General features: G+C 60.0%; 49 protein-coding genes, 2 tRNA genes and 2 other RNA genes (1 of these 53 running past the window's edge). 36 read left to right on the forward strand and 17 right to left on the reverse strand.

All coding sequences use genetic code 11. The features are described 5' to 3' along the window. Nucleotides 1-1,312, reverse strand: the start of a protein-coding gene (gene rne, locus AAIE04_RS05185) for a ribonuclease E (protein ID WP_498057003.1). It extends 2,039 nt beyond the left edge of the window; only the first 1,312 of its 3,351 coding nucleotides appear in the window; the start codon lies at nucleotides 1,310-1,312; its stop codon lies beyond the left edge, outside the window. A gap of 552 nt (nucleotides 1,313-1,864) precedes the next feature. On the opposite strand from rne, the gene rluC reads away from it, so the two are divergent. Then, nucleotides 1,865-2,824, forward strand: a complete 960-nt coding sequence (rluC, locus tag AAIE04_RS05190) for a 23S rRNA pseudouridine(955/2504/2580) synthase RluC (RefSeq protein WP_046899261.1) — start codon at nucleotides 1,865-1,867, stop codon at nucleotides 2,822-2,824. A gap of 6 nt (nucleotides 2,825-2,830) precedes the next feature. Here rluC and AAIE04_RS05195 read toward each other — a convergent pair whose 3' ends face one another. Next, entirely contained in the window at nucleotides 2,831-3,412 is a 582-nt protein-coding gene (locus tag AAIE04_RS05195) for a Maf family protein (RefSeq protein WP_063919194.1), read from the reverse strand. A gap of 141 nt (nucleotides 3,413-3,553) precedes the next feature. Here AAIE04_RS05195 and yceD point away from each other — a divergent pair, with 141 nt between their 5' ends. The 8 genes from yceD (at nucleotide 3,554) to fabF (ending at nucleotide 9,674) form a co-directional block, all read left to right on the forward strand. Further along, nucleotides 3,554-4,075: a 23S rRNA accumulation protein YceD gene (gene yceD / locus AAIE04_RS05200; RefSeq protein ID WP_004927780.1), complete on the forward strand. Its 522-nt coding sequence runs from the start codon at nucleotides 3,554-3,556 to the stop codon at nucleotides 4,073-4,075. A 16-nt stretch (nucleotides 4,076-4,091) separates the two neighbouring features. Beyond that, a complete protein-coding gene (gene rpmF / locus AAIE04_RS05205) occupies nucleotides 4,092-4,259 on the forward strand; it encodes a 50S ribosomal protein L32 (protein ID WP_004927778.1) in 168 nt (55 codons plus the stop codon). An 11-nt stretch (nucleotides 4,260-4,270) separates the two neighbouring features. Next, nucleotides 4,271-5,305: a phosphate acyltransferase PlsX gene (gene plsX / locus AAIE04_RS05210; protein WP_025159946.1), complete on the forward strand. Its 1,035-nt coding sequence runs from the start codon at nucleotides 4,271-4,273 to the stop codon at nucleotides 5,303-5,305. Nucleotides 5,306-5,311: 6 nt separating this feature from the next. Then, nucleotides 5,312-6,265 (forward strand): beta-ketoacyl-ACP synthase III, encoded by a 954-nt coding sequence (locus AAIE04_RS05215; RefSeq protein ID WP_025159945.1) that lies wholly within the window; start codon nucleotides 5,312-5,314, stop codon nucleotides 6,263-6,265. An 18-nt stretch (nucleotides 6,266-6,283) separates the two neighbouring features. Beyond that, nucleotides 6,284-7,213 (forward strand): ACP S-malonyltransferase, encoded by a 930-nt coding sequence (gene fabD / locus AAIE04_RS05220; protein ID WP_074054517.1) that lies wholly within the window; start codon nucleotides 6,284-6,286, stop codon nucleotides 7,211-7,213. An 11-nt stretch (nucleotides 7,214-7,224) separates the two neighbouring features. Further along, a complete protein-coding gene (gene fabG / locus AAIE04_RS05225) occupies nucleotides 7,225-7,959 on the forward strand; it encodes a 3-oxoacyl-ACP reductase FabG (protein WP_004928729.1) in 735 nt (244 codons plus the stop codon). Between the two features lie 154 nt (nucleotides 7,960-8,113). After that, complete coding sequence (acpP, locus tag AAIE04_RS05230) at nucleotides 8,114-8,350, forward strand: acyl carrier protein (protein ID WP_004719003.1); 237 nt, start codon at nucleotides 8,114-8,116, stop codon at nucleotides 8,348-8,350. Nucleotides 8,351-8,432: 82 nt separating this feature from the next. Continuing rightward, nucleotides 8,433-9,674, forward strand: a complete 1,242-nt coding sequence (gene fabF / locus AAIE04_RS05235; RefSeq protein ID WP_025159944.1) for a beta-ketoacyl-ACP synthase II — start codon at nucleotides 8,433-8,435, stop codon at nucleotides 9,672-9,674. A gap of 89 nt (nucleotides 9,675-9,763) precedes the next feature. Here fabF and AAIE04_RS05240 read toward each other — a convergent pair whose 3' ends face one another. Next, nucleotides 9,764-10,339, reverse strand: coding sequence for a hypothetical protein (locus AAIE04_RS05240; protein ID WP_498576612.1), 576 nt, complete (start codon nucleotides 10,337-10,339; stop codon nucleotides 9,764-9,766). A 139-nt stretch (nucleotides 10,340-10,478) separates the two neighbouring features. Here AAIE04_RS05240 and pabC point away from each other — a divergent pair, with 139 nt between their 5' ends. From pabC to ptsG, 6 genes are all read left to right on the forward strand, one after another. Then, nucleotides 10,479-11,276: an aminodeoxychorismate lyase gene (gene pabC / locus AAIE04_RS05245; RefSeq protein WP_435981379.1), complete on the forward strand. Its 798-nt coding sequence runs from the start codon at nucleotides 10,479-10,481 to the stop codon at nucleotides 11,274-11,276. 13 nt (nucleotides 11,277-11,289) lie between these two features. Further along, nucleotides 11,290-12,315, forward strand: coding sequence for an endolytic transglycosylase MltG (gene mltG / locus AAIE04_RS05250; protein WP_074054514.1), 1,026 nt, complete (start codon nucleotides 11,290-11,292; stop codon nucleotides 12,313-12,315). Then, nucleotides 12,305-12,943, forward strand: coding sequence for a dTMP kinase (gene tmk / locus AAIE04_RS05255; protein ID WP_019455834.1), 639 nt, complete (start codon nucleotides 12,305-12,307; stop codon nucleotides 12,941-12,943). Before mltG ends, tmk begins: the two co-directional genes overlap by 11 nt. Next, nucleotides 12,943-13,950, forward strand: coding sequence for a DNA polymerase III subunit delta' (holB, locus tag AAIE04_RS05260; RefSeq protein WP_498576613.1), 1,008 nt, complete (start codon nucleotides 12,943-12,945; stop codon nucleotides 13,948-13,950). The genes tmk and holB overlap by 1 nt, the downstream gene beginning before the upstream one ends. A 19-nt stretch (nucleotides 13,951-13,969) precedes the next feature. Next, nucleotides 13,970-14,746, forward strand: a complete 777-nt coding sequence (locus AAIE04_RS05265) for a metal-dependent hydrolase (protein WP_498576614.1) — start codon at nucleotides 13,970-13,972, stop codon at nucleotides 14,744-14,746. A gap of 343 nt (nucleotides 14,747-15,089) precedes the next feature. After that, on the forward strand, nucleotides 15,090-16,523 hold the full coding sequence (gene ptsG / locus AAIE04_RS05270) for a PTS glucose transporter subunit IIBC (RefSeq protein ID WP_019455831.1): 1,434 nt from the start codon (nucleotides 15,090-15,092) through the stop codon (nucleotides 16,521-16,523). 56 nt (nucleotides 16,524-16,579) lie between these two features. Here ptsG and AAIE04_RS05275 read toward each other — a convergent pair whose 3' ends face one another. Both AAIE04_RS05275 and mntR read right to left on the reverse strand, forming a co-directional pair. After that, nucleotides 16,580-16,945 (reverse strand): DUF4180 domain-containing protein, encoded by a 366-nt coding sequence (locus AAIE04_RS05275; protein ID WP_498576615.1) that lies wholly within the window; start codon nucleotides 16,943-16,945, stop codon nucleotides 16,580-16,582. Nucleotides 16,946-16,959: 14 nt separating this feature from the next. Further along, a complete protein-coding gene (gene mntR / locus AAIE04_RS05280; protein ID WP_498576616.1) occupies nucleotides 16,960-17,430 on the reverse strand; it encodes a manganese-binding transcriptional regulator MntR in 471 nt (156 codons plus the stop codon). Nucleotides 17,431-17,660: 230 nt separating this feature from the next. On the opposite strand from mntR, the gene AAIE04_RS05285 reads away from it, so the two are divergent. Then, a complete protein-coding gene (locus AAIE04_RS05285; RefSeq protein WP_019455828.1) occupies nucleotides 17,661-18,965 on the forward strand; it encodes an Nramp family divalent metal transporter in 1,305 nt (434 codons plus the stop codon). Between the two features lie 9 nt (nucleotides 18,966-18,974). Here the strand turns inward: AAIE04_RS05285 and AAIE04_RS05290 are convergent, their stop codons facing one another. Next, a complete protein-coding gene (locus tag AAIE04_RS05290) occupies nucleotides 18,975-19,886 on the reverse strand; it encodes a LysR family transcriptional regulator (RefSeq protein WP_498576617.1) in 912 nt (303 codons plus the stop codon). 158 nt (nucleotides 19,887-20,044) lie between these two features. On the opposite strand from AAIE04_RS05290, the gene AAIE04_RS05295 reads away from it, so the two are divergent. Beyond that, nucleotides 20,045-20,563: a YybH family protein gene (locus AAIE04_RS05295; RefSeq protein WP_498576618.1), complete on the forward strand. Its 519-nt coding sequence runs from the start codon at nucleotides 20,045-20,047 to the stop codon at nucleotides 20,561-20,563. 50 nt (nucleotides 20,564-20,613) lie between these two features. Here AAIE04_RS05295 and AAIE04_RS05300 read toward each other — a convergent pair whose 3' ends face one another. Continuing rightward, nucleotides 20,614-21,363: an SDR family oxidoreductase gene (locus AAIE04_RS05300; RefSeq protein ID WP_498576619.1), complete on the reverse strand. Its 750-nt coding sequence runs from the start codon at nucleotides 21,361-21,363 to the stop codon at nucleotides 20,614-20,616. Between the two features lie 99 nt (nucleotides 21,364-21,462). On the opposite strand from AAIE04_RS05300, the gene AAIE04_RS05305 reads away from it, so the two are divergent. Next, complete coding sequence (locus AAIE04_RS05305; protein WP_498576620.1) at nucleotides 21,463-21,840, forward strand: winged helix-turn-helix transcriptional regulator; 378 nt, start codon at nucleotides 21,463-21,465, stop codon at nucleotides 21,838-21,840. Here the strand turns inward: AAIE04_RS05305 and AAIE04_RS05310 are convergent. Then, nucleotides 21,837-22,742: a transporter substrate-binding domain-containing protein gene (locus AAIE04_RS05310; protein WP_498576621.1), complete on the reverse strand. Its 906-nt coding sequence runs from the start codon at nucleotides 22,740-22,742 to the stop codon at nucleotides 21,837-21,839. The two genes, AAIE04_RS05305 and AAIE04_RS05310, sit on opposite strands and share 4 nt — an antisense overlap. A gap of 221 nt (nucleotides 22,743-22,963) precedes the next feature. On the opposite strand from AAIE04_RS05310, the gene hinT reads away from it, so the two are divergent. The 9 genes from hinT (at nucleotide 22,964) to AAIE04_RS05355 (ending at nucleotide 30,134) form a co-directional block, all read left to right on the forward strand. Then, nucleotides 22,964-23,314: a purine nucleoside phosphoramidase gene (gene hinT, locus AAIE04_RS05315; RefSeq protein ID WP_004928776.1), complete on the forward strand. Its 351-nt coding sequence runs from the start codon at nucleotides 22,964-22,966 to the stop codon at nucleotides 23,312-23,314. Between the two features lie 11 nt (nucleotides 23,315-23,325). Further along, the gene (locus AAIE04_RS05320; RefSeq protein ID WP_063919207.1) at nucleotides 23,326-23,715 is read left to right on the forward strand and encodes a YcfL family putative periplasmic lipoprotein; all 390 of its coding nucleotides are present in this window, start codon (nucleotides 23,326-23,328) and stop codon (nucleotides 23,713-23,715) included. Between the two features lie 26 nt (nucleotides 23,716-23,741). Beyond that, entirely contained in the window at nucleotides 23,742-24,332 is a 591-nt protein-coding gene (gene lpoB / locus AAIE04_RS05325) for a penicillin-binding protein activator LpoB (RefSeq protein ID WP_019455821.1), read from the forward strand. Continuing rightward, entirely contained in the window at nucleotides 24,313-25,179 is an 867-nt protein-coding gene (gene thiK, locus AAIE04_RS05330; protein WP_498576622.1) for a thiamine kinase, read from the forward strand. Before lpoB ends, thiK begins: the two co-directional genes overlap by 20 nt. A 38-nt stretch (nucleotides 25,180-25,217) precedes the next feature. Further along, a complete protein-coding gene (gene nagZ / locus AAIE04_RS05335; protein ID WP_498576623.1) occupies nucleotides 25,218-26,237 on the forward strand; it encodes a beta-N-acetylhexosaminidase in 1,020 nt (339 codons plus the stop codon). A 79-nt stretch (nucleotides 26,238-26,316) separates the two neighbouring features. Next, a complete protein-coding gene (gene ycfP, locus AAIE04_RS05340; RefSeq protein ID WP_019455818.1) occupies nucleotides 26,317-26,859 on the forward strand; it encodes an alpha/beta hydrolase YcfP in 543 nt (180 codons plus the stop codon). A gap of 332 nt (nucleotides 26,860-27,191) precedes the next feature. Beyond that, nucleotides 27,192-28,496: an NAD(P)/FAD-dependent oxidoreductase gene (locus AAIE04_RS05345; RefSeq protein WP_019455817.1), complete on the forward strand. Its 1,305-nt coding sequence runs from the start codon at nucleotides 27,192-27,194 to the stop codon at nucleotides 28,494-28,496. A 357-nt stretch (nucleotides 28,497-28,853) separates the two neighbouring features. Next, nucleotides 28,854-29,390, forward strand: a complete 537-nt coding sequence (locus AAIE04_RS05350) for a glycine zipper 2TM domain-containing protein (RefSeq protein ID WP_004928798.1) — start codon at nucleotides 28,854-28,856, stop codon at nucleotides 29,388-29,390. A gap of 264 nt (nucleotides 29,391-29,654) precedes the next feature. Continuing rightward, on the forward strand, nucleotides 29,655-30,134 hold the full coding sequence (locus AAIE04_RS05355) for an RrF2 family transcriptional regulator (RefSeq protein WP_015377469.1): 480 nt from the start codon (nucleotides 29,655-29,657) through the stop codon (nucleotides 30,132-30,134). Between the two features lie 64 nt (nucleotides 30,135-30,198). Here the strand turns inward: AAIE04_RS05355 and sdeB are convergent, their stop codons facing one another. Both sdeB and sdeA read right to left on the reverse strand, forming a co-directional pair. After that, the gene (gene sdeB / locus AAIE04_RS05360) at nucleotides 30,199-33,342 is read right to left on the reverse strand and encodes a multidrug efflux RND transporter permease subunit SdeB (RefSeq protein ID WP_498576624.1); all 3,144 of its coding nucleotides are present in this window, start codon (nucleotides 33,340-33,342) and stop codon (nucleotides 30,199-30,201) included. Nucleotides 33,343-33,366: 24 nt separating this feature from the next. Continuing rightward, nucleotides 33,367-34,554: a multidrug efflux RND transporter periplasmic adaptor subunit SdeA gene (gene sdeA, locus AAIE04_RS05365; RefSeq protein WP_435981390.1), complete on the reverse strand. Its 1,188-nt coding sequence runs from the start codon at nucleotides 34,552-34,554 to the stop codon at nucleotides 33,367-33,369. 296 nt (nucleotides 34,555-34,850) lie between these two features. Here sdeA and AAIE04_RS05370 point away from each other — a divergent pair, with 296 nt between their 5' ends. After that, the gene (locus tag AAIE04_RS05370) at nucleotides 34,851-35,207 is read left to right on the forward strand and encodes a helix-turn-helix domain-containing protein (RefSeq protein WP_019455813.1); all 357 of its coding nucleotides are present in this window, start codon (nucleotides 34,851-34,853) and stop codon (nucleotides 35,205-35,207) included. A gap of 72 nt (nucleotides 35,208-35,279) precedes the next feature. Here AAIE04_RS05370 and AAIE04_RS05375 read toward each other — a convergent pair whose 3' ends face one another. From AAIE04_RS05375 to AAIE04_RS05395, 5 genes are all read right to left on the reverse strand, one after another. Then, entirely contained in the window at nucleotides 35,280-35,975 is a 696-nt protein-coding gene (locus AAIE04_RS05375) for a hypothetical protein (protein ID WP_498576625.1), read from the reverse strand. A gap of 146 nt (nucleotides 35,976-36,121) precedes the next feature. Next, nucleotides 36,122-36,241: non-coding RNA, RtT sRNA (locus tag AAIE04_RS05380), on the reverse strand. A gap of 46 nt (nucleotides 36,242-36,287) precedes the next feature. Next, nucleotides 36,288-36,377: transfer RNA gene (locus tag AAIE04_RS05385), tRNA-Ser, on the reverse strand. A 307-nt stretch (nucleotides 36,378-36,684) separates the two neighbouring features. Then, nucleotides 36,685-36,805: non-coding RNA, RtT sRNA (locus AAIE04_RS05390), on the reverse strand. A gap of 46 nt (nucleotides 36,806-36,851) precedes the next feature. Further along, nucleotides 36,852-36,941: transfer RNA gene (locus AAIE04_RS05395), tRNA-Ser, on the reverse strand. A 447-nt stretch (nucleotides 36,942-37,388) separates the two neighbouring features. Here AAIE04_RS05395 and AAIE04_RS05400 point away from each other — a divergent pair. The 6 genes from AAIE04_RS05400 (at nucleotide 37,389) to AAIE04_RS05425 (ending at nucleotide 44,286) form a co-directional block, all read left to right on the forward strand. Next, nucleotides 37,389-38,855 (forward strand): peptide MFS transporter, encoded by a 1,467-nt coding sequence (locus tag AAIE04_RS05400; RefSeq protein WP_498576640.1) that lies wholly within the window; start codon nucleotides 37,389-37,391, stop codon nucleotides 38,853-38,855. Between the two features lie 126 nt (nucleotides 38,856-38,981). Further along, entirely contained in the window at nucleotides 38,982-39,923 is a 942-nt protein-coding gene (gene ghrA, locus AAIE04_RS05405; RefSeq protein WP_074054500.1) for a glyoxylate/hydroxypyruvate reductase GhrA, read from the forward strand. A gap of 90 nt (nucleotides 39,924-40,013) precedes the next feature. Beyond that, nucleotides 40,014-40,751 carry a phosphatase gene (locus tag AAIE04_RS05410; protein ID WP_049202798.1) on the forward strand — a complete coding sequence of 246 codons (738 nt, stop codon included), beginning with the start codon at nucleotides 40,014-40,016 and terminating at the stop codon, nucleotides 40,749-40,751. Nucleotides 40,752-40,793: 42 nt separating this feature from the next. Further along, a complete protein-coding gene (locus AAIE04_RS05415) occupies nucleotides 40,794-41,372 on the forward strand; it encodes a TorD/DmsD family molecular chaperone (protein WP_019455786.1) in 579 nt (192 codons plus the stop codon). A gap of 158 nt (nucleotides 41,373-41,530) precedes the next feature. Beyond that, a complete protein-coding gene (locus AAIE04_RS05420) occupies nucleotides 41,531-42,184 on the forward strand; it encodes a tellurite resistance TerB family protein (protein WP_498576641.1) in 654 nt (217 codons plus the stop codon). A 68-nt stretch (nucleotides 42,185-42,252) separates the two neighbouring features. After that, nucleotides 42,253-44,286: a S9 family peptidase gene (locus tag AAIE04_RS05425; RefSeq protein ID WP_498576626.1), complete on the forward strand. Its 2,034-nt coding sequence runs from the start codon at nucleotides 42,253-42,255 to the stop codon at nucleotides 44,284-44,286. Between the two features lie 35 nt (nucleotides 44,287-44,321). Here the strand turns inward: AAIE04_RS05425 and exoX are convergent, their stop codons facing one another. Together exoX and AAIE04_RS05435 are read right to left on the reverse strand one after the other, a co-directional pair. Further along, entirely contained in the window at nucleotides 44,322-44,990 is a 669-nt protein-coding gene (exoX, locus tag AAIE04_RS05430) for an exodeoxyribonuclease X (protein ID WP_490837151.1), read from the reverse strand. 26 nt (nucleotides 44,991-45,016) lie between these two features. Further along, entirely contained in the window at nucleotides 45,017-45,763 is a 747-nt protein-coding gene (locus AAIE04_RS05435; protein WP_498576627.1) for a carbon-nitrogen hydrolase family protein, read from the reverse strand. 369 nt (nucleotides 45,764-46,132) lie between these two features. Here AAIE04_RS05435 and dksA point away from each other — a divergent pair, with 369 nt between their 5' ends. Beyond that, on the forward strand, nucleotides 46,133-46,558 hold the full coding sequence (dksA, locus tag AAIE04_RS05440) for an RNA polymerase-binding protein DksA (RefSeq protein WP_154746940.1): 426 nt from the start codon (nucleotides 46,133-46,135) through the stop codon (nucleotides 46,556-46,558). 177 nt (nucleotides 46,559-46,735) lie between these two features. Then, a complete protein-coding gene (gene pip, locus AAIE04_RS05445) occupies nucleotides 46,736-47,689 on the forward strand; it encodes a prolyl aminopeptidase (RefSeq protein WP_498576628.1) in 954 nt (317 codons plus the stop codon). Nucleotides 47,690-47,709: the final 20 nt, after the last annotated feature.

Genomic DNA, 47,709 nt, shown 5'->3' on the forward strand with positions numbered 1-47,709 from the left:
CTTTGGTGTTTTCCTTCAGCGCTTCTTCTTCGATCAGACGCAGGATGGACAGCGCCAGCGATTCGTTGTCGCGAATGGTGCCGGTGCCGTTACAGCGCGGGCACACATGGTGGCTGGACTCGCCCAGCGACGGGCTGAGGCGCTGACGCGACATTTCCAGCAGGCCGAAGCGGGAGATGCGGCCGATCTGGATGCGCGCGCGGTCCTGACGCACGGCGTCGCGCAGGCGGTTTTCCACTTCGCGCTGGTGGCGTACCGGCGTCATGTCGATGAAGTCGATGACGATCAGGCCGCCGAGGTCACGCAGGCGCAGTTGGCGCGCGATCTCGTCCGCCGCTTCCAGGTTGGTGTTGAACGCCGTCTCTTCGATGTCGCCGCCGCGGGTTGCGCGCGCGGAGTTGATATCGATGGCGGTCAGCGCTTCAGTGCTGTCGATGACGATCGAACCGCCGGACGGCAGGCGCACTTCGCGCTGGAAGGCGGATTCGATCTGCGATTCGATCTGGTAGTGGCTGAACAGAGGGATCTCACCGCTGTACAGTTTGATCTTGCTGCTGAAATCCGGGCGGCCCAGCGCAGCGATGTGCTCTTTGGCCAGATCGAGAATTTTCGGGTTGTCGATCAGGATTTCGCCGATGTCCGGGCGCAGGTAATCGCGGAAGGCGCGCACGATAACGTTGCTTTCCTGATGGATCAGGAACGGCGCAGGGCGGCCTTCGGCGGCTTTTTTAATCGCTTCCCAGTGCTTCAGGCGGAAGGAGAGATCCCACTGCAGCGCGTCGGCGGATTTGCCTACGCCCGCGGTGCGAACGATCAGGCCCATGCCGTCCGGCAGTTGCAGCGAAGAGAGCGCTTCTTTCAGCTCGGTGCGATCGTCACCCTCGATGCGGCGAGAAATGCCGCCGGCGCGCGGGTTGTTCGGCATCAGAACCAGATAGCTGCCCGCCAGGCTGATGAAGGTGGTCAAGGCGGCGCCTTTGTTGCCACGTTCTTCTTTGTCTACCTGAACGATGACTTCCTGGCCTTCGCGCAGCACATCTTTGATGTTCGGGCGGCCATGGGAAGAGTAATTGCTAGGGAAGTATTCGCGGGCGATTTCTTTAAGAGGGAGGAAACCATGTCGTTCTGCGCCGTAGTCCACGAACGCTGCTTCAAGACTTGGTTCAATGCGGGTGATTTTGCCTTTGTAAATATTCGCTTTTTTCTGCTCATGACCCGGACTTTCGATATCCAAATCATACAGCCGCTGTCCATCTACGAGGGCAACACGCAACTCTTCCTGCTGAGTTGCGTTAATCAACATTCTTTTCATCTTAACTTACTCGTTATTTTTACATTATCGACAAAGCTGCGGGCAAAATAACCTCATGGCCGGAGTTAAACCGAAAGCCCCGTGTCTTCTCGCAAAGCCGTCAACCTCACGGTTGTCGCCTGCATAGGGGCGCATTATCTCGGTAAGCCTGCCTTTCTTTGTGAAAGGCAGCACTTTTACTAGGGGAATAGCCTCTGATTTACGTCGACAGATCTGATTCCATTTGCCGGCCAAGCTGCAACCCGCAGCCCGCTAATTGTTTGATTTCGCATTACGTCTTACGCCATTGCTGCGTTTTTGCGCGATCAGACAAATTTTATAATTCCACCGTTTTCCCTGTTTAACGAGAATCAACGCGGAAAGTGACTGCATTATTCCACTGCTGATGCCGTTATAGCAAGGTGACTTTTCCTTAACTGCGGAAGAAATCGCAAACGTTCAAATCGGCTTGCTGCCTTATTGTCCGCTGGGGTTTCGCCCGCCGTCAGAGAGACAGTTAAGCACAGAAAAAGATGTGGCGCTATTCACGCGCTCTATTTAGAATCCCGCACCATGAAAACGAACAATCCAGCAGTACAATTCATCACGATTTCCGACGACGAAGCCGGTCAGAGAATCGACAACTTTCTGCTCGCTCGTCTGAAAGGCGTGCCGAAGAGCATGATTTACCGCATCGTGCGTAAAGGCGAGGTGCGGGTCAATAAAGGGCGCATCAAGGTCGAATACAAATTGGCGGCCGGCGACGTGGTGCGCGTGCCGCCGGTGCGCGTGGCCGAACGCGAAGAGGCGCCGGTGTCGGCCAAGCTGGATAAGGTGGCCGCGTTGGCCGACTGCATTCTGTATGAAGACGACCACCTGCTGATCCTCAACAAGCCTTCCGGCACTGCGGTGCACGGCGGCAGCGGCCTGAGCTTCGGCGTGATTGAAGGGCTGCGGGCGCTGCGCCCCGAGGCTCGCTTCCTCGAGCTGGTGCATCGCCTGGATCGCGACACCTCCGGCGTGCTATTGGTGGCCAAGAAGCGTTCCGCGCTGCGCTCTTTGCATGAGCAACTGCGGCTGAAGGGCATGCAGAAGGATTATCTGGCGCTGGTGCGCGGCCAGTGGCAATCCCACTGCAAGGCCGTACAGGCGCCGCTGCTGAAAAACATTCTGCAAAGCGGCGAACGCATCGTGCGCGTCAATAGCGAAGGCAAGCCTTCGGAAACCCGCTTCAAGGTGGAAGAGCGTTACGAGTTCGCCACCCTGGTGAAGGCCAGCCCGATCACCGGGCGCACCCACCAGATCCGCGTGCACACCCTGCATGCCGGGCACCCGATCGCTTTTGACGATCGCTATGGCGATCGCGAGTTCGATCGTCAACTGGCGGGCACCGGCCTGAAACGTCTGTTCCTGCACGCTGCGGCGCTGCGCTTTGAGCATCCGGCCACCGGCGAAACGATGCGCATCGAAGCGCCGATGGACGAAGAACTGCGCCACTGCCTGCAGGTGCTGCGCCAGCAGGCGGCCAAGTAATCCGCGTCAGACCAGCGGGTTGACGCCTTCAGCCCGCAACATATCCAACAGCGCGATCAACGGCAGGCCGATCAGGGCATTCGGATCCCGGCCCTCCAGCCTGTCGAACAGCGCGATCCCCAATCCTTCGCTTTTGAAACTTCCCGCGCAATTCAGCGGTTGCTCCAGACGCACATAGGCCGCGATCTCCGCTTCGCTCAGCGCGCGAAAATGTACGTGGAAAGGCTCGCACAGAGCCTGCAGCTGTTTGCTGCGGCCGTTGTACAGCGCCAGGCCGGTATAGAAGGTCACGGCCTGGCCGGCGGCCTTGCGCAGCTGCGCCCGGGCGTTTTCCTCGGTATGCGGCTTGCCGGTGATGGCGCCGTCGATCACGCAGACCTGATCGGAGCCGATGATCAGATGCTCGGGATAGGCGAGGGCCAGCGCCCGCGCCTTCGCCGCCGCCAGGCGCAGCACCAGCGCTTCGGCGTTTTCACCCGGCAGTGGCGTTTCATCCACCTGCGGCGCGGCGCAGTCGAAGGGCAGTTGCAGCTTCTCCAGCAGCATTTTTCGATAGGGGGAGGTGGAGGCTAAAAGCAATCTCTGCATAATTTTTTTCGCAAACCGTAGCGTAAATGGGTACGGCATTTTAAACTGTCGGCCGCTGTGGAAGCGAATATTGGTGAAAGGAGCCGTTTTACGGCCTTTTTCTTTGACTCTATGTCGTTACAAAGTTAATATGCGCGCCCTATGCAAAAGGTAAAATTACCCTTGACCATTGATGCGGTACGTACCGCTCAGAAACGCCTGGACTATGCTGGTGTCTATGCGCCTGAGCAGGTTACTCGTGTTGCCGACTCCGTGGTCAGTGTGGACAGTGATGTCGAGGTGTCGTTGTCGTTTAATATCGACAATCAGCGCCTCGCGGTGATAACAGGGCATGCGGATGTCACGGTAACGTTGATGTGCCAACGCTGTGGAGTCCCGTTCGAGCATCAGGTCCACACAACATATTGTTTTAGCCCGGTCGTCAATGATGAGCAGGCTGAGGCATTACCGGAAGCGTACGAACCGATCGAAGTTGACGAGTTTGGCGAAGTCGATCTGTTGGCAATGATTGAAGACGAAATTATTCTTTCACTGCCTGTCGTTCCGGTACATGAATCTGAACACTGTGAAGTGTCCGAAGCGGACATGGTATTTGGCCAACTGCCTCCTGAGGCGGAGAAACCGAATCCGTTTGCCGTATTAGCCAGTTTAAAGCGTAAGTAATTGAGGAGTAAGGTCCATGGCCGTACAACAGAATAAACCAACCCGTTCCAAGCGTGGCATGCGTCGTTCTCACGATGCTCTGACCACGACTACTCTGTCTGTAGACAAAGTATCCGGTGAAACTCACCGTCGTCACCACATCACTGCCGACGGTTTCTACCGCGGTCGCAAGGTTATCGGCTAAGTAGCGATACCTTGACTCGTCTAACCCTGGCGTTAGATGCAATGGGCGGGGACTTCGGTCCCTGCGTCACAGTGCCTGCTTCGTTGCAGGCACTGGCCTCTAATTTACAGCTTCATCTCCTGCTGGTCGGCAATCCCGACGTCATCTCCCCTTTGCTTGCCCACGCCGATCCGGTTCTTCTGGAGCGTCTGCAAGTCGTGCCCGCCGAGTCTGTGATCGCCGGCGACGCCAAACCTTCACAAGCGATACGCGCCAGCCGCGGCACGTCGATGCGCATTGCGCTCGAACAGCTCAGCAGCGGCAACGCGCAGGGCTGCGTCAGCGCCGGCAATACCGGTGCGTTGATGGGGTTGGCGAAGCTGCTGGTCAAGCCGTTGGAAGGCATCGAACGCCCGGCGCTGATGACGGTGATCCCGAATCAGCAACGCAGCAAAACCGTGGTGCTGGATTTGGGCGCCAACGTCGAGTGCGATAGCACCATGCTGGTGCAGTTCGCCGTGATGGGCGCGGTGATGGCGGAAGAGGTGATCGGCATTGCGCAACCGCGAGTGGCGCTGCTGAATATTGGCGAAGAAGAGACCAAAGGCCTGGATAATATCCGCGAAGCGGCCGCTGTGCTAAAAAATACGCCGGCAATCAACTATATTGGTTATCTGGAAGGAAACGAGCTGCTCACCGGCAAGACCGACGTATTGGTCTGCGACGGCTTCGTGGGCAACGTCACCCTGAAAACCATGGAAGGGGTGGTCAGGGTGTTCTTATCGCTGCTGAAATCGTCCGGCGACGGAAACAAGCGAGCCTGGTGGCTGAAATTGTTGGGCCGTTGGCTGCAAAAACGGGTGGTTAAGCGGTTCGGCCACCTGAACCCCGACCAGTATAATGGCGCATGTCTGTTAGGATTGCGCAGCACCGTAGTCAAGAGCCACGGCGCTGCGAACCCTCACGCGTTTGCAGTCGCAATCGAACAGGCTGTGCAGGCGGTGCAGCGGCAAGTCCCGGAAAGGATTGCTGCGCGCCTTGAGGCTGTATTACCTAAGAGTGACTGATCGTACATGTATACAAAGATTCTCGGTACGGGGAGTTATTTGCCCGTACAAGTGCGCACCAATGCTGATTTGGAAAAAATGGTGGATACCTCTGACGAGTGGATCGTCACGCGTACCGGTATTCGCGAACGCCGTATCGCCGCTGCGGATGAAACCGTTGCGACGATGAGCTTCCAGGCCGCTGAAAAAGCGCTGGAAATGGCAGGTGTGGCTAAAGAAGACATCGGGCTGATCGTGGTGGCGACCACCACGAATACGCACGCGTTCCCAAGCGCGGCGTGCCTGGTGCAAGACATGCTGGGTATCAAGGACTGCGCGGCGTTCGATCTGGCCGCGGCCTGCGCCGGCTTTACTTATGCGCTCAGCGTGGCCGATCAGTACGTGAAAAACGGCGCGGTCAAACATGCGTTGGTGATCGGCGCAGATCTGTTGTCACGCACGCTGGATCCTGAAGATCGCGGCACCATCATTCTGTTTGGCGATGGCGCAGGGGCGGTGGTGCTGGGGGCTTCCGAAGAGCCGGGCATCATGTCCACCCATCTGCACGCCGACGGCAGCTACGGCGGCCTGCTGACCCTGCCGTACAAGGATCGTCAGAATCAAGACAAGCCGGCCTATGTCACCATGGCGGGCAACGAAGTCTTCAAGGTTGCGGTCACCGAGCTGGCGCGCATCGTCGACGAGACGCTGCAGGCCAATAATCTGGACCGCAGCGAGCTGGATTGGCTGGTGCCGCACCAGGCCAACCTGCGCATCATCAGCGCAACGGCGAAAAAATTGGGCATGGGGATGGACAAAGTGGTGGTGACGCTCGATCGTCACGGCAACACCTCCGCCGCCTCGGTGCCTTCCGCACTGGACGAAGCAGTGCGCGACGGGCGAGTTCAGCGCGGCCAACTGGTGCTGCTGGAAGCCTTCGGCGGCGGCTTTACCTGGGGCTCGGCGCTGGTTCGTTTCTGATTTGGACAGGAAGAAAAAATGACGCAATTTGCTTTTGTTTTCCCGGGCCAGGGGTCGCAAACCGTTGGCATGTTGGCCGATTTGGCCGCACAGTTCCCGATCGTCGAAGAGACCTTCGGCGAGGCTTCCTCCGCCCTGGGTTACGATCTGTGGCAGCTGGTGCAGCAAGGCCCGGCGGAAGAGCTGAACAAGACCTGGCAGACCCAGCCGGCGCTGCTGGCCGCCTCGGTGGCGATTTTCCGCGTTTGGCAGCAGCAGGGCGGTAAAGCGCCGGCGCTGATGGCGGGTCATAGCCTGGGCGAATACTCGGCGCTGGTTTGCGCCGGCGTGCTGGACTTCAAGGCGGCGATCCGTCTGGTCGAGCTGCGCGGCAAGCTGATGCAGGAAGCGGTGCCGGAAGGCACCGGCGCGATGTACGCCATCATCGGCCTGGACAACGACGCGATCGCCAAGGCGTGTGAAGAGTCCGCGCAAGGGCAGGTGGTTTCACCGGTCAACTTCAACTCGCCGGGCCAGGTGGTTATCGCCGGCAACAAGGAAGCGGTTGAACGCGCAGGCGCCGCCTGTAAAGCCGCCGGCGCCAAACGCGCGCTGCCGCTGCCGGTGAGCGTGCCTTCGCACTGCGCACTGATGAAACCGGCCGCCGACAAGCTGGCCGTGGCGCTGCAGGACATCACCTTCAACGCGCCGCAGGTGCCGGTGGTGAACAACGTCGACGTGCGTACCGAAAACGATCCTGAAGCGATCCGCAGCGCGCTGGTGCGTCAGCTGTACAGCCCGGTGCGTTGGACCGAAAGCGTAGAATTTATCGCAGCACAGGGAGTGACGTCGCTGCTGGAAGTGGGGCCGGGCAAAGTGCTGACCGGACTGACTAAACGTATTGTTGACACCCTGACGGCTGCGGCGGTGAACGACACCGCCAGCCTGTCGGCGGCGCTTGAACAATAAAGAGGAAAATGATGAGCTTCGAAGGTAAAATCGTTCTGGTCACCGGCGCGAGCCGCGGTATTGGCCGAGCTATTGCAGAAACGTTTGTGGCACGCGGCGCCAAAGTGATCGGCACCGCGACCAGCGAGAGCGGCGCTGAAGCGATCAGCGGCTACCTGGGCGCAAACGGCAAAGGGTTTATGTTGAACGTTGTTGATGCGCAATCTATCGACAGCGTGCTGGCATCGATTCGCGCCGAATTTGGCGAAATCGACATTTTAGTGAATAATGCCGGCATTACGCGTGATAACCTGCTGATGCGCATGAAGGATGATGAGTGGGAGGATATCCTCGACACCAACCTGACTTCCGTATTCCGTCTGTCAAAAGCGGTAATGCGCGCTATGATGAAAAAGCGGTTTGGCCGTATCATCACCATCGGTTCCGTTGTCGGTACCATGGGGAACGCAGGGCAGGCGAACTACGCGGCGGCTAAAGCCGGCCTGATTGGTTTTAGCAAATCTTTGGCACGTGAAGTTGCTTCGCGTGGCATTACGGTCAACGTCGTGGCACCTGGCTTTATTGAGACGGACATGACACGGGCGTTGACAGATGATCAACGCGCAGGCATTTTGTCATCAGTTCCAGCCAACCGGCTGGGCGATGCTAAAGAAATCGCCAGCGCTGTTGCATTTTTGGCCTCTGATGAGGCCGGCTATATCACCGGTGAAACGTTACATGTCAATGGCGGCATGTACATGATTTAAAAAATGCGAAAACCATTTGCGTTATTTGAGGCAAAAACCGCAAAATAGCGTAAAATCGTGGTTTGACCAGCCGGGATTTAGTTGCATCTTTTTCAGCATTTTATACACTACGAAAACCATCGCGAAAGCGAGTTTTGATAGGAAATTTAAGAGTATGAGCACTATCGAAGAACGCGTTAAGAAAATCATTGTTGAGCAACTGGGTGTTAAACAGGAAGAAGTTTTGAACAACGCTTCTTTCGTTGAAGATCTGGGCGCTGATTCTCTTGACACCGTTGAGCTGGTAATGGCACTGGAAGAAGAATTCGACACCGAGATTCCAGACGAAGAAGCTGAGAAGATCACTACTGTTCAGGCAGCTATTGATTTCATCAACGCTAGCCAGCAGTAAGAGAACATATCTAGGCGGTCGTTCGACCGCCTAAGTTTTTTCTATCCCTAGTGTCATATTTTTCCCTCCCTGGAGGACAAACGTGTCTAAGCGTCGAGTAGTTGTGACCGGACTGGGCATGTTGTCTCCTGTCGGCAATACGGTAGAGTCCACGTGGAACGCTCTTCTTGCCGGTCAGAGTGGCATCAGCCTGATCGACCATTTCGATACCACTGCCTATGCGACCAAGTTTGCTGGCCTGGTAAAGAATTTTAATTCTGAGGATTTCATCTCTCGCAAAGATGCGCGCAAGATGGACGCCTTTATCCAGTACGGTATCGCTGCCGGCATGCAAGCCATGCAGGATGCAGGTCTGGACATCACCGAGGCTAACGCCACCCGCATTGGAGCCGCGATCGGTTCCGGCATCGGCGGCCTGGGTTTGATTGAAGAAAACCACAGTTCACTGGTTAACGGTGGCCCACGGAAAATCAGTCCGTTCTTCGTGCCATCCACCATCGTGAATATGATTGCAGGCCACCTGACAATCATGTACGGCATGCGTGGCCCAAGCATTTCCATCGCCACCGCCTGTACATCAGGTGTGCACAACATCGGCCATGCGGCGCGTATCATTGCTTACAATGATGCTGACGTGATGCTGGCCGGTGGGGCAGAGAAAGCCAGCACCCCATTGGGCGTCGGCGGCTTTGGCGCAGCGCGCGCCCTGTCCACCCGTAATGACAACCCGCAGGCGGCGAGCCGTCCGTGGGATAAAGACCGCGACGGCTTCGTGCTGGGCGACGGCGCCGGCATGATGGTGCTGGAAGAGTACGAACACGCGAAAAAACGCGGCGCGAAAATCTACGCCGAAGTGGTTGGCTTTGGGATGAGCAGCGATGCCTATCACATGACTTCGCCACCGGAAAACGGCGCTGGCGCTGCGCTGGCGATGGAAAATGCCCTGCTTGACGCCGGTGTGACCCCGTCACAAATCGGCTACATCAACGCACACGGCACCTCTACGCCGGCGGGCGATCAGGCGGAAGCGCAGGCGGTGAAATCCGTATTTGGCGCCGATGCGCAGCGCGTGCTGGTGAGCTCGACCAAATCGATGACCGGCCACCTGTTGGGTGCGGCAGGCGCGATCGAGTCCATCTTCACCGTGCTGGCGCTGCGCGATCAGGCGGTACCGCCAACCATCAACCTGGATAACCCGGATGAAGGTTGCGATCTGGACTTCGTGCCTCACGAAGCGCGCCAGGTCAGCGATATGGAGTTTACCCTGTGTAACTCCTTCGGCTTCGGCGGCACCAACGGCTCGCTGATCTTCCGCCGAGTGTAACTCGCGCGGTCGACTGCTGATGAAAGCCCGGTTTTTTAACCGGGCTTTTTTACGCGTGCAATTTGACGGAGAGGGGCACCTGCAGGGGGCTATTTTATATTTTTCGCCGCTTGCAAGATGGATTGATTGCCGAGTGTAGCCTGCCACATCTCGAATTGAGTACGCCATTCTTCGAAGGGGGCGGTAAGTGGGCGCGGATCGCCACTCATGGAATAAGCCATCCCCTCAATCAGCCATGAAGGTTTGGTCAACATGGCGAGATTACCGAAGGATTCTGCCTGCCGATAGTGGATCATTTCATGCGTTAAGTAGAACGCTGTCCAACCGCGTGGTGCAACAATCAGACCGAGATCACCGATCGCAGCGGCGGCGCGTTTTCCCATGCCGAACATCTCGGCGCAGGCTGCAGCGTTGCAGAACACGACTCGGGGGCTGCCGATAAATGGCCCGACGGCGGTACTGGCGTGCGCATAGCCGGTCTGATAAAGCTTTTGAGCATCCGCTAATTTTGCGACATCATCCGTGCAGAGAGTTGCGGTTGGGCATGTTATTCCTGGCAGCAATGAGGGGAAGGCAATGCGCAGCGGCTTTATGGCTAGCAGCCCGGCAGTTATCAGAATGGTAAATAGAATTATAATTATTGATAATATTTTTTTATATTTCATGTGGATAGCCTAATGTTTCCAATGAGCTACTATAACGCCAGCCGAGCTGAATGGTAAGTGGGCATATTGAGCGTTTTTGCATTAACGGCCGCCTGCTATTCTGCGAGCGTGAAGTCATCAGCTGGCAACAGGAGGAAGCATGTATTGGATTAACGGACAACGCCACGATGCGCTGGCGCCGAGCGATCGCGGCCTGCAATTCGGCGATGGCTGCTTTACTACCGCTCGGGTTATTGACGGCAAAGTCGAGCTGCTGCCCTGGCATCTGGAGCGGCTGCAGCAAGCGGCGCAGCGGCTGATGCTGCCCGCCACCGATTGGCTGGCTTTCGAACGGGAGATGGCGCAGGCGGCCGAATCAATTCCGCTCGGCGTGGTCAAAGCGATACTGACGCGCGGCAGCGGTGGGCGCGGCTACAGCCCGGTGGGGTGCGAAAACCCAACGCGCATCGTCGCCCGCAGCAGCTACCCCGCGCACTATTTGCAGTGGCGGGAGCAGGGCATCACGCTCGCGCTCAGCCCGGTGGCGCTGGCGCGTAACCCGCTGCTGGCGGGGCTAAAGCATTTGAACCGTCTGGAGCAGGTGCTGATCCGCGCGCATCTTGACCAGATGGCCGCCGACGAGGCGCTGGTGCTTGACACTGCCGGTATGCTGGTGGAATGCTGTGCGGCTAATTTGTTCTGGCGTAAGGGAAAAGCGGTGTTTACCCCGGACCTGAGCCAGGCGGGCGTCGCCGGGCTGATGCGTCGGCGGGTGATCGCGCTGCTGGCCGGTTCGGAATACCGTCTGCACTGCGTCAGTGAACCGCTGGAGACGCTGGCCGACGCTGACGAAGTTCTGGTGAGCAACGCGCTGATGCCGCTGCTGCCGGTAAACGTTGCCCAATCATGGCGTTATCATTCGCGCCAGCTGTATGATTTTTTGCGTCCACACTGTTAACCATGGCTGATTGATGAAGAAAAGAAAGCTGAAGGTCCTGTCTGTTATTGTTGTTCTGGCATTGGCGCTGCTGTTTTGGGGCTACCAGAAGATCGAACGCTTTGCCGATACGCCGCTGGCCATCCAGCAAGAGACCATCTTCAAACTGCCTGCCGGCACCGGCCGGGTGGCGCTGGAAGGGTTGCTGGTGCGCGATAAACTGGTGCGCAACGGCCGCTGGTTCCAGTGGCTGCTGAAACTTGAGCCGGAGCTGGCGGAGTTCAAGGCCGGTACCTACCGTTTCACGCCGGGCATGACGGTGCGCCAGATGCTGAAGCTGTTGGCCAGCGGCAAAGAGGCGCAGTTCACCGCGCGCTTTATCGAAGGCTCACGCCTGCGTGACTGGCAGCAGGTGCTGCAGCAGTCCAAATACCTGAAACACACTCTGGCGGACAAGAGCGAAGCGGAGATCGCCACCGCGCTAGGCATTCCTGCGGGCGAAACGCCGGAAGGGCACCTGTACCCGGATACCTATCAGTATACCGCCGGCATGAGCGACATTGCGCTGCTCAAACGCGCTCACGTGCGCATGAACAAAGCGCTGCAGGCCGCCTGGGCCGGCCGCGACGCCAGCCTGCCGTATAAAACGCCGGAAGAGTTGCTGACCATGGCTTCGATCGTCGAGAAAGAGACCGCCGTGCCGGAAGAGCGCAGCAAGGTGGCGTCGGTGTTCGTCAACCGCTTGCGCATCGGCATGCGTCTGCAGACCGATCCGACGGTGATCTACGGCATGGGCGAAAGCTATAATGGCAACATCACGCGCAAGGATCTGGAGACGCCGACGCCTTACAACACCTATGTGATCGCCGGCCTGCCGCCAACGCCGATCGCCATGCCGGGTGAGGCCTCGCTGCAGGCGGCCGCCAATCCGGCCAAAACGCCTTATCTCTATTTTGTCGCCGACGGCAAGGGTGGGCATACCTTCACCACCAATCTGGCGAGCCATAACCAGGCGGTGCGCGCGTACCGTCAGGCGTTAAAGGAAAAGAATGAAAAGTAAATTCGTTGTTATCGAGGGGCTGGAAGGCGCGGGCAAGACCACCGCGCGCGACACGGTGGTCAATGTACTGCGTGAACACGGCGTCAGCGATATCGTCTTCACCCGCGAACCGGGTGGTACGCCGCTGGCGGAAAAGCTGCGCGATCTGTTTAAGCGCGGCATCGATGGCGAATTGCCGACCATCAAGGCCGAAGTGCTGATGCTGTACGCCGCGCGCGTGCAGCTGGTGGAGACCGTAATTAAACCGGCTCTGGCGCGCGGCGCGTGGGTGGTGGGCGACCGTCACGATCTCTCTTCACAGGCTTACCAGGGCGGCGGCCGTGGCGTGGATCCGCAGCTGATGGCCTCGCTGCGCGACACCGTGCTGGGGGATTTCCGGCCGGACCTGACGGTCTATCTCGATCTGCCGCCGCTGGTTGGCCTGCAACGCGCACAGGCTCGCGGCCAGCTGGATCGCATCGAACAGGAGGCGCTGCCGTTCTTCGAACGCACCCGCGCGCGTTATCTCGAGCTGGCGGCGCAGGATGAAACCATCGTCACCGTCGACGCCGCCCAACCGCTGGAACAGGTGACGGCGGCGATCCGCGACTGCGTCAGCCAGTGGCTGCGGCAGCAGGAAGGCGCATAATGAACTGGTATCCGTGGCTGAATGGCCCTTATCGCCAGCTGGTTGGGCAGTACGCCGAGGGCCGCGGCCATCATGCGCTGCTGCTGCACGCTGCGGCAGGCAACGGTGACGATGCGCTGGCCTACGGCCTGAGCCGTTGGTTGATCTGTCAGCAGCGCAACGGTGAAAAAAGCTGCGGTGAGTGCCATAGCTGCCGGCTGATGCTGGCGGGTAACCACCCGGATTATCACGTGCTGGCGCCGGAAAAGGGCAAGAGCAGCCTGGGGATCGAACCGATTCGCCAGGTGATTGAGAAGCTGTATGCCCACGCGCAGCAGGGCGGCGCCAAGGTGATTTGGCTGCCTCAGGCGGAACAGCTGACCGAGGCGGCGGCCAACGCGCTGTTGAAAACGCTGGAGGAGCCGCCGGAGAAAACCTATTTCCTGCTGGGGTGCCGTGAGCCGTCGCGGCTGATGGCGACACTGCGCAGCCGCTGCCTGTACTGGCATTTGGCCAGCCCGGAGGAGCAGCTCAGTCTGCAGTGGCTGGGCCGACAGGCGGCCGGATCTCAGACGGATCGCCTCACGGCGCTGCGCCTGCACGACGGCGCGCCGCTGGCCGCCGAACAGCTGTTACAGCCGCAGCAGTGGCAACAGCGCAGCGCCCTGTGCGCCGCATTGAGCGCCGCGCTGCCGCAGCGCGATATGCTGTCGCTGCTGCCGGCGTTAAACCACGAAGACGTCGCCGAGCGCCTGCACTGGCTGTGCGCGCTGCTGGTGGACGCGATGAAGTGGCAACAGGGCGCGCATCACTATGTGTTGAATCAGGATCAGCAGCCGCTGGTGCACCAGTTGGCCAGCCTGCTGAGCAGCGTCTCGCTGCAGCAGATCGTGCAGCAGTGGCTGAACTGCCGCCACCAGCTGCTCAGCGTGGTGGGCGTCAATCGCGAGCTGCTGCTGACCGAACAGTTACTTCGCTGGGAACAGATGCTCGGCGCCGCCGGCTATTCCCAACCTCATTCGCTGTAAAGTAAAAGAGTTAAAAATTATGTTGTTAGTCGATTCTCATTGCCATCTTGACGGCCTGGATTATCAAACGCTGCACCAGAATGTGGACGATGCGCTGGCCAAGGCCAAAGTGCGCGACGTCGGCTATGTGCTGGCGGTCGCCACCACGCTGCCGGGCTACCGTTCCATGACCGAACTGATCGGCCAGCGCGACGATGTGGCCTTCTCCTGCGGGGTGCATCCGCTCAACCTGGAAGAAGGCTATGATTACGCCGAGCTGCGTCGCCTGGCGGCGGCGGAGCAGGTGGTGGCGCTGGGGGAGACCGGGCTCGATTACTTCTACCAGAAAGACAACCTTGAGCTGCAGCAGGACTCTTTCCGCGAGCATATCCGCATTGGCCGGGATCTGAACAAGCCGGTGATCGTCCACACCCGCGATGCGCGCGCGGATACGCTGGCGATCCTGCGTGAAGAGAACGCACAGGACTGCGGTGGCGTACTCCACTGCTTCACCGAAGATCTGGCCACGGCCGAAGCTTTGCTGGATCTGGGCTTTTACATCTCTTTCTCCGGCATCGTGACCTTCCGCAACGCCGAACAGCTGCGTGAAGTAGCCCGCTATGTGCCGCTGGACCGCATTCTGGTGGAAACCGACTCGCCTTATCTGGCGCCGGTGCCGCATCGCGGCAAAGAAAACCAACCCGCCTATGTGCGCGATGTGGCTGAATACATGGCGGTATTGAAGGGCGTTAGCCTGGAACAACTGGCCGAAGCGACCACCGCCAACTTTTCACGCTTATTTCACCTCGATCTGTGATCTTTGACCTAGGCTATAGCTGTAGGTCATTGTCTGCATAATTTTTTTTGAGCTCGTAATTAATCACTGAAACGGGTAAGGTTCCCTCCCGTTTCAGGTTGTTCGGTGCGTGTTTTTTGGCCTGTTTTGCCAAAAAACAGCCGGTTTATGCAAAGTTGCTGCGGCTCGATCATCGAAACGTGATTGTCATCAAACATTGCGCAGGCTATTTATTTTACTCTGCGTAATAAATTCAAGGGGTGCTCAGACACCCTGAATTGCAGGGGTTTTTCTCCCCCCCTTGCAGCGCGACGTATCGCGACAAGAAGTAGCAAAGCATTATTACTCAGGAGCACACTCAACTATGTTCAAGAACGCATTTGCAAACCTGCAAAAAGTAGGTAAATCGCTCATGCTGCCGGTGTCCGTGTTGCCTATCGCAGGTATCCTGCTGGGCGTCGGTTCCGCCAACTTTAGCTGGCTACCTGCGGTAGTCTCCCACGTGATGGCGGAAGCGGGCGGTTCGGTCTTCGCCAATATGCCGTTGATTTTCGCTATCGGCGTCGCCTTGGGCTTCACCAACAACGACGGCGTTTCCGCGCTGGCGGCGGTGGTGGCTTACGGCATCATGGTGAAAACCATGGCGGTGGTTGCGCCGCTGGTGCTGCACCTGCCGGCTGAAGAGATTGCGGCCAAACACCTGGCGGATACCGGTGTGCTCGGGGGGATTATCTCCGGCGCCATCGCGGCCTATATGTTCAACCGCTTCTTCCGCATTCAACTGCCGGAATACCTGGGCTTCTTTGCCGGTAAGCGTTTCGTGCCGATCATTTCCGGTCTGGCGGCGATCGTTCTGGGCGTAGTGCTGTCCTTCATCTGGCCACCGATCGGTACGGCTATCCAGACCTTCTCGCAGTGGGCGGCTTATCAGAACCCGGTCGTAGCCTTCGGCATTTACGGCGTGGTTGAGCGTGCTCTGGTGCCGTTCGGTCTGCACCACATCTGGAACGTACCGTTCCAAATGCAAATTGGTGAATTCACCAACGCGGCGGGCCAGGTGTTCCACGGCGACATCCCTCGCTACATGGCGGGCGACCCAACCGCGGGCAAACTGTCCGGCGGCTTCCTGTTCAAAATGTACGGTCTGCCTGCTGCGGCCATCGCCATCTGGCACTCGGCCAAGCCGGAAAACCGCGCTAAAGTCGGCGGCATCATGATCTCCGCTGCGCTGACCTCGTTCCTGACCGGTATCACCGAGCCGATCGAGTTCTCCTTCATGTTTGTCGCGCCGATCCTGTATGTGATCCACGCTATCCTGGCCGGTCTGGCGTTCCCAATCTGCATCCTGTTGGGCATGCGTGACGGCACCAGCTTCTCGCACGGCCTGATCGACTTTATCGTACTGAGCGGCAACAGCAGCAAAATCTGGCTGTTCCCAATCGTCGGCATCATCTACGGTCTGGTGTACTACACCATCTTCCGCGTGCTGATCGCCAAGCTGGATCTGAAAACCCCGGGCCGTGAAGACACCGCTGCCGAGCAGACTGCGCAGGGCGGTTCCGAAATGTCCGCAGCGCTGGTTCAGGCCTTCGGCGGTAAAGAAAACATCACTAACCTGGATGCTTGCATCACCCGTCTGCGCGTCAGCGTGGCCGACGTGTCCAAAGTTGACCAGGCGGGCCTGAAGAAACTGGGCGCAGCCGGCGTAGTCGTCGCTGGCTCTGGCGTGCAGGCCATCTTCGGCACCAAGTCTGACAACCTGAAAACCGATATGGACGAATATATCCGTAATCACTGATTCAGGCAGGGGAGTTACCAAGGGAGGTGAAAGCCTCCCTTTTTTATTGCCTGCCGTCAGGCGCCAAGGCGCTGTTCGAGTTCGGCAAGAGAAGGGAGGAACCAGACCTGTTCGCCGCGGTTGGCTTCGCGCACGAAGTCTTGCAGCGCGCTGCTTTGCGCCAGCCAGGGGGTGATATCGCCCAGTAGCGCCACCCGCAGGCGATAGTTGACGAATTTCTGCAATACGGCGCCGGCAATGCCGCTTCTGAGCTGGAAGAAGGTGGCGTCCAGGCGGCTGACGGGGAGGGCGATCATCCCGGCCTCGTGTTCAAAGGCGGGCGCGATAAACAGGCTGACGTCGTTTTCATCTTTCAGCGCCGGCCCGGCTTCGGCGAAAACCACCAGGCGCAGATCATGGATTTGCTGCACGGCGTAGCTCATCGGCGCTCCGGGAGTCAGGGTTTGGCGTGCTGCTGTAGATAATGTTCGAACACCGCCAGCGTTTCGTCCGAGATATGGTGTTCAATCCCTTCGCTGTCCAGCTCGGCGGTTTCGCTCGGCACCCCGACGCACATCAGCAGATCGACCACGATGCGGTGACGGCGGCGCACCTTCTGCGCCAGCTGCTCGCCTTCCTCGGTTAAAAACACCCCGCGATAAGGGCGCGATTCAACCAGCCCGGCGCTTTTCAGCCGCGCGATATTTTTGATCGCCGTCGGGTGAGACACGCCGAAGCGGCGCGCGATATCGGTGGTTCTGGCTTCGCGGGTGCTTTGCAGCAAATCGGCGATCAGCTCAACGTAATCTTCGATCAGCGCATTGGACTGCGCTTCACGGGCGCGGCTAAAACGCAGGGCGTGCTCGGCCTCGTCCGGCATATCGGTCAGGGCGGGGCGGTCGGCGTTATCTGGCGCGCGGGTAACCATAGCGTGGGGCGTCCTGTAAGCGTAAAAATGGCGTCTCCCGGCAATATGGGGAGGGTTGCCCTAAGTTAGTCCAAATAGCACACATTATCAATTCGATGCCACGCATTGTGGTAGTTAGAAATATCTCTACACAAAGCCAATGAATTTCGCCTGTTGCATAAAGTGTAGCCGATGCTACATTGTCAGCATGACAGGTGGAAAAATAACCAGTAAAAGATTGAGGGTAATCCATGCGTGATGCGGCAACCACCCCATCGTTAACCGAACGGACCAACATCGCGATTGGCGCCGCCCTTGCCGGACGCAAGCGCGGCGCCTTTACGCCGTTGCTGTTCGCCGGCCCGGCGGTGATTGCTTCTATCGCCTACATGGATCCCGGTAACTTCGCCACCAACATTCAGGCCGGGGCGAAATACGGTTACAGCCTGCTGTGGGTGGTGGTGATGGCCAACCTGATCGCCATGCTGTTTCAGGCGCTGTCGGCCAAGCTCGGCATCGTCACCAACCGCAATCTGGCGGAAATGTGCCGCGATCAGTTCTCACGGCCGGTGGTGATCGGCATGTGGCTGCTCAGCGAAGTGGCGGCGATGGCCACCGATCTGGCGGAGTTTCTCGGCGGCGCGATCGCGCTGGCGCTGTTGTTCCACATGCCGCTGCTGGCGGGGATGGGCGTGACGGCGGTGATCACCTATGCGCTGTTGATGGTGGAAAAAAAAGGTTTCCGCCCGGTTGAACTGATGATCGGTGGCCTGGTGGGCATCATCGCGCTGTGCTATCTGGTGGAGATGTTCATCGTACCGGTGGATTGGCAGGCGGCCGGCATCGGCATGGTGACGCCGCAGTTGCCCGACGCGCAGGCGCTGACCATCGCCGTCGGCATTATCGGCGCCACCGTGATGCCGCACGCCATTTTCCTGCACTCGGGGTTGACCCAGCACCGCAGCCCGGCCAGCGACAACGGCGAGCGGCGCAAGCTGCTGCGTTTCTCCAATATCGAGGTGGTGATCGCGCTGGCGCTGGCGGGGCTGGTGAATATCGCGATGGTGATCATGGCTTCGAGCGCCTTCCACGCCGGTAACAGCGACGTGGCCGAGATTGGCACCGCCTACCATACGCTGACGCCGCTGTTCGGCGCTGCGGCCGCCGGTATCTTCCTCGCGTCGCTGATCGCCTCCGGCATCTCCAGCTCGGTGGTGGGCACCATGGCCGGGCAGATGATCATGCAGGGCTTCGTCGGCTTCCGCATTCCGGTGTGGGTGCGTCGCCTGGTCACTATGGTGCCGGCGTTTATCGTGGTGGCGATGGGCGTCAACGCCACCGACGCGCTGGTCTACAGCCAAGTGGTGCTGAGCCTGGCGCTGCCGGCGCCGATGATCGCGCTGGTGATGTTCACCCGCCGCCGCGACATCATGGGCGAGTTCGCCAACGGCCGCTGGACCAGCCTGGCGGCGGTGGTCGGCACGGTGGTGATCGTGCTGCTCAATGTGGTGCTGCTGTTGCAGACCTTTGGCGTCGACATCCCCGGGTTGGGGTGAGCCGCGCGATCAGGGCCTGGCGAATTTGTCGGCGAACAGCTTGCTGATGAAGTCGACGAAGACCCGAATTTTGTGGCTGCGATCCCGCAGGCGCGGATAGAGAATATTGATCGGCGCCCCGGTGGGCGCCCACTCCTGCAGTATCGGCTCCAATTCCCCCGTCTTCAGATAATTTTCCAGCGTGCAATCCAGCAAGTAAACCAGGCCGAGATGATTCCTGGCAACCTCGCACAGTGATTGGGAATGGTTAAAGCTCAGCAGCGGGCTGGGCGCCAGAGAGTAGCGTTCGTCGCCGCGAATGAACTGCCAGTCATCCGCCGCCGCCGCGCCTGAACGGATAAATCCCAGCCGCTGGTGCTGGTGCTGTTGCAGTTGTTCCGGGTGTTCTGGCCGGCCGTGGCGCGTAAAATAATCGGGAGACGCACAGCACAGATAGCGTGGTTGCAGCAATTGACGGCTGACCATCTCGGGGATGTCGCCGGCGCCGATGCGAATAAATACGTCGGCGCGATCTTCCGCCGGATTGACCAGGCGATCGCTGACCGAAACGCTGAGCTGCAATTCCGGGTATTGCGCCAAAAAAGCCGGCAGCGCCGGGGCGATATGCATGCTGCTGAGCATCGAGGCTATCTCGACCCGCAGCGGTCCGCGCGGTTGTTCAAAGTCGCCCGACATGTCGTTTTTCAGCCGGTCAAACTGCTGCAGTATCTCCTGCGCGGTGCGGTAGCAACGCTCCCCGGCGCTGGTCAGGGAGAAGCGCCGGGTTGAGCGTTTGAAGAGGGGCTGCCCGAACTGTTTTTCAAGCTGATTGATGCTGTACGTGACGCTGGCCGGGGAGAGTCCCATTTTGGTTGCCGCCTGGCTGAACCCCTCCATTTCTACCACCTGGCAGAACACGCGTAGCGCATGCAGTTCATTCATGTTAACGGCTTCCATTATTTAAATTATTAAAAGAGTATTTTTAAATATGCCGGCTGTCAATTTAACGCGGCATTGGATATTTTATTTTCAGCGTTTTTATTTATCTGAAATCGCATCCTGTATTGCCATAATGAAATAACGCCGAAGAGGATATTTATATGAGAAAGTTAACTGCCGTATTGTTATTGGCTGGAGCAGGCTTGTGCGGCCAAACGTATGCCGCAGGCAGCGAGGCCGCGCCACAAAGTTACAGGGTTTCCGCTGATGCGGGCGTTGCGGCTGAGCAGAAGGCGGTTTATCAGCTGATAAACCGATACCAGACAGCGCTTAATGCCGGCGATACGCAAACTATTTTGTCACTTTTCGCACCACAAAGTTATTCGCAGTGGAACGAAAAGCCGACGGCGGACAGCAATGAAAAGCGCCGTCAACAATATGACGACCTATTTAAAAAAGAGAAATTTGAAACCGAGTTTGCGTATGACAGCGTTAGCGTGAACGGTAATATGGCCTATGTGCGCACGCACCATCATCGCGGCGCAACGGTCACCCGAATAAGCGACGGCGCCACCCTGATCGATTTAAATCGTGAAGTATTTATATTGGAGAAACAGCAGGGGCAGTGGAAGATCGTAGTCTACACCTTTAATACCAACCCGATTCAAGGGGTGAGCTGAGTGGCACCTGATAAAGGCCGCATAAGCGGCCTTATTGTGCTGCGCAATAGTTAAAGATTCCCCACGCCGCCGTCCATCTGCAGCTCGGCGCCGACCATAAAGGCCGATTCGTCCGCCGCCAGAAACACCGCCGCTTTGGCCAGCTCCAGCGCGCTGCCCATGCGGCCGATCGGCACCAGCGCGCGGATATCGTCGCGCAATGCCTGCTCATCCGCTTCCGCCAACCCCAGCTTACCCAACGCCGGGGTTTCGGTCGGGCCGGGGCTGAGGCCGTTAAGGCGAATGCCGCGCGCGTGCAGCTCGCCGGAGAGCGTTCTGGCCAGCGATAACAAACCGGCTTTGCTGGCGGCGTAGGCGCTGCTCTGCGGCAGGCCGATATGGGCGCTGACCGAACCGCACAGGATCACCGAAGAAGGGTTGGCCAGCAGCGGCAGCAGCGCCTGGATCAGAAAGAACGGCCCTTTCAGGTTGATGTCCATCAGCCGCTGATAGCTCTGTTCATCCCACTCCTGCAGCGGGCGGTGCGTGACGTCGCCGGCGTTGACATACAGCACGTCCAGCCGCGGCCACCGTTGCGCCAACTGCTGCGCCAGCGCGCGCTGCTGCGGGATGTCGCCGGCGTCGCTCAACAGCAACAGCGCCTTGCCCACCAAGGCCTGGCCTGCCGCGTCCAGAGCGCTTTGGCTGCGGCCGGTGATCGCAACCAAAGCGCCCTCGGCGATGAACTGGCGAGCGGTTTCCAGCCCGATACCGCTGGTGCCGCCGGTAATCAATGCGTATTTGCCTTGCAGTCGTGACATAACCGATTCCTCTTGAGCGTCTGTTGCGGCATTATTTGCGCTATAGTTCCTTTTGCATAGTAGGCACCCTTTGGATACTAAAGGACGAGGTGGGATGAAATGACGGCGCAAGCACCCTTAGCGAAGGAAAATAATTTGGCGGCGTTGCCGACGGCAGGCGAATCCTGCCCGATGGTGGACTTCGTCAATCTGGTGTCGGGCAAGTGGGCGATACCGATCCTGTACCGGCTGATCGTGATCGACGATCCGGTGCGATTCAGCGAGCTGCAGCGGGCGGTAGCGCCCATCGCGCAAAAAGAGCTGACGCGCCAACTGCGGCTGTTCGAGCAGCGCGGTCTGGTGACGCGGCGGGTGTTTCCCGAAGTGCCGCCGCGGGTGGAGTACCAGGTCACCGCGCTCGGCAAATCGCTGCGGCCGACGCTCGACTCGCTGGCGAAGTGGATGCGCCGACACGCGCCGCAGCTGATCGGCGGCTAGTCGCCGATGCCCGGCGGGTTGATGGTGGAGCGCTCGACCTTTTCGTCGCCTTCGCCCCAGCGTTCCAGCACCTGCGCGTATTCGCCGCTGACGATGACGCCGTTGACGGCGGCGTTGATGGCGTTCACCAGCCCGTTGCCTTTCTTGCTGGTGACCGCCACGTAGGCCACGTTGGGGCCGATGCCGACCATTTTGGTTTTGCCGGTCAGCGCCGCCTTGTAGGCGCCGGTAGAGTGGGGCCCGAAGAACGCGTCGGCGCGCCCTGACTGAATGCTCAGGTTGGTGGCGGCGTCGTCGGTCACGTAGATCGGTTGTACCGCCGGCAGCCCGGCGGCGCGGTTCTGCTTATCCCATCCCAGCAGAATGTTTTCCTGATTGGTGCCGGATCCGACGATGATCCGCAGCCCGGCGACGTCCTGCGGCCGATTGATAGAGGCGATCTTGCTGGTGGATTTGACGTAAAAGCCCAGCGTGTCCACCCGGTAGGTGGCGAAGTCGAATTTGGTCTTGCGCTGTTTGGTGACGGCGATGTTGAAGATCGCCGCGTCGTATTTGCCGGCGCTGATGCCCAATGGCCAATCCTCCCAGGAGGTAGGCACCAGGTTCAACTCTAGCCCGAGACTGTCGGCCACCAGGCGGGCGATGTCCGGATCGCTGCCGATCAGCGTTTTATTGTCCTCGGCGAACAGCGCCAGCGGCGGGGAGTTTTCGAACGCCACCGCCACAGTCAGTTTGCCGGGCGTCGCGAAGTGAAAGTTCGTCGGAATCAGCGCAATAGCGGCGGGATTGCGCTCTGCGCGTATCGGCTGTCGGTTAGCCTGCAGATCGATACCGCCCGACGGGGCCGCCTGAACGGCGGTGCTCAGCAACAGCGCGCACAGCGCCGGAATCCTCGGTGACATAACGCCCTCTATCCTTTGTTAATCATGGGGTTACTATTGGCGGCGGTGAGGGGCAAGTAAAGCAACAATAGTGAATAACCAAAGTGAAAAGATGCACAAGCGGGGCGCCGGCCTGCGCGAATCTGCAGCACTCGACGTGGAAAGTGCGCAATCAGGTTGAAAGCAGTAGAATTTGTCACTCATACTGCGTACAGCTAATTGTGTAAAACAAGGAACGCCAGATGGCCGAAGAAACGATTTTCAGTAAAATTATCCGCCGCGAAATCCCTGCTGATGTGGTTTATCAGGATGAACTGGTCACCGCTTTCCGTGACATCTCCCCCCAGGCACCCACCCACGTGCTGATCGTTCCCAACGTGCTGATCCCAACCGTCAACGACGTGACCGTGGAGCATGAAGCCGCGCTGGGTCGCATGATCACCGCCGCGGCGAAAATCGCCGAACAGGAAGGCATCGCCGAGGATGGCTACCGCCTGATCGTCAACTGCAACCGCCACGCCGGTCAGGAGGTCTATCATATTCATATGCACCTGGTCGGTGGCCGCTCGCTGGGGCCGCTGCTGTCACGTTAAGCGAGGAAATCATGCGCGGTAAAAAAACTCTGCGTTGTCTGATGGCGTTGGCGTTGCCCGCCGCGTTGCTGATGGGGTGCAGCTCGCCGTCCGGCATCGCGGTCAACCAAGGGCAGACGGTGGTGATGGATCCTTCGGTGCTGACCGCCGGCATTTTGGCCGATACGCCTTCGATTTCGAACGCTTCCGGGCGGGTGATGGCGACCTCGGTACTCAATAACAGCCAGGCGACGCCGGTCACCGTGCATTACCGTTTCTATTGGTACGATGCGCAGGGGCTGGATATTCGCCCCTTCGAAAAACCGCGTGAGATCGTCGTGGCGCCCAACTCGGACGCCAAAATCTACTCGATTAACGGCAATCTGGACGCCAAAACCGCGCGTCTGTATCTGTACCTGTAAGCGCTTGCCAGGTTTGGAGAAAAAGCATGAAAAAGTACGTCTTAGTGGCGCTGGCCGCATTAACCCTGAGCGGTTGCCTGTCGCGCCAGCCTGAGCCGGATCAGCCGTTGCCGCCGGTCACCGTCGAGCCGGAACAGCCGAAGCCGCCGGTAGAACAGCCGCAGCCGCCAACCACCGAGCCGGTGCCGCAGCCGCCGAAAATTCAGCAGCTCGACTGGCTGGGCAGCGTTCAGCCGCTGGTAGGGCAGATGTTGAAGGCCGATGGCGTGACGGCTGGCAGCGTGCTGCTGCTGGACAGCGTCAAGAACAATACCAACGGCTCGCTGCAGATGGGCAAAGCCACCGCGGCGCTGTATAAGGCGCTGGCGTCGAACTCCACCTTCAGCGTGGTACCGGAAGCGAAGCTGACCAGCGCCAGACAAACGTTGGGCCTGTCGGCGGATGACAGCTTCGGCTCACGCAGCAAGGCGATCGGCCTGGCGCGCATCGTCGGCGCGCAGTACGTGCTGTACAGCGACGTCAGCGGCGACGTGAAGTCGCCGGCGCTGGATATGCAGCTGATGCTGGTGCAAACCGGCGAGATCGTCTGGTCGGGCAATGGCGCCGTTAAACGCTGAGGCCGCGCTGCGACGATTGATGGAAACCAGACTGCCGGCGGTGAATACCGCCGGTTGTCATTTCAGCCCGGTGCAAGGGCTGACCGGCGAGAGCTGGCGCATCGACGGTTCGGGCATCACGCTGTTGGCGCGGCAACACAGCGCGGAGAAACGCGCGCTGGGGGTGAGCCGATGGCGGGAAGCACAGGTCTTGCGCCGCTGCGCGTCGGGGCTGGGGCCACGGGTTTTCGCGCAGAATAATCAGTGGCTGGTGCTCGAATGGCTCGAAGGTGACGTCGTCACAAATGCCGAATTTGCCGCGCTGAACCAGCGCGGCGAGCTGGCGGCGATGGCGGCGGCGCTGCATCGGCGGCCGCTCAGCGGTTACCGGCTGGATCTGCGTCGGCAGTTCATTCGTTACTGGCAGCTGTTGGACAGGCGGCGTTTAACCCCCCTTTGGCTGCGCTGGCAGCATCACTTTTTGCACAGCGAGCTGCCGCCAGCGTTGAAGCTGGCACCGCTGCACATGGATATCCATCCGGGCAATCTGCTCGCGACCGGCGAGGGGCTGCGGCTGATCGACTGGGAGTATGCCGCCGACGGCGACGTGGCGCTGGATATCGCCGCGCTGTTTCGCGGCAACGGCTGGGCGGCCGAGCAGCAACAGCGTTTTTTGCAGCAGTACGCGCGCCAGGGCTATCACGACCTCGCCCGGCTGCAGGCGCAGGTGCGCCGCTGGCTGCCGTGGGTGGATTATCTGATGCTGCTGTGGTTTGAAGTGCGCTGGCAGCAGAGCGGCGACGTTGAATTTTTGCGCTGGGGCGCCGCGCTGCGCCGGCGATTCTGTTTATCATCATCCGAATTCTGAACGAACAATAATGAAGTGAGGTGCCCGTGGGCCCAGTAATGCTAGATGTCGCCGGCTACGAGCTGGATGCAGAAGAACGCGAGATTTTGAAACACCCGCTGGTTGGCGGATTGATCCTGTTTACCCGCAATTTCCACGATGCGGAGCAGCTGCGTGAGCTGGTGCGGCAGATCCGCGCCGCTTCGCACGATCGGCTGGTGGTGGCGGTAGACCAGGAGGGCGGGCGCGTGCAGCGCTTCCGCGAAGGCTTCACCCGTTTACCGGCGGCGCAGTCGTTCGCGGCGCTGCACGATGCGCAGGAAGGCGGCCGTCTGGCGCAGGAGGCCGGCTGGCTGATGGCGGCGGAAATGATCGCGCAGGATATCGACATCAGCTTTGCGCCGGTGCTGGACATCGGCCACGGTAGCGCGGCGATCGGCGAGCGTTCGTTCCACAGCGATCCGCAGCAGGCGCTGGCGATGGCGGAACGCTTTATTCTCGGTATGCACAGCGCCGGCATGAAAACCACCGGCAAGCACTTCCCGGGGCACGGCGCCGTCAGCGCCGATTCGCACAAGGAAACCCCGCGCGATCCGCGGCCGCTGGCGCAGATCCGCGAGCACGACATGGCGATCTTCCGTGAGCTGATCAACCGCCAACTGCTGGACGCCGTCATGCCGGCCCACGTCATCTATACTGAAGCGGACCCGCGTCCGGCCAGTGGTTCGCCTTACTGGCTGCAGCAGATCCTGCGGCAGGAACTGGGCTTCGACGGCGTGATTTTTTCCGACGATCTATCGATGGAAGGCGCCGCCATCATGGGCAGCTACGCCGAGCGCGGCCAGGCGACGCTGGATGCCGGTTGCGACATGATCCTGGTGTGCAACAACCGCGCCGGTGCGGTCAGCGTGTTGGATAACCTGTCCCCGGTCAAAGCAGAGAAGGTGAAGCGGTTATATCATCGCGGTCAGTTCACCCGTCAGGAACTGCGCGCCTCCGAGCGCTGGCAGCAGGCGCACAAGGCGCTCAGCGCGCTGAGCGAACGCTGGGAGGAGCACAAGCAGCGTTCGCAAGGGTGAATCCAGGCGCCGCATCGCGGCGCAGAGCGGAAATGATGAGGGTCGCGCCCGCGGCCCTTGGCTTGTTGCGAGGATCCACATGATTATCTATTTGCACGGCTTCGATTCCACCAGTCCCGGCAATCATGAAAAGGTGTTACAGCTACAGTTTATCGATCCGGACGTGCGCTTTATCAGCTACAGCACGCTGCATCCGCGTCACGACATGCAGCATCTGTTGAAAGAGGTGGACAAGGCGGTGCAGCAGGGCGGCGACGCGCACCCGTTGATCTGCGGGGTTGGCCTCGGCGGTTTCTGGGCTGAGCGCATCGGCTTCCTGTGCGGCATTCGCCAGGCGATGTTCAATCCCAATCTGTACCCGGAAGAACACATGCACGGCAAGATAGACCGGCCGGAAGAGTATCGCGATATCGCCACCAAGTGCGTGGAGGATTTCCGCGAGAAAAACCGCGATCGCTGCCTGGTGGTGCTGTCGCGGCGCGATGAGGTGCTGGATAACCGACGCAGCGCCGAATTGCTGCATCACTATTACGAAATCGTCTGGGACGAACAGCAGACGCACAAGTTCAAAAACATCTCGCCGCATCTGCAGCGGCTCAAGGCGTTTAAGGCGCTGGGTTAACAGTTTCATAACGCCGCCGCGAGCCGCGCCTGCCGTTTTTCACCGACGGAAAGTGCGGCTTTTTTGTGCACCAAGACTAAATTTGAGGTGGCAATCGGCAAAATTTAAAACTGTGACTCAGCGCTAACTATTTGAATCACAATCCCCAAAAAATCCCCTCGTCCAGCCTTTAACCAAAAAAATTTGATGTACGTCAATTTTGGTATGACCAAATAACCTCACATGCTATTCTGGCTGCAGAGAGCCGAATTATTTTACGCGAACCCTATGTATTCTAAGGATATTATTTATTTACCCTGGAATAACAAATGGTTCACATTTAGGGGGTTATTTTGACAACGCCAAAGAAGAAAATCGTTATTGTCGGCGGCGGCGCCGGTGGTCTGGAGCTGGCGACCAGCTTGGGCCATAAGCTCGGCCGCAAGAACAAAGCGGAGATCACGTTGGTGGATCGCAACCACAGCCATTTGTGGAAACCGTTGCTGCACGAAGTGGCGACCGGCTCCCTCGATGATGGCGTGGATGCGCTCAGCTACCTGGCGCACGCGCGCAATCATCATTTCAGCTTCCAGTTGGGGTCGTTGACCAACATCAACCGCGAGGCACAAACGCTGCAGCTGGCGCAGATCTGCGATGAGCAGGGCGGCGAGCTGGTGCCGGCGCGCGATCTGCCGTACGACATCCTGGTGATGGCGCTGGGCAGCACCTCGAACGATTTCGGTACGCCGGGCGTGAAAGAGCACTGCATCTTCCTGGATAACCCGCATCAGGCGCGTCGTTTCCACAACGAAATGCTCAACCTGTTCCTGAAGTTCTCGGCGCAGCCGGGGCAAAAAGAGCGGGTCAACATCGCCATCGTCGGCGGCGGCGCCACCGGCGTTGAACTGTCCGCTGAACTGCACAATGCGGTGAAACAGCTGCACAGCTACGGTTTCGAAGGCCTGGACAACAGCGCGCTGAACGTGACGCTGGTGGAAGCCGGCGAGCGCATTCTGCCGGCGCTGCCACCGCGCATTTCCGCCGCCGCGCACCAGGAGCTGATCAAACTGGGCGTGCGCGTGCTGACCAACACCATGGTGACCAGCGCCGATGCCAAGGGCCTGAACACCAAGGGCGGCGAGTTCATCGACGCCGATCTGATGGTGTGGGCGGCCGGCATCAAGGCGCCGGACTTCATGAAGGACATCGGCGGCCTGGAAACCAACCGCATCAACCAGCTGGTGGTGGAGCCAACGCTGCAGACCACGCGCGATCCGAACATTTTCGCCATCGGCGACTGCGCCTCCTGCCCGAAAGAGGGCGGCGGTTTCGTGCCGCCGCGCGCCCAGTCGGCGCACCAGATGGCCTCACGCTGCGCTACCAACATCCTGGCGCTGATGAACGGCCAGACGCTGAAGCCTTACGTGTATAAAGACCACGGCTCGCTGGTGTCGCTGTCGCGCTTCAGCACCGTCGGCAGCCTGATGGGCAACCTGATGCGCGGTTCGATGATGGTGGAAGGGCGCATCGCGCGCTTCGTCTACATCTCGCTGTACCGCATGCACCAGGTGGCGCTGCACGGCTACATCAAAACCGGCCTGATGATGCTGGTGGGCGGCATCAACCGGGTGATCCGCCCGCGTCTGAAGATGCACTGATCCTGCCCTTATCGACCAACCCGCGCCGGTTCGCCTGCGCGGGTTTTTTTATGGCGGCGTAAGGCGAACGGCGGCGGTTGCTTGATTCTTCAGCATAAGCTGTCGCGGACATGGGTAAAATTCTTAAGATTCCTCCTAAACAGCGGTCAAACGGCCGTTTTCCCGCATTTTTGGTCCCCTTGTCTTATTGCGAGCCCTCAAATCATTGTGCAGACTTTACCTCGTTTACAGACGGCGCGTCGCGCACGCCGTAAACCGGGATACCGCAAGCCGCCCATGCGCAAAACAATAAGCGCGGTGCCATGCCGGTAACAGACCCCGGAAAAAATGCGTGGTAACACTTTCAGGAGGTTTCCTGTGAACAAGTCAATGTTAGCCGGTGTTGGGATTGGTATCGCTGCCGCTCTGGGGATCGCCGCGGTAGCCAGCCTGGACGTCTTTTCTGCCGGTCCGCAATACGCGCAGGTGCTCGCCGCAACGCCGATTAAAGAAACCATCAAAACGCCGCGTCAGGAATGCCGCAACGTTACCGTTACGCACCGTGCCCCGGTGCAGGATGAAAACCGCATCGCCGGCTCCGTGCTGGGCGCAGTGGCGGGCGGCGTGATCGGCCACCAGTTCGGCGGCGGTCGCGGGCGCGACGTGGCGACCGTAGTGGGCGCGCTGGGCGGCGGCTATGCCGGCAACCAGGTGCAAGGGGCGATGCAGAACAATGACGTCACCACCAGCGTTCAGCAGCGTTGCAAAACGGTCTATGACAAGTCCCAGAAAATGTTGGGTTATGACGTGACTTACAAGATCGGCAATCAGCAGGGTAAGATCCGCATGGATCACGATCCGGGCACGCAAATCCCGTTGGATAAAAACGGCCAGCTGGTGCTGAACAGAGCCTGATCACAGCATTCGAATTAAGCCCGCGGGCAGTGTTAGTTCTGATCGTTTAACCCGGTTAAGCGAGCGGCGTTAACATTGACGCGGGTTTCTGTTTTTGTTCGCCGGAGAATTCGGCGATTGTTCTAATGTCTGCGTGCGATATCACTGGGCAAAACTTCAAAAAAGCCCCTGCGTTTGTTATATTATTGTGCGATTAAACGGTGTTATCGGCGCCAATCGCCGCACCGGCCAAACCCGAGTATTTCGTCTCGCAGAGATAACGACATGTTAGATTTTCGCTTTCCGACAGCGTTGCAAATGGTCCTTAGCGTCGCCGTAGCTGAGAAGCAGGGCATGCGTTCGACGAGCGCCACGCTCGCCGCTGCTCTGGAAGCCAACCCGAGCTTTATCCGCAAACTGATGGTGCCGCTGACCAAAGACGGCATCATCGTGTCCACCCTGGGCCGAAACGGCTCTATCCACCTCGGTCGTCCGGCGGAAGAGATTACCCTGCGGGATATCTATCTGGCGGTAATCGACGACAAGCGCATCTGGGCCTCTCGCCCTGAAGTGCCGGCCCGCTGCCTGGTGAGCGCCAACGCCTGTTGGTATTTCAAATCGGTGGTGAACGAAGCGGAGCAGGCTTCGCTCGCGGTGCTGGCGCGCCATACCGTGGCCGACTCGCTGGCCGAGTTGGAGCGGGGCGACAAGCGCGCCTGCGCGGAATACGCCGCCGAGCAAGAGGCTGAAGCCGCCGGTAAATAATGCCGGATGGAGCGCATAAAAAAGGTCGGGCATTGCCCGACCTTTTTGCATTTCAGGATGATGATTACGCCGTCTGCGGCTGCGCTTTGCGCGCCACCAGGCGCCGCAAGGTGACGTAGAACACCGGCGTCAGGAACAGCCCGAACAGGGTGACCCCCAGCATGCCGGAGAACACCGTAATGCCGGTGACGCCGCGCACTTCGGCGCCGGCGCCATGGCCAAGGATCAGCGGGATGGTGCCGGCGATGAAGGCGATGGAGGTCATCACGATCGGCCGCAGCCGCAGGCGGCAGGCCTCCAGCGCTGCTTCGACGATGCCTTTGCCCTGCATTTCCAGTTCGCGGGCGAACTCGACGATCAGAATGGCGTTCTTGCAGGCCAGCCCCATCAGAACGACCAGCCCGACCTGCACGAACACGTTGTTGTCGCCGCCGGTCAGCCACACGCCGAACAGCGCCGACAGCATGGTCATCGGCACGATCAGGATCACTGCCAGCGGCAGCGTCCAGCTTTCGTACAGCGCCGCCAGCGCGAGGAACGCCAGCAGCACCGCCACTGGGAACACCACCAGCGCGGCGTTGCCCTGGGTCGATTGCTGGTAACTCAGATCGGTCCACTGAATGTTCATGCCGTTCGGCAACAGCTTGCCGGCCATCTGCGTCAGCGCGCCCATCGCCTGGGTAGAGGAGAGCACGCGCGGATCGGCGTCGCCGACCAGGTCCGCCGCCGGGAAGCCGTTGTAACGGATCACCGGATCCGGGCCGTAGGTGGTGCCGATGCTGACCATACTGCCGATTGGCACCATTTCGCCCTTATCGTTGCGGGTACGCAGGTTGGCGATGTCTTCCACGCTGTCGCGGAACTGGCCGTCGGCCTGCGCCATCACCTTCCAGGTGCGGCCGTAACGGTTGAAGTCGTTGATGTAAGACGAACCGAGGTAGGTCTGCAGCGTGCTGAACAGCGCGTTGAGCGGCACCCCCTGCGCCTTGGCCTTGTCGCGATCGATTTTGGCGTCCAGCTGCGGCACGTTGGCCTGATACGAGGAGATCGGGAATCCCATTCCCGGCGTTTGCATAATGGCGCCGGACAGGGTGTTGATCGCCGTCTGCAGCGCGCCGTAACCCAGCCCGGCGCGATCCTGCACGTAGAGCGAATAGCCGGAGCCCTGGCCGATGCCGAGGATCGGCGGCGGCATGATCGAGAAGGCGAAGCCTTCCTGGATCTGCGAAATGCGTGTGTTGATCTCGGCGTTGATCTGCGCTGCGGTGCGGGTTCGGGTGCTCAATGACTCCAGCGCGAAGAACACCGTGCCGGTATTCGGCGTATTGGTGAACTGCAGCGCGTTCAGGCCGGGGAAGGCCACCGCATCGGTGACGCCGTCCACGCTCAGGCCGATGGCGCTCATCTTGCGGATCACCGCATCGGTGCGCTCCAGCGAGGCGCCTTCCGGCATCTTCACGCCGCCGATCAGGTACAGCTTGTCCTGCGTCGGGATAAACCCGCCGGGCACGGTCTTGAACATCACGCCGGCGGCGGCCAGCAGCAGCAGGTAGACGACGAACACCGCGCCGCGCCGGCCCAACACGCGGGAGACGCCCTGTTGGTAGCGTTGCGAACCGCTGGCGAAGAAGCGGTTGAACGGCCGGAACAGCCAGCCGAACAGCCGGTCGATCAGGCGCGACGGCAGATCTTTCGGCGCGCCGTGCGGTTTCAGCAAGCGTGCCGCCAGCGCTGGCGACAGGGTCAGCGAGTTGATGGCGGAGATCACCGTCGAGATGGCGATGGTGACGGCGAACTGCTTGTAGAACTGGCCGGTGACGCCGGAAAGGAACGCCATCGGCACGAACACCGCGCATAGCACCACGGCGATGGCGATGATCGGGCCGGAGACCTCGCGCATCGCCTGGTGCGCCGCCGCCAACGGCGACAGCCCCTCTTCGATATTACGCTCGACGTTTTCCACCACCACGATGGCGTCATCCACCACGATGCCGATCGCCAGCACCAGCCCGAACAGGCTGAGGGTGTTGAGCGAGAAGCCCAGCAAATACAGCGCGGCGAAGGTGCCGACCACGGAGATCGGTACCGCCAGCAGCGGAATGATCGAGGCGCGCCAGGTCTGCAGGAACAGAATGACCACCAGCACCACCAGGATCACCGCTTCCAGCAGGGTATCTACCACCGCGCGGATCGAGTCGCGCACGAATACCGTCGGGTCGTATGGCGACTTCCAGCTCATGCCGTCCGGGAAGCGGGTCGCCAGCTCGGCCATCTTGCCGCGCACCGCGTCCGACAGCTCGATGGCGTTGGCGCCCGGCGACTGGAATATGCCGATGCCGACCGCATCCTTGTTATTGAGCTGGGCGCGCAGCGCGTAGCTGCCGGAGCCCATTTCGATGCGCGCCACGTCGCGCAGCCGCACGATCTCGCCGTTGTCGCCGCTCTTGAGGATGATGTTGCCGAACTCTTCTTCGGTTTGCAGGCGCCCCTGGGCGTTGATCGACAGCAGATAGTCGCTGCGCGTCGGCATCGGCTCCGCGCCGAGCTGGCCGGCGGAGACCTGCACGTTCTGCTCCTGCATAGCGCTCACCACGTCGGAAGCGGTCAGCCCGCGCGCAGCGACCTTGTTCGGATCGAGCCAGATGCGCATCGCGTATTCGCCGGCGCCGAAGATCTGCACCTGGCCGACGCCCGGCAGACGGGCCAGCTCATCCTTGACCTTGAGGGTGGCGTAGTTGCGCAGGTACAGCGAGTCGTACTTGCCGGAAGGCGATACCAGATGCACCACCAGCGTCAGCGCCGGGGATTGTTTCTGGGTGGTGATCCCCTGGCGGCGCACGTCTTCCGGCAGGCGCGCTTCGGCCTGCGCCACGCGGTTTTGCACCTGCACCTGCGCCTGATCGGGATCGGTGCCCGGGCGGAAGGTGACGGTGGTCACCAGCACGCCGTCGGAACCGGCTACCGATTTCATGTACATCATGTTTTCGACGCCGTTGATCGCTTCTTCCAGCGGCGTCGCCACCGTTTCAGCGATCTCTTTCGGGTTGGCGCCCGGGTATTCGGCGCGCACCTGTACGCTGGGCGGCACCACGTCCGGGTACTCGCTGATCGGCAGCAGCGGAATGGCGATCACCCCGGCGACAAAAATCAGGATCGACAGCACCGCGGCGAAGATCGGCCGGTCGATGAAAAAACGGGAAAAGTCCATGGGTCAGAATTCTCTGCTGGGGGCTTAGTTGAGTGCGGAAGCGGTGGTGGTCATCGCGACGCTTTTCGCGTCGACCGGCATGCCCGGCATAAACACTTTCTGCATGCCGTCGACGATCACCCGATCGCCGCTCGCCAGGCCTTTTTGCACGATGCGCAATCCTTCGGCCATGCGGCCCACGTCGATGTCGCGGCGCTGCGCCTTGCCGTCTTTATCGACGATATAAACGAACTTGCGATTCTGGTCGGTCATCACCGCTTTATCGTCGATCAGCAGGGCGTTGAACTCGGCGCTGCCGGGCATCTGCACCCGGGCGAACAGCCCCGGCGTGAAGCGGCGCTCGCGGTTGTCGAGCAGGGCGCGCATGCGGATGGTGCCGGTACCGGCGTTCAGCTGGTTATCGGTGAAGTCCACCCACCCCTGATGCGGGGTGCCGTCTTCACCCACCAGGCCGACCTTCACCGGTAAACGGGCGTCGTGCCGGCCCTGCTGTTGATAGCGCAGGAAGGTGGCTTCATCCACGTCGAAATAGACGTAAACCTTGTCGAGCGACACCAGCGTCGTCAACACGCTGGCGCTGTCGCCGGCGGTGACCAGGTTGCCGGCGGTGATCATCGCGCGGCTGGCGCGCCCGTCTATCGGCGCGGTAACGCGGGTAAAATCGAGATTCAGCTGCGCCATGTCGAGCTGGGCCTGCGCCGCCAGCACGTTGCTTTGCGCCTGAGCGGCGGACGAACGCCGCTGTTCCCACACTTCCTGCGAGATGGCCTGGGTGCCGATCAGTTTCTCGGTGCGTGAGGATTCGCTGCGCGCCAGCGCCGCCTGATTGCGCGCCCGCACCAGCTCCGCCTGCGCCTGTTCGCGCGCGGCGCGATAGGTGCGATCGTCGATGGTGAACAGCACCTGGCCTTTTTTCACTTCGTCGCCTTCGGTGTAATTGACCCGATCGATATAGCCGGAAACCCGCGGCCGCAGCTGCACGCTCTGTACCGCTTCGACCCGGCCGTTGAATGCATCCCATTGGCTGATCGGTTTGACCACCACGTTGGCGGCGCTGACCACTGGCGGCGGCGGCGGGGCATTGTGCGCGACGCTGTTGTCGCACCCGGCGAGCAGGGCGGCCAGCAGCGCGACCCCTAAGAGCCGCTGACCCAGAGCGACGGCGCGCGGGCGGCCGCCGGCGTTGAACGATGAGTTTGGTTGATTTGCCATTATTTTTATTCCGATAAGTAAGCGCAGTCCGGCCCCATACCCAGCCCTGTCATCCGGGCTTTCCCTTCTTGCCCACCTGCGGCGGAAGGGGTGTTGCGCCTTGCTGCGGCGCAACGTTAGGTTTTGAAACATATTGGTGTCACATTAATGTATCAATATCGGTTACATTAATTGGGTGGAGTATAGAGGCGGCTTTCTGGTAAATGCAATAATAAAAATTGCATTTAAAGCGAAACTGTTGCAACGTATGTGCATTGGGCAGTGGTTGACCCTGCCGACATGATGGGAGCATCAGCATGAACACGACGGGTTTCATTACCGATTTGAAGGCGTGGATCGACAACAATCTGGAAGAAAAGCTGGATATCAACACCGTAGCGGACCGCGCGGGCTATTCCAAATGGCACCTGCAGCGCATGTTCAAGCGCCAGACCGGCTATGCGCTCGGGGAGTATATCCGCATGCAAAAACTGAAGGTGTCGGCGGAGCGTCTGGCCAACAGCGGCGAACCTATCGTCAGCGTGGCGATCTCGCTCGGCTTCGACTCACAGCAGTCGTTCAACCGCAGTTTCAAACGCCAGTTCGGCCAAACGCCGGGCGATTGGCGCCGCGCGCTGGCGCAGCCGACGGCGATGGGGCGCACGCACCACTGAGCGGTGCGGCAGTGGGGATAAAAAAGCCTGAATTTGCGTTCGGGCTTTTTTGTCTCCGCTAGCGGTGCCGGTTTAAAGCGTGTCGCAACTGCCTGACTTTGCCACCGTATCGCTGTCGCGGCAGAATATGCGAATGGCCTCGTTGAGGGAGTTTGAACGAGAAGGCGTCCAGTAGTTCTCAATGACCAGGTAGCGAACCTTGTGCTGGCGAGAGTAAAGGCCCAGGGCGTCAAATGTGCCTTCAATAGCGGCAAGTAGCGGGTTTGACGAGTTGATTTCATAGTGAATATCAACGATGGCCGCCTCCGGTGCCATCCAGGTGCGATTGGAAAGCGGCGGCACGCGAAACTTTAATGAGGAGTTCGCGGATAAGCGTTGGCCATCAAGCTCTTTGAATTCCGCTGCGGGAACATAACTCTCGTTGCCGCCTGGCAAGGTGAGTCGCCCTTGTTCATCGCGGGTGGCGTACACATCCTCGGTGACTTTATAGATCACTTGTTGGACGTCGGGGGGAATGATGCGGAAGGACTTTATCGTACGATCCGAAGGCGTGTCGTTCGTCAGTTGGAATTCATAGGCTCTTCCGACGGATTGCACAAAAGCTAATGAAACGCTGCCCGCGAAGTACTGATAGGCGGCGCCCAATACAGCCACGAGAATCCCTGAGCCGACCAAAAACGCCGATATTTTCGTCAGGCGGTTATTCGACTTTTCTTTAACGGGGCCGGTCTTTGGCCGCGGGGCATTACCTTTCTTCTTACGCGTCACGTTTCTTCCTTGCATTACGCATTGACTTACCTTTGAGGGCATTATGGTCGACAGCTTGTGTCTCTGTCGAGGATGGCTCCCTCGCGGTGGGTGCGCTGTGCATACAAAAAAGCCTGAACTTTCGCTCAGGCTTTCTCGTTAGAATATGGCGGTGAGGGAGGGATAGATTCACTGCGCTCACCCTGCGGGCCGCCGTTGGCGGTCCAAAACGCGGGCGTTTTGTCGAACCCTGTCGAGGGTTTTCACCCTCCCGGTCAGTGCGCTACGCATACAAAAAAGCCTGAACGTGAGTTCAGGCTTCTTCGTAGAATATGGCGGTGAGGGAGGGATTCGAACCCTCGATACACTTTCGCGTATACACACTTTCCAGGCGTGCTCCTTCAGCCACTCGGACACCTCACCATATTTTTTTGTTGCGAAATCATCGCTGCAACGGGGCGCTACTATAGGGAGTGGGGCCGATCCGGTCAAGAATAATTTCTGTGTTTTTGTTTGTCCGCTCAAGCTGTGCGCACTTTGCTGAAAACTGCGGCGAACGGCAGGGCGGAAGCCATGAAAGAGCGAGAACATCAGGGGTAAGGTTCGTTGATAACCGGCGGAAATGGGAATCACTGTCACAGAGGGTGGGGAGAGGCGCTGTGCCGCCCCTCTCGGCTGTGCACCACGCAAAAAAAAGCCTGGACGCGAGCCCAGGCTTTCTCTTTGAATTTGGCGGTGAGAGAGGGCTTGATTCGCTGCGCTCACCCTGCGGGCCGCCGTTGGCGGTCCAAAACGCAGGCGTTTTGTCGAACCCTGTCGAGGCTTCTCACCCCTCTCGGCTGTGCACCATGCAAAAAAAAAAAGCCTGGACGTGAATCCAGGCTTTCTCTTCGAATTTGGCGGTGAGAGAGGGGTTCGAACCCTCGATACACTTTCGCGTATACACACTTTCCAGGCGTGCTCCTTCAGCCACTCAGACACCTCACCGTTTTGTCATCGATAACGCCTTGCGCTGTCGACGGGCGCTAATGTAGGAGAATCTGATCTCAGCGTCAACCCTCTTATTTCATTCTCATGACTGTTTAGCCAAACTTGCAGCAATTTGCTGATTTACCGAACGATATTCCCACTCTTGGCCGCCGGCGGGCAGGGCAACCAGCGGTCAGAATCCATAAAAGACGATTGTTTGACTTTTTTCTGTACAGATAGCTCAATATGTCGCCATTGAGATGGGGGTTCTTGATGTTATATGCATTAATACTGGATTATTAGTCAGATGTGTCGCTAAATGGAATCATGTCAGCGCGGCGTTTTTGGCAAGGAACATCACGTCGCGGCGCAGATTGCCGGATGACAGGCCGGCGATATCGCAGACAGGGACAGACTCATTACATAATAATGCAGTAGAGGTTCGTTTTGACTCCTTCAGATGCCATGCCGGCGCCGCAAGCGCGCCATGCCATTCCGCCCGGTGCGGGAGCGCTGTTCTTCATCCAGATCTTCGCCACGCTGGGTTTCGCCGTGCTCTACTCTACGCTGGTGCTGTACGCCACCAAGCGGCTGGGCTTCAACGAAAGCAGCGCCAACGCCATGATGGGCGTGTTCGGCGCCTTCAACTATGGTCTGCATATGTTCGGCGGCTACCTCGGCGGCCGTTTCCTCAGCAACCGCAACCTGTTCGTGCTCGGCATGGTATTGCAGGTGATCGGCTGTGCGCTGATTGCCGTCGCGGGCGTGTGGGGGCTGTACTGGGGGCTGGCGATGTTCCTGACCGGCAGCGGCCTCAACGTCACCTGCATCAATATGATGCTCACCCAGCGTTTCAAACCGGACGACGATCGGCGCGAATCGGCGTTCCTGTGGAACTACGCCGGCATGAACCTCGGGTTCTTCGTCGGCTTTACCGTGGCCGGTTATTTCCAACTGACGGAAAACTACCGCGCGCTGTTCCTGTTTGCCACGCTGGGCAACGCCGCGGCGATCATCGTCGCCGTCTGCCGCTGGCGCATTCTGGCGGATCTCAATACGCCGCTGCACGGCGCCAGCCGCAGCCAATACCGCTGGCGTATGCTGGTCGGGCTGGCGGTGCTGGTGGCGCTAGTGCCGATCATCCGCGTGATGCTGACCCACGCCGAGTTCAGCGGCCACTTCGTGATCGTGCTCGGTGCGTTGATCTTCCTGATGCTGTGCGTGGTGACGCTGCGCCACCATCCGCGCGATGAGCGCCGCAGAATGGCGGCCTATCTGATCCTGGCGCTGGGGGCGCTGGTGTTCTGGGCGCTGTATCAGCTGGCACCGATGGGGCTGATGCTGTTCTCCGAGCACAACATCAACCTTAACGTTTACGGCATTCAGGTGGCGCCGCAGTGGATCCAGAACATCAACACGCTGGTGATCGTGGTGGGCGGCCCGCTGCTCGCCTGGTGGTTCAACCGTCTGCGCGCTCGCGGTTGCAACATCGACATTCCGCTGCAGTTCTCCGGCTCGCTGTTCTGCATCGGGCTGGGCATGCTGGTGCTGCCGCTGGGCATCAGCATGGCGGGCGGCGACGGGCTGGTGGCGTTCAAATGGATCGTCATCAGCTATGTGCTGCAAAGCGTCGGTGAATTGATGATCTCGCCGATCGGTTACGCGATGATTGGCAAGCTGGCGCCGCCGCGCTATCAGGGCGTGATGATGGGCTGCTGGATGATGGTGACCGGCGTCGCCTCGGTGCTGGCGGGCTACGTCTCCGGCCTGATGCCGGAAAACAGCGGCAGCACGCCGCTGCAAACCAACCCCGGCTACAGCGAAATCTTCAGCGCGCTGGGCTGGGGGGCGACGGGCGTCGGCGTGGCGATGCTGATCCTCATTCCGCTGCTGCGGCGACTTATCCGGCGCGATGGCCCGTCCGCCGCCTGATTGGCGAGTATGCACAACAGCCCCACTGGTCGGGGCTGTTTTCATTTTGGGCTTTAACGCTTGCATCCGGCGGCGAATCGCGGAAGGCTGGAGGAAAACCAATAAAAACAAACCGGAGCCCGCAGAATGAACATCATTTATTACCACCCCTTGTTTAACGCCCAGGAATGGCTGGCCGGCATCAAGCAGCGCCTGCCGCAGGCTGAGATCCGCGAGTGGCAGCGCGGCGACGAGCGGCCGGCCGATTACGCGCTGGTGTGGCGCCCGCCGCACGAGATGCTGGCCAACCGCCGCGATCTGAAAGCGGTGTTCGCCCTCGGCGCCGGCGTCGACGCCATTCTCGATCAGGAGCGCAAACACCCCGGCACGCTGCCAGCCGGCGTGCCGCTGCTGCGGCTGGAAGATACCGGCATGGCGCAGCAGATGCAGGAATACGCGCTGAGCTATGTGCTGCGCTATTTCCGCCGTTTCGACGAGTATCAGGCGCTGCAGCAGCGGCAGGAGTGGCAGCCGCTCGATCCGCACTCGCTGGAGGATTTCACCATCGGCATCCTCGGCGCCGGCGTGCTGGGGCAGAGCGTGGCGCGCAAGCTGACCGAGTTTGGCTTCAGCGTGCGCTGCTGGAGCCGCAGCGCCAAACAGTTAGACGGCGTGCAAAGCTTTGCCGGAGAGGCGCAGCGCGCGGCCTTCCTCGACGGCGTCAAACTGCTGATCAACCTGCTGCCCAATACGCCGGAGACTCTCGGCATCCTCAACCGCGAGCTGTTCGCGCAGCTGCAGCCGGGCGCCTATCTCATCAACATCGCGCGTGGCGCGCATCTGGTGGAAGCCGATCTGCTGGCGGCGCTCGAGCAGGGGCAGCTGGCCGCCGCCACGCTGGACGTGTTCGCCCGCGAACCGCTGCCGCAGGATCACCCGTTCTGGCGTCATCCGCGTGTCACCATTACCCCGCATATTGCTGCCATCACGTTGCCGCAGCAGGCGATGGATCAGATCGCCGCCAACATTCGCGCGCTGGAGGCGGGGCATGCCCCGGCCGGTGTGGTCGACAGGCAACGGGGTTACTGATCCTTCAGCCGCCGTTCGGTAACTGATAAGCTGTTATCGTCATCGCGCCTGCCCGTACCTTTGCGGGCGGGCCCTCTGGAAGGAGAAACAATGTACCCCGTTGATTTGCATATGCACACCGTCGCCAGCACCCACGCCTACAGCACGCTGCACGATTACATCGCCGAAGCCCAGCAGAAGGGCATCAAACTGTTCGCCATCACCGATCACGGCCCGGACATGGCCGATGCGCCACACTATTGGCACTTCATGAACATGCACGTGTGGCCGCGCCTGGTGAACGGCGTGGGCATCTTGCGCGGTATCGAAGCCAACATCAAAAACCTGCAGGGCGACATCGACTGCACCGGCCCGATGCTGACTGCCACTGACGTGATCATCGCCGGTTTCCATGAGCCGGTGTTTGCGCCGCAGGATAAAGCGTCCAATACTGAAGCGATGATCGCCGCGATGGCGCAGGGAGACGTGCATATCATCAGCCACCCCGGCAACCCGCGTTACCCGATCGACATTCCCGCCGTTGCGGCGGCGGCGGCCAAATACGAAGTGGCGCTGGAGCTGAATAACTCGTCGTTCACCCACTCCCGCAAGGGCAGCGAGGCCAATTGCCGGGCGATCGCCGCCGCGGTACGCGACGCCGGCGGCTGGCTGGCGCTGGGTTCGGATTCGCACGTCGCTTTTTCACTGGGTAATTTCGAGCACTGCGAGCGCATCATCGAAGAGGTGGGCTTCCCGCAGGAGCGCATTCTCAACGTCAGCCCGCGCCGGTTGCTGGATTTTCTCGAGCGGCGCGGCAAGCCGGCGATTGCGGAATTGGCCGATTTGTGACATCGTCCCGGCAAAATTTTCCGTATTGTATAAGGCATTATCATGAATGAGTTTTCCATTGTCTGCCGCGTGCTGGGTACGCTGTTCTATCGCCAGCCGCAGGATCCGCTGTTGGTGCCGCTGTTCGCCTTGATCAAAGAGGGCAAGCTGCAGCAACACTGGCCGCTGGAGCAGGATGACCTGCTGAAGCGCCTGCAGCAGGGTTGCGACGTCAACCAACTGGCGACCGACTTCAACGCGATGTTCGTCGGCAGCGAATGCAGCGTGTCGCCGTTCCGCTCCGACTACGTCGAAGGTGCCAGCGAAGCGGAAGTGCGCACCTTCCTGCAGCAGCGCGGCATGCCGCTGGCGGAGGCGCCGGCCGACCATTTCGGCCAGCTGCTGCTGGCCGCTTCCTGGCTGGAAGATCAATCGCAGGAAGATGAAGCGCAGGCGCAGATCGCCCTGTTCGACGAGTTTCTGCTGCCGTGGTGCGGCCGCTTCCTCGGCAAAGTGGAAGCGCACGCCACCACCGGTTTCTACCGCACGCTGGCGCTGATGACCCGCGATGCCATCCAGGCAATGCGCGACGAGCTGGCGGAGTACGAGCAGGACGACGAAGCGGGCGACGAAGAAGCGTAACGCCGCAGCCCATCAAGGCGGGCCGTCCGGCCCGCCGATCCGCTAAACACAGGTTTGCATCCCCCAGACGTAAATTGACAAAAGATCCCCTAATCTGGCGGTTTACCGTCGGTTCGGCCGCGCCTGCGCGCCGCGCTTTTTCACGCAAGGGGTAGATGATGAAAAGTAACTGGATGCAGCAGATTCAAACGTTGATCGGGCAGAAGGCCGGCGCGATGGGCGGGGCGGAAGGCATCGGCAAGCTGCTGGCGCCCACGGCGCTGGGCGGTCTGGTCGGCGTGCTGTTGGCCAACAAATCCTCGCGTAAGCTGGTGGGCAAGTTCGGCAAAAATGCGCTGATCATCGGCGGCAGCGCGGCGGTGGGCGCGGTGCTGTGGAACAAGTATAAGCAGCGGGTGAAAGAGAACCATCAGGACGAACCGCAGTTCGGTTTGCAAACCACGCCGGTGGATCTGCGCGCCAAACGTTTGGTGCAGGCGCTGGTGTTCGCCGCCAAGAGCGACGGCCATATCGATGCCGACGAACAGCGCGCCATCGATCACAGCCTGGCGCAGCTGCAGGTGGGGGAAGAGGCGCAGGGCTGGGTGCAGGAAGCGCTCGATCAACCGCTCAACCCGGAATTGATCGCCCGCAGCGTGCAAAATGAAGACGAGGCGCTGGAGGTTTACTACCTGAGCTGTCTGGTGATCGACGTCGACCACTTTATGGAGCGCGGCTACCTCGATGCGCTGGCGCAGGCGCTGAAGATCCCGGCGGACGTCAAGCAGGGCATCGAGAGCGAGGTCAACGAGAAAAAGCGCGAGCTGGCGTAGCGGCGCTTGGCAAGCCGGGGGGAATCGTGTCACTCTTGCCGCAATCTATGTAAGCGGATGATTTAGCAATGATGACCCCACCGAAAGCGGAAAAACGTCCTTATCCCATCACCATCCACGGCGACACGCGCGTGGATGATTACTACTGGCTGCGCGACGACGAGCGCGCAGACCGCCAGGTGCTGGACTACCTGCAGGCGGAGAACGCCTACACCGATGCGATGCTGAAGCCGCAGCAGGCGCTGCGCGAAACTCTGTATGAAGAGATGGTGGCGCGCATTCCGCAGCAGGAACATTCGGTGCCTTACGTGCGCCACGGCTACCGCTATCAGACGCGCTACGAGCCGGGTAACGAATACGCGATTTCCGTGCGCCAGCCGCAGGCCGAGAGTGAGCAGTGGGATGTGCTTATCGACGGCAACCAACGCGCCGAGAACCACGAGTTTTACACCCTGGGCGGGCTGGACGTCAGTCCAGACAATCAGCGGCTGGGGGTAGCGGAAGATTTCCTGTCGCGCCGCCAGTACGACATTCGCTTCAAGAACCTGGCCGACGGCAGCTGGGCGGACGAAGTGTTGGAAAATACCTCCGGCAGCTTCGAGTGGGCTAACGACTCCTCGACGGTGTACTACGTGCGCAAGCACGCCAAGACGCTGTTGCCGTATCAGGTTTATCGCCACGTAGTCGGCAGCGATCCGCAGCAGGACGAGCTGATTTACGAAGAGCAGGACGATACCTTCTACGTTGGGCTGGAGAAGACCACCTCCGAGCGCTTTATTCTGATCCACCTGAGCAGCACCACCACCTCGGAGATCCTGCTGCTGGACGCCGATCGCGCGGACGCCAAGCCGCAGCTGTTCGTGCCGCGCCGCAAGGATCACGAGTACGCCATCGATCACTATCACCAGCATTTCTATATTCGCTCCAACAAGGACGGCAAGAACTTCGGCCTGTACCAAAGCGAGCAGGCCGATGAAGCGCAGTGGCAGACGCTGATCGCCCCGCGCGCCGACGTGATGCTGGAGGGCTTCAGCCTGTTCCGCGACTGGCTGGTGGTGGAAGAGCGCAATGCCGGCCTGACGCTGCTGCGCCAGATCCACTGGCAAAGCGGCGAAGAGAAGCGCATCGCCTTCGACGATCCGACCTACACCACCTGGCTGGCGTACAACCCGGATCCGGAAACCGCGCTGTTGCGCTACGGCTATTCGTCGATGACTACCCCGACCACGCTGTATGAGCTGAACATGGACAGCGGCGAGCGGACGATGCTCAAGCAGCAGGAAGTGAAGAACTTCACGCCGGAAAACTACCGCAGCGAGCGGGTGTGGGTGAAAGCGCGCGACGGCGTCGAGGTGCCGGTCTCGCTGGTGTATCGCCAGGACTGCTTCCAGCGTGGCGCCAACCCGCTGATGGTGTACGGTTACGGCTCTTACGGCAGCAGCATGGATCCGGCGTTCAGCGCCAGCCGCCTGAGCCTGCTGGATCGCGGCTTCGTGTTCGCGCTGGCGCACATTCGCGGCGGCGGCGAGCTGGGGCAGCTGTGGTATGAAGACGGCAAGTTGTTCAACAAGCAGAACACCTTCAACGACTTTATCGACGTGACCGAAACGCTGGTCGCCCAGGGGTACGGCGACGGCAAACGGGTGTTCGCCATGGGCGGCAGCGCCGGCGGCCTGCTGATGGGCGCGGTGATCAACCAGGCGCCGCAGCTGTTCCACGGTGTGGTGGCGCAGGTGCCGTTCGTCGACGTGGTGACCACCATGCTGGATGAGACCATTCCGCTGACCACCGGCGAATACGACGAGTGGGGCAACCCGAACGAGCAGGCCTATTACGACTACATCAAGCAGTACAGCCCGTACGATCAGGTGAAGGCGCAGGCATACCCGCATCTGCTGGTGACCACCGGCCTGCACGATTCGCAGGTGCAATATTGGGAGCCGGCCAAGTGGGTGGCCAAGCTGCGCGAGCTGAAAACCGACGATCGGCAGCTGCTGCTGTATACCGACATGGATGCCGGCCACGGCGGCAAATCCGGCCGCTTCAAGGCCTATGAGGATATTGCGCTGGAGTACGCCTTCATTCTGGCGCTGGCGGAGTAACGGCGAACAGCGGGCGGCCTGCGCCGCCTGCTGTGCTAGCCAATCAGATAGTATTTCAGCGTGTGTTTCATGTCCGGGCTCAGATCGTCGATGGATTTCAGCATCCAGCGCAGATAGCCGGGATCTTCCTGGGCGATGCGATCGATCTCCTGCCCGCGATACTTGCCGAATTTGAACTTCTTCAACAGCACCGGTTGTTCGGTGATCTGCACCATTTGCTCCGGCGTCCAACCCGAATCCTTGATGATGCGCTGCAGCAGCGTGGCGGTGACGTAGCAGTCGTACAGTGCACGGTGCGGGTACAGCGTGGCGTCAGCCGGCAGCTGCACGTCCAGGTTCAGCGCGTAGCGCAGATATTGGTTGCCGTACTTGATGTCCGGATACAGCGTGCGCGCCAGCTTGAGGGTGCATATCCAGGCGCCGTTCATCTCCGGCAGCACGCCGCGATCGAAAGCGGCGTTGTGTGCCACATAGTAGGGGCTGCCCTGATAGCGGCCGATCGCCACCGCGATGCGCGGTTTGCCTTCCACCATTTGCTCGGTGATGTGGTGAATCGCCATCGCGTCGAGGCTAATGGGGCGATCCGGGCTGATCAGATCGCTCATCGGGTTGGTTAACTGGCCGTCGAGCAGATCGAGGGAGGCCACTTCCACCACGCCGCCGTCCAGTCCGCAGGTCTCGGTATCTATTACGCGTAACGTCATGCTTTCCTCCGCGTTGCCGTCAGGCTTTAGCTTAACCGGCACAGGCGGCCGTGCCAACCGTCGGCGCTCCTACTCGCGATGACCAGCCCGGGGGCGTCGCCCGGCGCGGCAATCAGGCGCTCTCCCGTTTCATCCCAGATGGCGCTGCGGCCCGCCGGGATCCAGCCGCCGGTCGGTGCCGCATGGTTGGCCATCAGCGTGAGCATGCCGTAACGTCGGGCATAGCCCGCCAGCGCAGCGCTGTCTTTCGCGTAACCCGCTTCAGAGATCAGTACGCCGGCGGCATAAATATGCGCACCCGCCTGTGCGGCGGCACTGGCATGAGCGGGTTGCGAGGTGTCGGCGCAGATAGCCAGCGCGATGCGTTGCTGGTGCATTGCCAGCAACGAGCCGCCCACACCGGGCGAGAAGTATTGCTGTTCCGCGCCGTGCAGATGCTGTTTGGTATAGGTGGCTAGCGCGCCGCTGGGGCGAAAAATCAAGGCGGCGATATACAATGCCGGGCCGCTGCGTAAGGGCGCGCCGACGATGATCGTCATCTGTCGCGCTCGCGCCGCCGCACTGAGCGGCTGCAGGCGGGGATCATCCAGAGTCAGCGCCAATGCAGGCGCCTCGGCCAACTCATAGCCGCTCAGCGACAGTTCGGGAAAAACCAGCAGCTGCACCTGCCGATCGGCTGCCTGCGCGATAAATTCAAGATGACGCTCAAGATTGCAGGCGATATCGGCCGCGGCGGCGGGGTATTGGGCGGCAGCGAGGGTGAAGCGGGGCATCGGCCATCTCTCCTGTAAGGCAATAAAAAACCCGCCTTGGCGGGTTTAATGACGGATGGAAGGACGCTTACTCACCAGACGGATGCGCTTTTTTGGCGCGTTTCTCCGCACGTTTCTCTGCTGGGGTTTTCAACGGCTTCTTCTTCGCATTTTTTTTGCTATCCATTCCCTTACTCATGATGGCCTCTCGTTACCTATGATTGGGTGGCTTGCTCAGCCATTAACCGCCTAAAGCCGGCAGGATGCAAGCGACAAAGTGCGAATTGCTCTTAACCGGCTGTTTGCACGTGAAATTTTGTTTTTGGATGACCGGGTGATAAAAATAATTATTATGTTATAATATTACACTTTTGATGTTCGGAGAACGCAATGACTGTGATGGCATTACCGGATGCGCAGCAACTGCTGGCCATGCCGGATTCTGATTATATGAACTCGGTTCAACGGGCGTTTTTCCGTCAGCTGCTGCAGGATGAGCGGCAAAAGCTGCTGTTGCATATCGATGAGCTGAAGAGCGAGATCGACGGCGGCGAAGCGACGGGCGATGAGGCCGACAAGGCGGCGCGCGAAGAGGATCTGCGCTTGCTGTTCCGCCAGTTGGATCGCGAAAGCCGCCTGCTGCCGAAAATCGATGCGGCGCTGGCGCGTTTGCAGAACGGCGAATACGGCTACTGCCGCGAAACCGGCGAACCCATCGGGCTGGCGCGCTTGCTGCTGCGCCCGACGGCGGAGCTGAGTATCGAGGCGAAAACCGCGCAGGAGATGCGCGAGCCGCATATGCGTAAAAGCGGGTAAGTATCACAAGGCCTGAACTGATCGGGCCTGTGGGCGTTTTGCAAGCAGGTCGTTGTGATTTTGAGCAAACGCGCGCCGAGTTCCCGGCGCGCGTTTGAGTTTTCAGGTTTTACCGTTGACCTGCCGGGCGGCTTCCGCTTTGATGAAAGCATGACTCACAGAGAGACGGAAAGCGCCATGGAACAATTACGAGGTTTGTACCCGCCGTTAGCGGCATACGACAGCGGTTGGCTGGACACTGGGGATGGCCACCGGATCTACTGGGAGCTGAGCGGTAACCCGAACGGTAAGCCGGCGGTTTTCATTCACGGCGGGCCGGGCGGCGGCATCTCTCCGCACCATCGCCAGCTGTTCGATCCCGAACGCTATAAGGTGTTGCTGTTCGATCAGCGCGGCTGCGGCCGTTCCCGTCCGCACGCCAGCCTGGACAACAACACCACCTGGCATTTGGTGGCCGATATTGAGCGGCTGCGGGAAATGGCCGGCGTTGAGCAGTGGCTAGTGTTCGGCGGTTCCTGGGGTTCCACGCTGGCGCTTGCCTATGCGCAGACCCACTCGGAACGCGTCAGTGAAATGGTGCTGCGCGGCATCTTCACCCTGCGCAAGCAGGAGCTGCATTGGTATTACCAGGACGGCGCTTCGCGCTTCTTCCCGGATAAATGGGAGCGCGTGCTGTCCATTCTGTCGGATGACGAGCGCAAAGACGTGATCGCCGCCTACCGGCAGCGGCTGACCTCGGCCGATCCGCAGGTGCAGCTCGAAGCGGCCAAGCTGTGGAGCGTGTGGGAAGGGGAGACGGTTACGCTGCTGCCGAGCCGCGAGTCTGCGTCGTTCGGCGAGGATGATTTCGCGCTGGCGTTCGCCCGTATTGAAAACCACTACTTCACCCATCTGGGGTTCCTGGAAAGCGACGACCAGCTGCTGCGCAACGTGCCGCTGATCCGCCATATTCCGGCGGTGATCGTCCACGGCCGTTATGACATGGCCTGTCAGGTGCAGAACGCCTGGGATCTGGCCAAGGCCTGGCCGGAAGCGGAGTTGCATATCGTGGAAGGGGCGGGGCATTCGTATGACGAACCGGGCATCTTGCACCAACTGATGATCGCCACCGACCGGTTCGCCGGCAAGTGACGCAAAAAACCCGCCGTTAC

The organism is Serratia sp. Ae19-1 (assembly GCF_059801225.1).

Bases quoted from the DNA above. Each gene is read 5' to 3' on its own strand.
- rluC (WP_046899261.1), top strand. From the start codon at position 1,865: ATGAAAACGAACAATCCAGCAGTACAATTCATCACGATTTCCGACGAC.
- AAIE04_RS05195 (WP_063919194.1), bottom strand. From the start codon at position 3,412: ATGCAGAGATTGCTTTTAGCCTCCACCTCCCCCTATCGAAAAATGCTG.
- yceD (WP_004927780.1), top strand. From the start codon at position 3,554: ATGCAAAAGGTAAAATTACCCTTGACCATTGATGCGGTACGTACCGCT.
- rpmF (WP_004927778.1), top strand. From the start codon at position 4,092: ATGGCCGTACAACAGAATAAACCAACCCGTTCCAAGCGTGGCATGCGT.
- AAIE04_RS05215 (WP_025159945.1), top strand. From the start codon at position 5,312: ATGTATACAAAGATTCTCGGTACGGGGAGTTATTTGCCCGTACAAGTG.
- fabD (WP_074054517.1), top strand. From the start codon at position 6,284: ATGACGCAATTTGCTTTTGTTTTCCCGGGCCAGGGGTCGCAAACCGTT.
- fabG (WP_004928729.1), top strand. From the start codon at position 7,225: ATGAGCTTCGAAGGTAAAATCGTTCTGGTCACCGGCGCGAGCCGCGGT.
- acpP (WP_004719003.1), top strand. From the start codon at position 8,114: ATGAGCACTATCGAAGAACGCGTTAAGAAAATCATTGTTGAGCAACTG.
- AAIE04_RS05240 (WP_498576612.1), bottom strand. From the start codon at position 10,339: ATGAAATATAAAAAAATATTATCAATAATTATAATTCTATTTACCATT.
- pabC (WP_435981379.1), top strand. From the start codon at position 10,479: ATGTATTGGATTAACGGACAACGCCACGATGCGCTGGCGCCGAGCGAT.
- mltG (WP_074054514.1), top strand. From the start codon at position 11,290: ATGAAGAAAAGAAAGCTGAAGGTCCTGTCTGTTATTGTTGTTCTGGCA.
- tmk (WP_019455834.1), top strand. From the start codon at position 12,305: ATGAAAAGTAAATTCGTTGTTATCGAGGGGCTGGAAGGCGCGGGCAAG.
- holB (WP_498576613.1), top strand. From the start codon at position 12,943: ATGAACTGGTATCCGTGGCTGAATGGCCCTTATCGCCAGCTGGTTGGG.
- AAIE04_RS05265 (WP_498576614.1), top strand. From the start codon at position 13,970: ATGTTGTTAGTCGATTCTCATTGCCATCTTGACGGCCTGGATTATCAA.
- ptsG (WP_019455831.1), top strand. From the start codon at position 15,090: ATGTTCAAGAACGCATTTGCAAACCTGCAAAAAGTAGGTAAATCGCTC.
- AAIE04_RS05275 (WP_498576615.1), bottom strand. From the start codon at position 16,945: ATGAGCTACGCCGTGCAGCAAATCCATGATCTGCGCCTGGTGGTTTTC.
- mntR (WP_498576616.1), bottom strand. From the start codon at position 17,430: ATGGTTACCCGCGCGCCAGATAACGCCGACCGCCCCGCCCTGACCGAT.
- AAIE04_RS05285 (WP_019455828.1), top strand. From the start codon at position 17,661: ATGCGTGATGCGGCAACCACCCCATCGTTAACCGAACGGACCAACATC.
- AAIE04_RS05290 (WP_498576617.1), bottom strand. From the start codon at position 19,886: ATGAATGAACTGCATGCGCTACGCGTGTTCTGCCAGGTGGTAGAAATG.
- AAIE04_RS05295 (WP_498576618.1), top strand. From the start codon at position 20,045: ATGAGAAAGTTAACTGCCGTATTGTTATTGGCTGGAGCAGGCTTGTGC.
- AAIE04_RS05300 (WP_498576619.1), bottom strand. From the start codon at position 21,363: ATGTCACGACTGCAAGGCAAATACGCATTGATTACCGGCGGCACCAGC.
- AAIE04_RS05305 (WP_498576620.1), top strand. From the start codon at position 21,463: ATGACGGCGCAAGCACCCTTAGCGAAGGAAAATAATTTGGCGGCGTTG.
- AAIE04_RS05310 (WP_498576621.1), bottom strand. From the start codon at position 22,742: ATGTCACCGAGGATTCCGGCGCTGTGCGCGCTGTTGCTGAGCACCGCC.
- hinT (WP_004928776.1), top strand. From the start codon at position 22,964: ATGGCCGAAGAAACGATTTTCAGTAAAATTATCCGCCGCGAAATCCCT.
- AAIE04_RS05320 (WP_063919207.1), top strand. From the start codon at position 23,326: ATGCGCGGTAAAAAAACTCTGCGTTGTCTGATGGCGTTGGCGTTGCCC.
- lpoB (WP_019455821.1), top strand. From the start codon at position 23,742: ATGAAAAAGTACGTCTTAGTGGCGCTGGCCGCATTAACCCTGAGCGGT.
- thiK (WP_498576622.1), top strand. From the start codon at position 24,313: ATGGCGCCGTTAAACGCTGAGGCCGCGCTGCGACGATTGATGGAAACC.
- nagZ (WP_498576623.1), top strand. From the start codon at position 25,218: ATGCTAGATGTCGCCGGCTACGAGCTGGATGCAGAAGAACGCGAGATT.
- ycfP (WP_019455818.1), top strand. From the start codon at position 26,317: ATGATTATCTATTTGCACGGCTTCGATTCCACCAGTCCCGGCAATCAT.
- AAIE04_RS05355 (WP_015377469.1), top strand. From the start codon at position 29,655: ATGTTAGATTTTCGCTTTCCGACAGCGTTGCAAATGGTCCTTAGCGTC.
- sdeB (WP_498576624.1), bottom strand. From the start codon at position 33,342: ATGGACTTTTCCCGTTTTTTCATCGACCGGCCGATCTTCGCCGCGGTG.
- sdeA (WP_435981390.1), bottom strand. From the start codon at position 34,554: ATGGCAAATCAACCAAACTCATCGTTCAACGCCGGCGGCCGCCCGCGC.
- AAIE04_RS05370 (WP_019455813.1), top strand. From the start codon at position 34,851: ATGAACACGACGGGTTTCATTACCGATTTGAAGGCGTGGATCGACAAC.
- AAIE04_RS05400 (WP_498576640.1), top strand. From the start codon at position 37,389: ATGCCGGCGCCGCAAGCGCGCCATGCCATTCCGCCCGGTGCGGGAGCG.
- ghrA (WP_074054500.1), top strand. From the start codon at position 38,982: ATGAACATCATTTATTACCACCCCTTGTTTAACGCCCAGGAATGGCTG.
- AAIE04_RS05410 (WP_049202798.1), top strand. From the start codon at position 40,014: ATGTACCCCGTTGATTTGCATATGCACACCGTCGCCAGCACCCACGCC.
- AAIE04_RS05415 (WP_019455786.1), top strand. From the start codon at position 40,794: ATGAATGAGTTTTCCATTGTCTGCCGCGTGCTGGGTACGCTGTTCTAT.
- AAIE04_RS05420 (WP_498576641.1), top strand. From the start codon at position 41,531: ATGAAAAGTAACTGGATGCAGCAGATTCAAACGTTGATCGGGCAGAAG.
- AAIE04_RS05425 (WP_498576626.1), top strand. From the start codon at position 42,253: ATGATGACCCCACCGAAAGCGGAAAAACGTCCTTATCCCATCACCATC.
- exoX (WP_490837151.1), bottom strand. From the start codon at position 44,990: ATGACGTTACGCGTAATAGATACCGAGACCTGCGGACTGGACGGCGGC.
- AAIE04_RS05435 (WP_498576627.1), bottom strand. From the start codon at position 45,763: ATGCCCCGCTTCACCCTCGCTGCCGCCCAATACCCCGCCGCCGCGGCC.
- dksA (WP_154746940.1), top strand. From the start codon at position 46,133: ATGACTGTGATGGCATTACCGGATGCGCAGCAACTGCTGGCCATGCCG.
- pip (WP_498576628.1), top strand. From the start codon at position 46,736: ATGGAACAATTACGAGGTTTGTACCCGCCGTTAGCGGCATACGACAGC.